This is a genomic window from Nostoc sp. 106C (assembly GCF_002154725.1).
Lineage (GTDB): Bacteria > Cyanobacteriota > Cyanobacteriia > Cyanobacteriales > Nostocaceae > Aulosira.
In genome coordinates, this window is sequence record NZ_MTAW01000060.1 from 1 (window position 1) to 56,204 (window position 56,204).

The 56,204-nt window shown below is 42.3% G+C and carries 26 protein-coding genes and 1 pseudogene; 17 read left to right on the plus strand and 10 right to left on the minus strand.

What is annotated here, in order from left to right:
• Nucleotides 1-247: 247 nt before the first annotated feature.
• The 6 genes and pseudogenes from BV375_RS05315 to BV375_RS05340 all read right to left on the minus strand — a co-directional run bounded on the left by BV375_RS05315 (nt 248) and on the right by BV375_RS05340 (nt 10,499).
• Nucleotides 248-466, minus strand: a complete 219-nt coding sequence (locus BV375_RS05315) for a hypothetical protein (RefSeq protein WP_086758054.1) — start codon at nt 464-466, stop codon at nt 248-250.
• Nucleotides 467-537: 71 nt separating this feature from the next.
• Nucleotides 538-943: pseudogene (locus tag BV375_RS05320) on the minus strand (Uma2 family endonuclease); the annotation flags it as partial.
• A gap of 159 nt (nt 944-1,102) precedes the next feature.
• Nucleotides 1,103-5,320, minus strand: coding sequence for a DEAD/DEAH box helicase (locus BV375_RS05325; protein WP_086758056.1), 4,218 nt, complete (start codon nt 5,318-5,320; stop codon nt 1,103-1,105).
• Between the two features lie 374 nt (nt 5,321-5,694).
• Nucleotides 5,695-8,067 (minus strand): CHASE2 domain-containing protein, encoded by a 2,373-nt coding sequence (locus tag BV375_RS05330; protein WP_086758057.1) that lies wholly within the window; start codon nt 8,065-8,067, stop codon nt 5,695-5,697.
• Between the two features lie 19 nt (nt 8,068-8,086).
• Nucleotides 8,087-9,304: a DUF1822 family protein gene (locus BV375_RS05335; RefSeq protein WP_243713850.1), complete on the minus strand. Its 1,218-nt coding sequence runs from the start codon at nt 9,302-9,304 to the stop codon at nt 8,087-8,089.
• Nucleotides 9,270-10,499: a sigma-70 family RNA polymerase sigma factor gene (locus BV375_RS05340; RefSeq protein ID WP_086758059.1), complete on the minus strand. Its 1,230-nt coding sequence runs from the start codon at nt 10,497-10,499 to the stop codon at nt 9,270-9,272. Before BV375_RS05340 ends, BV375_RS05335 begins: the two co-directional genes overlap by 35 nt.
• A 1,003-nt stretch (nt 10,500-11,502) precedes the next feature.
• Here BV375_RS05340 and BV375_RS05345 point away from each other — a divergent pair.
• The 3 genes from BV375_RS05345 to BV375_RS05355 all read left to right on the plus strand — a co-directional run bounded on the left by BV375_RS05345 (nt 11,503) and on the right by BV375_RS05355 (nt 19,206).
• On the plus strand, nt 11,503-12,378 hold the full coding sequence (locus BV375_RS05345) for a calcium-binding protein (protein WP_086758061.1): 876 nt from the start codon (nt 11,503-11,505) through the stop codon (nt 12,376-12,378).
• A gap of 146 nt (nt 12,379-12,524) precedes the next feature.
• Entirely contained in the window at nt 12,525-16,118 is a 3,594-nt protein-coding gene (locus BV375_RS05350; protein WP_086758064.1) for a filamentous hemagglutinin N-terminal domain-containing protein, read from the plus strand.
• A 358-nt stretch (nt 16,119-16,476) separates the two neighbouring features.
• Nucleotides 16,477-19,206: an S-layer family protein gene (locus tag BV375_RS05355; protein WP_086758066.1), complete on the plus strand. Its 2,730-nt coding sequence runs from the start codon at nt 16,477-16,479 to the stop codon at nt 19,204-19,206.
• 211 nt (nt 19,207-19,417) lie between these two features.
• Here the strand turns inward: BV375_RS05355 and BV375_RS38630 are convergent, their stop codons facing one another.
• Nucleotides 19,418-20,038, minus strand: coding sequence for a calcium-binding protein (locus tag BV375_RS38630; RefSeq protein ID WP_086758068.1), 621 nt, complete (start codon nt 20,036-20,038; stop codon nt 19,418-19,420).
• Nucleotides 20,039-20,476: 438 nt separating this feature from the next.
• Between BV375_RS38630 and BV375_RS05365 the strand changes: the two genes are divergently transcribed.
• Together BV375_RS05365 and BV375_RS05370 are read left to right on the plus strand one after the other, a co-directional pair.
• On the plus strand, nt 20,477-23,923 hold the full coding sequence (locus BV375_RS05365; protein WP_086758070.1) for a filamentous hemagglutinin N-terminal domain-containing protein: 3,447 nt from the start codon (nt 20,477-20,479) through the stop codon (nt 23,921-23,923).
• A 318-nt stretch (nt 23,924-24,241) separates the two neighbouring features.
• Nucleotides 24,242-25,099, plus strand: coding sequence for a DUF928 domain-containing protein (locus BV375_RS05370; RefSeq protein WP_243713851.1), 858 nt, complete (start codon nt 24,242-24,244; stop codon nt 25,097-25,099).
• Between the two features lie 118 nt (nt 25,100-25,217).
• On the opposite strand, the gene BV375_RS05375 is transcribed toward BV375_RS05370, so the two are convergent.
• A complete protein-coding gene (locus tag BV375_RS05375) occupies nt 25,218-27,860 on the minus strand; it encodes a CHAT domain-containing protein (RefSeq protein WP_086758072.1) in 2,643 nt (880 codons plus the stop codon).
• A 578-nt stretch (nt 27,861-28,438) separates the two neighbouring features.
• On the opposite strand from BV375_RS05375, the gene BV375_RS05380 reads away from it, so the two are divergent.
• From BV375_RS05380 to BV375_RS05435, 12 genes are all read left to right on the plus strand, one after another.
• Nucleotides 28,439-29,902, plus strand: coding sequence for a cache domain-containing protein (locus tag BV375_RS05380; RefSeq protein ID WP_086758074.1), 1,464 nt, complete (start codon nt 28,439-28,441; stop codon nt 29,900-29,902).
• Nucleotides 29,881-32,475 (plus strand): hypothetical protein, encoded by a 2,595-nt coding sequence (locus BV375_RS05385; protein ID WP_086758076.1) that lies wholly within the window; start codon nt 29,881-29,883, stop codon nt 32,473-32,475. Before BV375_RS05380 ends, BV375_RS05385 begins: the two co-directional genes overlap by 22 nt.
• Before the next feature lie 96 nt (nt 32,476-32,571).
• Entirely contained in the window at nt 32,572-33,360 is a 789-nt protein-coding gene (locus BV375_RS05390) for a MinD/ParA family protein (protein WP_086758078.1), read from the plus strand.
• 70 nt (nt 33,361-33,430) lie between these two features.
• Nucleotides 33,431-34,594, plus strand: a complete 1,164-nt coding sequence (locus tag BV375_RS05395; protein WP_086758079.1) for a hypothetical protein — start codon at nt 33,431-33,433, stop codon at nt 34,592-34,594.
• A 104-nt stretch (nt 34,595-34,698) separates the two neighbouring features.
• Nucleotides 34,699-35,793 carry a cyclic nucleotide-binding domain-containing protein gene (locus BV375_RS05400; protein WP_086758081.1) on the plus strand — a complete coding sequence of 365 codons (1,095 nt, stop codon included), beginning with the start codon at nt 34,699-34,701 and terminating at the stop codon, nt 35,791-35,793.
• Nucleotides 35,794-36,098: 305 nt separating this feature from the next.
• Nucleotides 36,099-36,887, plus strand: coding sequence for a helix-turn-helix domain-containing protein (locus BV375_RS05405; RefSeq protein WP_086758083.1), 789 nt, complete (start codon nt 36,099-36,101; stop codon nt 36,885-36,887).
• A 333-nt stretch (nt 36,888-37,220) separates the two neighbouring features.
• Nucleotides 37,221-37,499, plus strand: a complete 279-nt coding sequence (locus BV375_RS05410) for a Nif11-like leader peptide family natural product precursor (protein WP_086758085.1) — start codon at nt 37,221-37,223, stop codon at nt 37,497-37,499.
• Between the two features lie 320 nt (nt 37,500-37,819).
• Nucleotides 37,820-41,179 (plus strand): type 2 lanthipeptide synthetase LanM family protein, encoded by a 3,360-nt coding sequence (locus tag BV375_RS05415; RefSeq protein ID WP_339376861.1) that lies wholly within the window; start codon nt 37,820-37,822, stop codon nt 41,177-41,179.
• A gap of 99 nt (nt 41,180-41,278) precedes the next feature.
• On the plus strand, nt 41,279-42,370 hold the full coding sequence (locus BV375_RS05420) for a hypothetical protein (RefSeq protein WP_208099059.1): 1,092 nt from the start codon (nt 41,279-41,281) through the stop codon (nt 42,368-42,370).
• 6 nt (nt 42,371-42,376) lie between these two features.
• Nucleotides 42,377-43,825, plus strand: coding sequence for an NHLP bacteriocin system secretion protein (locus BV375_RS05425; protein WP_086758089.1), 1,449 nt, complete (start codon nt 42,377-42,379; stop codon nt 43,823-43,825).
• The gene (locus BV375_RS05430; protein WP_086758091.1) at nt 43,812-46,073 is read left to right on the plus strand and encodes an NHLP family bacteriocin export ABC transporter peptidase/permease/ATPase subunit; all 2,262 of its coding nucleotides are present in this window, start codon (nt 43,812-43,814) and stop codon (nt 46,071-46,073) included. Before BV375_RS05425 ends, BV375_RS05430 begins: the two co-directional genes overlap by 14 nt.
• 372 nt (nt 46,074-46,445) lie before the next feature.
• Nucleotides 46,446-49,340 carry an NHLP bacteriocin export ABC transporter permease/ATPase subunit gene (locus tag BV375_RS05435; protein WP_086758093.1) on the plus strand — a complete coding sequence of 965 codons (2,895 nt, stop codon included), beginning with the start codon at nt 46,446-46,448 and terminating at the stop codon, nt 49,338-49,340.
• Nucleotides 49,341-49,859: 519 nt separating this feature from the next.
• On the opposite strand, the gene BV375_RS05445 is transcribed toward BV375_RS05435, so the two are convergent.
• Nucleotides 49,860-54,575 carry a PAS domain S-box protein gene (locus BV375_RS05445; RefSeq protein ID WP_086758097.1) on the minus strand — a complete coding sequence of 1,572 codons (4,716 nt, stop codon included), beginning with the start codon at nt 54,573-54,575 and terminating at the stop codon, nt 49,860-49,862.
• Between the two features lie 258 nt (nt 54,576-54,833).
• Entirely contained in the window at nt 54,834-55,664 is an 831-nt protein-coding gene (locus BV375_RS05450; protein ID WP_086758099.1) for a dienelactone hydrolase family protein, read from the minus strand.
• Nucleotides 55,665-56,204: the final 540 nt, after the last annotated feature.

The following is a 56,204-nucleotide window of genomic DNA, read 5'->3' on the forward strand; positions in this document are numbered from 1 at the left end:
ATTTTACATTCGCTTATCTTAGTGCCATTCGGTTTCGTTCCTCAACCCAACCTACATCCACATCATATTTTTTGTGAAATGGTATCATAAGGTTTTAATTTTATTAGTATCTCTACTATTAAGTACAACATTTCTCACTTAACTCTTATTTAATTTTAGCCAAAACACCGTATTTTATCAAATTTAGTAGCTTTTATTGTTGGCGGTTCACCCAAATTATTAATAATCAATAATTATGTTCTTCTATTTATTTAAAAATTTCTGTTAATTCAGGTTGGTTCTTCCAAGCCCCAAATAATTGATTGAGTTTTGCTGGTCTCTCTACTTCTTTTAACGGTTGTTTTGGTTCTGTAATTAAATTTTCAATAAATTCTAAGTCTACTATGATTTCTGTGCCATCTGGAATATTATGAAGTTGTTCTAATATTTCAATATTTTGACCACATTTTATGCCTTTAACCTTCATGTTTAATTATCTCCTTATTAGTTAATTAATGACTAATTGCTGTTAACTGATAACTTCAATTATCAACAAAATTAAAGTTGATTTGGGTCAATTCCTTGCTGTTGTAATCTGGCTAATAAATTTTGCAATTGTTCTTCTGGGGTTTGGTATCTATTGCCATTTTCATCATACCAAAACAGCCATTCTCTTGTTCTTCCTTGATAAGTACCCTGTTCGCTTCCAATACCTAAACCAATTTCGGGCATCTAAGTTTTATCCCCTGGTTGTAAAATATATTTACCTTCAACTAAGCGATAAACTTCTAAACGTTGGCGTTTACGACGTAACCGTGTTGGTGCATAAATGACATAATACAAAATGCCTAATTCGGCCTAATCGATTTTTTTCTGTTCATATTCGCCGTTGTAAGTTTGAGAAACAACTTCCAAAGCTAAAATTGGTGGAATTATCATCTTCTTCCCAAAAAACATAGCTGGAACATCCAGGTTCATCAGTCAACAATCAATAACTGAGTGTTTTTAAAGATACACTTAATTCAATTGATTAATTCTATACAGAATTATGATGTTCTGGCACGGTTTAAAGTCACAAACGACAAAAGGTCTTTGGATAGTTGTCATAAAACTCGTGCTAATGTCATACGCCAATCAACTCTAGTAACGCCTCTGTAGATATCTTGCCACTGATATCAGTACCTTCAAGCAAGCTATCTGCCAAATCTCGCTTGTGCTGATGCAAGTCTACAATCTTATCTTCAATAGTATCTTTCGCTACTAGTCGATAGATAGTCACCGGGCGTTGTTGTCCAATGCGATGGGCACGGTCTGAGGCTTGGTCTTCTACAGCGGGATTCCACCAAGGGTCCATGTGGATGACGTAATCAGCAGCGGTGAGATTGAGTCCCGTACCGCCCGCCTTGAGGCTAATCAAAAATACATCACCTGACCCAGCCTGGAAAGCATCCACCCGTTTTTTGCGCTCTGGAGCGGGGGTACTGCCATCTAAATATTGATAATTAATACCTTGCTTATCCAGATAATCGCGTATGATATGCAAATGGTCAACAAACTGGCTAAACACAAGAGCCTTATGACGATTCTCTAGTAAATCCCCCAGCACCTCAGCAAAAAGTTGCAGTTTCGAGCTAGATAGGTCAGTATCAGGCATAACGAGGCTGGGATTACAGCAAGCCCGGCGCAGTCTCATAATTTCTGCCAGCACTTGCAGATGTTTATGACCAGCAGTTGCCTCACTTTCGGTCAGTTTAGATATTGCCTCACGGCGCAACGCTTCATAGAACGCCATTTCCTCCCGACTCAACTCTACGTGCAACAGAATTTCGGTGCGGGAGGGCAATTCTTCTAGCACCTGATTTTTCGTGCGTCGCAACAAAAATGGTTGAATGAGTTTTTTGAGTTTACTGCGTACTTGTTTATCCTGGAATTTCTCAATGGGGATAGCAAAGCGTTGATTGAAACTTTCAAAGGAACCCAGTAACCCAGGATTGATAAAGCGGAACAAATTCCACAGTTCGCCGAGGTGATTTTCAATCGGAGTCCCGGTGGTAATTAGTTTGAAACCACCTTTGAGGTTCATCGCTGCTTGGGAACGTTTGGTGGTCATATTTTTGATTGCCTGAGCTTCATCCAGCACAATCGTTTGCCACTGCACCTGGGAGAGCATTTGCGATACTTCTTCTTGCTGCAACAGACCGTAGCTGCACACCAGCATATCAAACGGTTGTAAGTTTTTGAGTAGTTGCTGGCGATCGCCACTGCCAAATTGCACGATATTCAAAGTAGGAGCGAATCTTTGTGCCTCACTCACCCAATTCATGCAGACTGAAGTGGGAGCAACAATCAGGGTTGCACCCTCATGGGCGCGCATCAAGATGACAGCCAATGCCTGCACGGTCTTACCGAGTCCCATTTGGTCTGCTAAACAAGCTCCCACACCCCAATGTGCCAGCCGCGCCATCCAGTTAAATCCTTCCATCTGGTAGTCGCGCAGTTCTGCTTGAAATGTTGAGGGGAGTTCCGGTTGCAGGCTTTGCACCTCCTTCAAACGCTGGATGTGCGCTTTCCAGTGTTTATCTGCTTTTACCTTGCCTACCTCATCCACAAAATCCTCTAAGCCTAATGTTGCTAAGGGGTGAAAGCGGATACCTTTACTGTGCTTTTCCGAAAACGTCCGCAATTCATCAAGGCGTTTGCGAAATGCTTGGGTTAAAGCCAGGAATTGACCGTCCCCCAGGGGAATAAAACGGCTAGGAGTTTTATCCAAGAGTTCTAGTAGTTGCTGCATATCCAGCACTAGGTCTTTATCCAATTTCAACTCGCCAGTAGCAGCAAACCAGTCCTGCTGGCGTTGAATGGACATCTGAAAATCTTTGAGGTCTGCTTGGTGCTTGACACGTAGTTTTTCTCCTTCCGGCCATTCCAGTACTACAGTATCCCCTAATGCTTGCAGTTCTAGTAGCAGTTCCAAACAGTCTTCTGGGTCTTCTATGAGCCATTCCCTATCTTGTTCTTCAGCACGAGTTAAGGTAGGACAGGCATTGATTGCGGCATTGGCAAGTTGCTTTTCTTCCTGTAAATTGCGTCTGGTTTGCAGCCTTTTACCTTCTATCTCTGCAATTACAGTTTCACCACCCGTACCTGGACGGTAGTAGGGGCCACCTTGTTCAAAGGGGCGAGACAGTAAGGATACTTTTAATCCAGCATTGGCAGGTAACAGGTGAATGTGGGGTATAGTCTGGGCTGGTACTTCCTCTGCTCCCTCCAATCCACCACCAATATCAGAATGCACTGTGACGATGCCAGAGACAGCATTGATGGCTGCTAAGACTTGCTTTTCAGCAGTGGCGGGGACGTTAAGCCGATTTTCCTTGCCGATAATCTCAGCGATGCGTCGGTGTTCGGCAGTAATTTCAATTACCTTGATGCGGGTTGGGGTTTCCTTAATAGTGAGGATATTCTGTGAAACCTCTAGTTTGGGAGAAAATTCCAAGCTGAGACGACCTTGTTTCCCTTTTTTAACAATTAGTTCTGGTTCTCCTTTGACTATTTCTACACGGATGGTGGGTGCATCTTCCCAAAAAACCAAGGGGTGTCCAATTAACGCAGAGATGGCTTTGGGGCTGAAGGTATACTCAACTTTGCCACGATATCCATAATCGTAGGAAGTAAATGTTTCGATGCAGCCACATACTCTCAGATCCTGGGATGTAAGATAATCAAGCTCACCCAAATTTCCGCTCAGGCGCTTGATGGCTATGGGACGGCCTTTACTCCACTCGCCTTTGGCATTAACCTTTTGTTCGCGGGGTTGCAAAATGCATTTGCTGGGATAGTAAGTAATAAACCATGCCAAGCGTAGTTCTGCTTGAGCTTTTACAGGTGTTGGCGATGCTTTCTGAAGATTCGCTAGTGCATTTAAGCACATTTCCCAAGGTTCTTGTGGCTGCATCAAGTCAACGATGCTGTCTATGCCAATATCTTCGCGCAGGATTTCTGCCTGGGTTTCATAACTGCTGTTTGGTTTGAGTCGGGATAGGAGTTCTGTACTCTCCATTGCCAACCAGTGATAACCAGATGCAACAGCTTGTTGGTAAAATTCCTCTAACAACCTAGGCAAGTGCTTTTTGGCTCTATCGGCATCTACCCAGTAATGACAAAGAGCGAAAAATAGTGTTTCTAGGCTGTTGTGTTCTTCAGGGAACAGGATGCGGTTGCTGATGATGAATTCTTTTTGCGCGATATCGCCCAATTGGACTTGCAGCAGAATTTTTAACTGGGCATAAATGGGTCTGAGCCAATGGTCTGATTGACGTGCCAGTAAACTGGTGGAATCAAGTGCTTCCTGGAGACTTTCCCGCGAACCATCTTTGATTAGTGCCAAGATAAAAAATAAGCCGCCCATAGTGCTAAAATACACCTGACGCTTGCCTGTGGCTTTTTTGATGGCTTTGAGACCAGCAGTGTAATTTGCGATCGCTTGCTGATTATCGCCGCGTAAAAAATTCAACCAACCTCTGTATACAAGGCTATTATCTCGATAATCGTCGGATATGCAATCTAAACTCTCCTCTGCTTCTTGAATACAACCCCGTAGTAGTAGTTGTTCTGTCAAAACTATGTGCAAGTAATCTGAGTCATGTCCACCTTCTGTAGCGCATTCTTCTTGCAGTAAGGTAAAGGCTTCATCTGCGGGAGAACATTTCAACGCGGCATTGATGAGGATGATTGATATGCAGTTGTCATATAATTCCTGTGGCAGGGTGCGAAACCAATCCGCATCAAATGGGTTAGTGCAAATCTGCTCGAAGATATTTTCGATAGATATCTTGTCGTCGTTGTAATTGTATCTGTTATAGTCTTCAATTTGTTTATTAATGTAACTGAGGTTCTGACTGTAAAGACCAATCCGGATTTCTCGAATAAATTGGCGAGCGCTTTGGAAATACAGTGGCCCATCTTGCCAACGACTCTTGACTTTTAGCTTGTCTTGCACTGCTTTGACCATGACTTCAAAACAGCCAGCTTTTACTGCCGAGCGAGTAGCAATCTCTACCAGTAATGGATGACACTGAGGCCCCTGTCCTTGTCCTTGAATCAGCAAACCTGCTGTTAGTAATCCCTCTATATAAGGTTTTAAGGTGGAGCTAATTAAATATTTGTAATTGGTATCACGCGCACCGATGTAGTTCAAACATTCTAGAAACGAAGTTCTGTTAACAGGTTCGTAAATTACTGAGAATAATTGGACAATTTTTTGCTCTAGGGGTGGTAGCTGGGAGTATGCTTGGGCGAGTTGCGCTTGTAGTTTTTGCCGATCAACCTCAAAAGCGTTCATGGTTCTGATTGGGCGCGTTATATCCACTAATAATTTTCGCACCGTTCGGTATTTTATATTTAGAACGTACCAGTTGTTCTTAGGCGATCACGCTTCACGCTGCCTGTATATAGGAAAATAGCATTGCTTGTTACCTTGAGCACGCTATTGTAATTACTTTATCCTATATGCTGTGCTGTCTTTTAAACCTTTTACCAGTAAGCTTTTCAAGACTTAACGGGAAAGGTCAGGAGGTGAATTGAGAAGATTTTGACTTTGTTGTAGCTTTTATCTGTGGTATTAGGCATTGTAACAGCGATAACATATCGAACAATGTGCTGCTTGTAAGTTGTGGTTGTGGAAGACAACAACTCTACTACAGAGCACCCTCTTTCTTAAGACTCTTTTTTGAGCGAAGGTATTGCTAGTAGCTTAAATACTAATGTGCCACCATTAAATATGACTGCAACGATTGATGGAATTAACGGCAACCATACTCCTTGAGTTAAAAGCATAGTTGTACAAACTCCGTACAAAACTACTGCTATAGTAACTGTGGTGCCTATCTTTAGTAAGAGGGAACGCATCCGCCAAACGATCGCGCCAGTAACTAAACACGCTCCCCATATCCAAAGAATATCACCCCAGTAAGGCAAAACCCAAATAATTGGCCGTCTATCTAAAACAGCACTGATGATTTGGCTAGTCATATGTGCTTGAATCAACAGTCCTGGAGTTTCTTGATAAGGTTTTTGGACAACACTATAAGGAGTAGGAAAGCTATCTCTGAAACTTTGGGCTGTGACTCCAATTAGAATTACTTTGCCTTTGACAGCATCAGATTTGACAATACCACTTAATACATCTTGAACGCTAACTTGTTCAAACTTTGCCTGACGATAATTTGTAAGTATTTGAATGCCACCTAAATCTACTCCTCCTACTCCTTGTTGATATGCGCCACTCAAACCTGCTGCTAATCGCTGGAATTTTTTCTCACCATTTCGGGAATGAAAAATTACGGCATTATCAGTCAGTTCATAGGGAATATCTTCGGAAAATAAATAACGTGCTGCTAGTTGCAAGTTGAGAGAGAAAGGAGTTGCACAAACAGAAGCAGACTCCTGTTTCATGATTAAGATTTGACGGCGAATAACACCATCTGGATCGCGAATTGCATCAGTAAAACCTTGACGTTCTATAGGAATTCCCACTGGTGGTTTAATGCCTTGAGGATCGTGTTCGCTATCTTTGCCTTTGCAAACAGCAATGACGTTCTCTTGATTTAACTGTGCGCTTAGTGGTGACTTTTGTAATTTTTCGTGGAAGTCGGGAATATCTCGATAGATATCTATACCAATAACTCGCGGCTGATATTTTTGTAATTTCTCAAGTAATTGAGCTAATTTGCGATCGGATATGGATTTTGGTCCGCGTGTAAGTTCTGAGAGATTTTGAATATCTTGTTCGCTAACTTCCACTACTAACAATCGCGGATCTTGTTCTTCTTGCGGACGCAAGCGCATGATACTATCAAAAGCTTGTAATTCTTGTGTTTGAAATCCTCCTAAAAATCGCACACCGATGATGGATGCAGCGACAATGGTACTACTTAAAAGTACAGTTGCGATTGACTTTCTTACACTATAAATTGAGTGGACAGAAGCATGAGAATCGCCGCGTAATTCTGCCCAAGTTGTTGGCAGCGTTGTGGGATTTTGACAGATAACAGGCAACCAACTGGCGCAAGGAAAATCATTTTCCCATCCCTGAAGTCTTTCTCGTGCTTCTCGCACTGCTGTATAAAAAAATTTACCCCCGGCAAAAGCGACAAGAAAGTTTTTGAGAAACTCCTGTGCCACTAAATCTGGCACGGGTTCGCGCATGACAATAATTTGCGGAATGTTCAAATCGGCTAAATCCCTTGCCAAACCTATACCATCACAGGAATTGAAAATTGCTAGTTTTAAGCCGCGTGCGATCGCATTTTGTAGGGCATTCTTCAGTTGGGGAATTGTTAAACTTTCCGTTTGGTTGAGATAAATTTTGCCCGTATCTTCATCAGCATGACTAGAACTGTGTCCCGCAAAAAACAAGATATCCCAATCGTGATTCCACAAATATCGGTCAACTTCCCGACGGGTTGGTTCCACAAGAAACTCAGTCTCGGCAGATTTTAACCCCTGTAGCAAAGTCCGGTCTTTTTCAATATCAATTCCTTGACTGTCACCCAAAATAGCGAGGATTTTTACCTTACCTGTGGGCTTTCGGGGTTGGTTGCGTGGGGGTTCATATTCGTGGGAACTTAATGCTACTTCCGCTTGCCGATAATCATCAAAAAAGTTCCATAGATGCCAAGGAAGTCGCTGAAGTAGAGGAATATTTGTTTCAAAAATTACTCTAATTGCATCATCTTTGTTGAGTAAAGTCCGTAATTGTTGGACTATATTTTGAAATGCTTCTGAGTTCAACCACTTATTTATATAGTGTTGTAATTGCTGGCAAACTTCACCAAATTCACTAACAGAAATATTAGTGACATCTTGTGAATGAATTTTAATCCGCACGCGCCACCCCAAACGTTGATGGAGTGCTGCATAAAGTAGCTGCCATCGGTGATATAGTTCGCTTAGTTCTGGTGCTGCTGGCAGAGATCCAGTAAATTTCATTGGATATTGTCGCTGACTGTCCCAAAATTGCGCAGTCACTACAGGGAATCCTTGCTGTAAATCACCCGCCAATAAGCTGAAGACGACTAGTTTGTTCATCACCGTCTTTAATTGATTGCTAAAAGATGAAATTTTCCACGATCTGAAAGTTATTTAATCCTACTTGAATGCAAAAGTTTTCTCCCTGTTCCACATCAAAACGGGGCAGTTGGACAAAGTTATCTTGGCTTCTAGCTTGTACTTGCTGAAGCAAATCTCCAGACTCTGAAACTAAAGCTAACTTAATATTTTCCGGTAAATGAGATTCTCCAGCCGGAGGATGTAACTGCACTCGCACGCTAATTTGTCTATCTACCTCAGGTATGAGAGCCACGAGTAAAACTACAGTTTTGCGTTCTAGTTGTATTCCCAAATCAATCAACTTGGCTCGCTTGGCAGCAACATCTCTCAAACCGTAGCTACTCCTCAATCCTAAAGCAATATTGCTACTATTTGACCCAAAAAATGTTTCTAAAGCCTCCCAGGTTGATGAAAACCTTCCTTCTAACCACTGACTGAGATTAACTTTGATTTTGCCTTGTCGCCGATCGTATAATTGCTGTCGCCACGGTTGTTGTTCTAACAAGGCTCCCCAAACTGTAAATGGTAATGCTAGCCTGGAAAATGTGGCACTGGGATTACCTAACCGTTGTAAGAGGTTTTCTGCTTGGGTGTTTGATATTTCTGGTAACGATGCAATCGCTTCTTGAGTTTCCTCTCCTCGACAAAATTGGTAAGTTAAAAAGAAGGCATTAATATCTTTGCTAATTTGCTGTGTCGGTAAGCAGTAGGTACGATCAATAGAGTCATAATTCGCGTGCGATTTCACTTCCTGATGGGTGGTGTAACCCCAGACTCTTACCCAATCTTCATTTGGTTTGACTTGCACTGCTAAATAATAATCTGCTGCCCAACTTTTAATATCCACCCATTCTTGAGGAATTTCTAACTCGCGATCGTCAATTGCTTCGCTGGGAATTAATACTATCTTCTTACCACCGCACAAAATCGCCGTTCCATTGACAAATTCCCAAAAACTTGGCATATCTGCACTGCCATACCAAATTTTGGCGTCAGGAAAATATTCTTGTTTTACCCAGTCTAAAAAGACATCCAGACAAATTTGATTGAGATAAGCACACCAACGACTGCTAGGATTTGCATAAATTTGGCTATTTTGCCAAGAATGCGATCGCAATAATGGTGATACCTCTAATAACAATTCCGTTGGTTCCGCAAAGGCAAATGTCATCCCTGATCCCTCAAACTGATGAAGTACTAAAGCTAGATTTTGCATAATTAATTCTCAACCACTCTTCCAAAGCTGCACTCATATCTTTTATTTGGTTGGAATTTACGGAAATATTCTCTGCTTTTTGACTCCAAGTAATTAACGCCTCTAGTAAGGATTCTCTTCCTTTAAGCAACCGCCGGGAAACCGTAGGCTGGCTAATTTTCAACTCTTGGATAATTTGCTGTTGAGTCATTCCCTGTTGATAGTACAACTCAAGTATCTTCTGAGATTGAGAATCGAGCATTTTTAAAGCTGATAGCAGTACATCATTCATCTGCGATATTTGATTTCGTCGGTTTTGAACCTCTTCTTCGGCGAGAATATCAGCGATTAATGATTCAGAAGCCGGATCTTTGATATCCAATTCCTGATTTGAATCGTCATCTTGATTGTTTACATACAGGGAAGCAACGCTTGGGTAAAGATAATTCCGTACATAAATACTAGTTTTGGTTAGCCATTCCTCAATGACTACCGAGTTGCATTCCGAGGTTGGGAAAGCTAGCTGGCTGTGTCGTTCGCTATTGTAGAGATTGATAACATTTTCCCATAATTGGCGATCAGGTTCTGGCAGTTTTTGAATTCCTCCCGGTTGATTTTGCAGATATAGCATCCGGAAGCAAGTCCAAGCTAGGCGATATTGGCCTATTTGTGTAGGTGTCAAGCCAGCATTTTGCAGCGCTTCTAGTACCACTTTTTTACTCACCTTGCGTAACAAACCCCAGTTTGTACAAATATCGGCCTCTTTGCGTTGGCGCAGCATATCCTTCAATCTGCTGGGAAAAGCAATGCTAGCGTAGGTTTTTAAACTAGTGGATTTATCAGGGTTATACGCTTCTAAAATCGTTTCTAACTCTGCAATGCCCATTTGGAAGTAATCGCTTAATCCATGCTGGAAGACAGCAAATTTTGCGATCGCTCTTTGGGCTGCCCAATAACAAGTTTCCTGCAAATAGGCGGATAAGTGTGCTTTTGCAAGATTACTTAACTGGGGATTTGAACGCCATATTTTATACCAATATAACGACCAAAAATTATCTGTAAACTTATTTGCCGAGTCTTGAGTTTTGGCAATCTCTGCCAAACTATTTTGCATACTTCGGCGCAACCTAGCGTCTGTTAGCCATTTGCTAAATCTATCTGCTTCTAATTGGGCAAAGGTAGAGAAAATTTCTGTAATTTCTAGACGAGTACGCATAGGCTACTTGTATATAATTTCAGTTAAAAAACTTAATTGAGTTCAACATATTTTAAAAATAATAAAATATTAAATTCAACCTCATCCATGAATTATTTATTTTATTGCATAGCTTGCTTACCCTAGAGTGAAGAAACGAATTAACAATCGCAAAATCTAGTTTTTTAATTTACAGTTACGTCAGTCCCAATACAGTTCAGTTAAGAAAATTCATTGACAACAAAGCTCACAAATAATTACTAAACAAAAAACCGAATAATTATTTTGGAGGGGGCTTGGGGGACGCAACCGTCCCCCAATCGGGGGTTTGGGGGATTCTCCCCCAAATCTTGGTTTTTGTCCGACAGATGAGAACTCTGATCACCTTAACTGAACCGTATTGACGTCAGTCCTATCGAAATTATAAAAACTACGCTTTTCAAGGTAGACGTAGTTTAACTAAGTTTACAACATACTATTTTGACGATATATTTCTTATTCTTTGGTTATACTTATGCGGATTATTCATATTGCAGGCACAAAAGTATCTCTGTAAAGAGATGTATATAAAATTTTTTGGATGACTTTGGTGTGCGATCGCCACAACTAATCTTCAAAAATAATTTCTCAAAAGTTCAGCTAAAATTCCGCTAATTTCTACAATTTGTACAATAAACTCTTCAATCCTGTCAATTGTGAGAGTTTGTGCTTCAAGTTTTAAAAACCTCCACAGAGTGCTAGTTGATACTACACCATCTATTTCCTGAGATTTTCCGCTGCGATCGCTAAATACTTGAGCTAGGCATTGTTCTAAAGCCAGCTTGCTCTCATTTTCTTAAATTTCCGCGTAGCAGCACTAGTTATCGGTTTTTCCCAAAAAATTTCTTGTTCAGTATTTTTGAGTGAATAAACCATAAAAAGCCAACCAATAAGACAACAGAGGGCAGCAAATACAGTAATTCTGCATCCTTTCAATTCCTTTTTCCAACCATAGTCAATTTATTACATCAACAAGGAGAAACTTATGCCTTACTATGCTGATGGCAGACCAAATTCCTTTACAGGCACTGATGGCAATGACACTATTTATGGTGGTATTGGATACGACGTAATCAATGGTAAAGGAGGAAACGATTACATCTTTGGCGATGATTTTGGCGATGACCTGACAGGCGGAGCTGGTAACGATACCCTTGATGGAGGTAATGGTAACGATAATGTTGTTGAATCTGGCAATTTTAACTTTGTCCTTACCAATACCAGCCTGACTGGAAACGGAACTGATACCTTGATCAGCATTGAAGGTGCAATCTTGTCCGGTGGTGATGGTAATAATATTCTTGATGCCTCTGCTTTCTCAGGTGGTGTTTCGCTCTATGGTTACGGTGGAGATGATTATCTTTATGGGGGTAGTTCAAACGATTGGCTATCTGGAGACGATGGCAATGATACAATTTCCGGCGGAAAAGGTAAAGATACACTAGCGGGTGGTACGGGAAATGATTTACTGATGGGTGGTCAAGAAAGTGATTTACTAGTTGGTGGAGATGGAAATGATTACCTTGTAGGCTATGGATCTTTGTATCAAATCGATACTTTAACGGGAGGAACTGGTGCAGATACGTTTGTCCTTGGTGACGCTTCCAGTTCTCCGTATACTAATGGGGGAGTAATTTGGGGTCGTGACCTCAATTATGCGATTATTACTGATTTCAATGCGGTTGAGGGTGACAAGATTCAAGTTTATAGTGGTGGCAGCTACACATTAGACCAAAGTAAAGACCTGGGCTACGGTTCTTCTAGCGCATTTGATACAGCAATCTATGACCGTGGCAACTTAATTGCGATCGCTCAGGATACTGTTGGATTGAGTACTAGTTCTAACTTTATCTTTGTCTAAATTGATCGGCTTCTCTTTAGACTATTCAACTTATAATTAAATATTGAAAGATTGCCATTGCCAAGAAATTGCAAAGTGCGTTAAGAAGCCAATCAGTTCCAATTCAAACCTGTTATTCTACAAAACTTTCAAAGAAAGTTCGTTCAATGGCTCAACTGCAAAGACAACCCAGTTGGCAAACTAAGCTAGTCAGTGTTTTTGTTCTTAGTGGAGCAATATTTCCCTTCTCTAACCTTTGTGTGCTGGCTCAAAATATTACCCTTGACGGTACGCTGGGAACTCAACAGACTTTAACAGGCCCAAATTATCTCATTCCGCAAGGAGCGGGACGAACTGTTGGCAATAATCTTTTCCAAAGTTTTGGCAAGTTCAACCTAGATACAGACGAAGTGGCTAAGTTTGAGAGTTCTGCCAGTATCAGAAATATTTTGGCTCGTGTGACAGGTGGTACTCTTTCTTCGATTAATGGTTTAATTCAAATTCAAGGCAGTAATGCCAACCTGTTCCTGCTTAACCCGAATGGTATTATCTTCGGCCCCAATGCTCAGCTAGATATCCGGGGTTCTTTCCTGGCTAGCACTGCCAATAGTTTTGTCTTTCAAAATGGTAGTGAATTTAGTGCCATTCATCCTCAACAACCTGACTTGCTGGCAATTAATGTCCCTATTGGCTTGCAATATGGAGGACAACCAGGAACAATAACCAGTCAAGCGAATTTATTAACTGATTCTACGCAGAGCTTAGCTCTTGTAGGAGGGCAGGTCAACTTAAATGGAGCAAGCTTAGCAGCACCAGGAGGATCGATTGAACTAGCAGGAGTTTCAGGGGTAGGGACAGTAGGGCTAACTTTAGATAGCAATCAACTGCGTTTGAACTTATTAAATGATGTTCCACGGGCAGACATCAATCTCACAAACAATGCCACAGTAATAATCGGTGCTGGTGTTGGTGGCAGAATTACGGTTAACGCTAGAAATTTAGAACTTCAAGATGGTCAGATTTTAACTCTTTTTCCAGTAGACGGGCTAGAAAATCCTCCACCTGATTCTTCTAACAATCGCAGCGGCGACATTTACCTCAATGCAACAGGAACAATTACGTTGCGAGGCGATGAGAATGGGGGATATAGTGTAATTCAAAATGATGGCTACCTCAATGATAAGAACGGTGGCGACATCACTATTGAAACCGGATTACTGAAAGTTACTGATGGCTCATTCTTGGGTATTGGTAGCACCGTACAGGGAGATAATGGAAATTTATCGATTAACGCCCGTGATGCAGTTGTTATTAATGGAAGTATTGTAGGAAGTTTTGCACAGGGAGAAGGCAAAGGTGGCGCTGTTAACATCACGACTGGAGCGCTCACAATCAAAGATAGTGAACTAGGTGCTAATACATCTGGGCAGGGAGATGCTGGTAATTTAACAGTCAATGCACTGAATGGCATTTCCCTCGACCGTGCGACTGTTGGCAGTGGAGCATCTGCTAGTGGACGAGGTGGAAACGTCTCTATTGCAACTGATAAGCTTTCTATTACCAATGGTGCTCAACTAATAAATGGTACTTCTGGGACAGGAAACGCAGGCGATCTGACAATTAACGCTCATACTATTGCTATGGATGGTGTAGCTGTTATCAATGGACAGGAGCGATCGAGCAGTATAGAGAACAATGTATTTCAGGGTAGTGAGGGCGGTAGAGGGGGTAATGTCAGCATCTCAACTGAATCGTTTGCCATTACCAATGGTGCGCAAGTAGGAGCTAGCACTTTTGGACGAGGAGATGCAGGTAGTGTGATAATTAGTGCTAGTAATGCAGTAACTCTTGATGGAGTTAGCCGTAGTGGACGCCCTAGTGCTTTGGTCAGCCAAGTAGGAACTCCTGATGCTGTAGGCGCAGCTGGTGGTATCAGTATTAACACTAAGTCACTCTCAGTAAATAATGGCGCTTCATTGTTTACTAGCACCTATGGGCTAGGGGATGCAGGTAATATAACAATTAAAGCGCAGGATAATATTTCTGTGAATGGAAGGAGAATTGCTGAGGATTTAGGCACCTTCACTTACAGTACAATTTTTAGTGATGTAAGAGCAACAAGCAAAGGACGCGCAGGGGATATCTCGATTACAGCTGGGTCATTTTTCCTCAGTGAGGGTGCTCGCATAGGCTCTGCAACTTTAGGTCAAGGAGACGCAGGTAATATTACTATCAATGCGCGTGACACCATTTCTTTAGTTGGTGGAACGGGCATCTTTGGGCAGCAAGGAGGCTACATTGCCAGCAACGTTGAAACTAGTGGTACAGGAAAAGGTGGAAACCTGCAAATTGCTACTGGCAAACTCTTTTTGAGCAATGGGGCTGAACTGCAAGCCCTAACACGCGGCAACGGAGATGCTGGAGACATCACCATTGATGCTCGTGATGCAGTCGTTATAGATGGAGTTAGAGCCAGTGGATTTTCTAGCGGGTTATTTACCAGTGTAGAACGTGGGGCATTAGGTCAAGGACGTAATATTACTGTAAATACGCCTTTATTACGGCTGAGTAATGGCGGTGTGATTAATGCCCGCACACTCAACAATAAGCCCGGAGGCAACATCACCATTAATGCTGACACCTTTGAAGCAATAAATGGTGGACAGGTAATCACGACTACCTATGATAGTGGACAAGCAGGTAACATCACCCTTAACGTCACTGACAAAGTTATTTTATCTGGCAGTGATCCGACTTATAAAAACCGAATTCTTCAATTTGCTCAAGGCAATCCGGACAATACAGGTGCAGTCAGTGGGCTTTATGCCAACACAACCCTTGGGTCAACAGGAAACGCTGGTAGTATTTTTATTGACCCCAGAAGTGTCCTTGTTCAGGATGGAGCAACAATTGCTGTAAATAGTCAGGGTAGCGGTCAAGGAGGCAATATTGAGATTCAGGCAGAAAAATTGACACTGGATAATCAGGGACTGATATCAGCAGAAACTGCAAGCAATCAGGGCGGCGATATCAATCTCAACAGCAATTTACTATTACTCCGTCATGGCGCTCAAATTTCCACTAACGCGGGTACTGGGCAACAAGGCGGTGATGGCGGTAACATCAATATCAACTCAAAATTCATTGTCGCTGTCCCGAATGAAAATAGCGACATTACTGCCAATGCATTCAACGGCTCTGGTGGCAAGATCCAAATCAACGCTACTAATATTTTTGGCATCGCCCCACTTAGCCGACAAGACCTAGAAAGATTACGTCCACTCGATTTAGATCCAAGTCAACTGTCAAGCAATGACATCACTGCCGTTTCTCAGCAAAACCCTTCTTTAAGCGGCACTATACAAATTAACACTCCTGATGCTGACCCCAGTCGCGGTTTAGCAGAACTACCCACTAATGTAGTTGATGTTTCTGGGCAAATTGCCAACAGTTGCATCCCTGGTAGTCGGCAAAGTCAGAGTTCCTTTATCGCCACTGGACGAGGAGGATTGCCAATCAGTCCCAATCAACCATTACAAGACACCAGCATGTTGTCCAATTGGGTGAGAGTGGGACAACAGCCTGCTGCAATTTCTAACCAAGTGCAAGTTACGCCAATATTAGCTAAGTCTGCTAGGCAAATAGTTGAAGCTCAAAATTGGGTGGTGGATGCTAATGGTGATATTGTGCTGGTTGCCCAAGCACCGCAGGCAAATCCCCGCAGTTCTTGGCAAGCATCTGTGTCCTGTCCGGCACTATGATATCTTCGTACTCGTGAAAAATATCTATCTGTAGAGAGATCCTTTTGAGAATCTATTTTGTATCTGTTTGGTTTGCGATCGCCTACTCTCCCCCTCGTCAGAGTGTTATACCAATTCTCTATAATCTCGCAACAGATAAATCTCCGCGTCTGAGTGTCCCTGCGTCCCCGTGTCATCATCTGTTGCCCTCTTTTGGCGAATTAGTATTACATAAAATTCAAAAAACTTAACTCAAATTTAGCTGCTATCTCTAAGGAAATTCTATTAGCCAGCAAGAAGTTTATCAATAAACGCAGTACATCAGTCGGCGCAAACTTACGAGGCTGGTAAGAAATAAACTGGTGAGGCTAGCTTGAATATGACAAATAGGAAAGATGGGATTAGTTTGTCATGGTTAATCGGCTGTTTCCAACTTGCAGTAGTGTTTGCCCCAACGATATTTTGTAGTGGAAACTATGCCTCTGCTCAAATTATCCCCGATGAGACACTAGGCAATAACCCTTCAACTATTACCCCCAATGTCGATATTAAAGGACTGACCGCAGACCGCATTGATGGCGGAGTAATTCGCGGTGCGAATCTGTTCCATAGTTTCCGAGAATTCAATGTTGGCGAATCTCAACGAGTTTATTTTGTTAACCCCCCAGGAATTAACAACATTCTCACCAGAGTTACAGGAAGTAATATCTCTAATATTCTTGGTACTTTGGGGGTAGATGGTACAGCAAATTTATTTTTACTCAATCCCAATGGAATTATATTTGGCAAAAATGCCAGCTTGGATGTGCGGAATTCATTTTATGTCACAACAGCAAGTAGCATTCAATTTGGCAATAGAGGTGATTTTAGTGCGATAAATCCGCGATCGCCATCTTCCTTATTAACAATTAATCCCTCAGCATTTTTTTTCAACCAGACAGCCAATCCGGGAAGTATTGTTAACCAATCGAGAGCAACCCAAACCCTTGACGGAACTTTAACTGATGGACTACAAGTGCCGAACGGCAAGACGCTTTTGCTTTTGGGGGGAAATGTCACCGTTAATGATGGACGGTTGATTGCTCGCGGAGGACGGGTAGAAATTGGTGCAGTCGCAGGAACAGGGAGCGTAGGGTTGAATGCCAATGATAGTTTGAGCTTTCCAGACACGATTCAACGAGCAGATGTAGTATTCACCAATCAAGCATCCGCCAATCGCTCAGGTATAGATGTTAGGTTCGCAAATGCTGGGGATATTGGCATTACTGCTGGCAGCATCAATCTTTATAGTGGTAGTCAACTGAGAGCAGGTATTGCTTCTGGCTTGGGTAGTTTAGGAAGTCAAGGAGGCGACTTGATTATCAATGCAACCGGGGAAGTTCGCATGACAGGAGAGGACACCCGAATGGCCAATGATGTCAGACCAGATGCCATCGGTAAGGCAGGCAATATTAAAGTCACAAGCAATTCCTTAGCAGTCACAGATGGCGCACAATTAAGTTCCAGTACCTTTGGTATTGGAGATGGGGGTAATGTTGAGATTGTGGCAGACCGTGTTTTATTCAGTGGTGTACGTGCGGATGAACGAGGTGTAAGTGCTGCTTATAGCCGTGTAGAGGAAGGTGCTAAAGGCAATGGTGGCTCCGTGCAGATTTTTACCAAAGATCTGGAAGTTAGCAATGGAGCACAACTGTCTAGCGATACTAATGATATTGGAAATGCAGGAAATGTCATAATTCAAGCGAGCGATCGCGTTTCCTTCAAGGGCATTAGCCCCAATAGAAGAATTGCCAGTGGTGCCTTGAGTAATGTGCTCATAAATGCTCAGGGTAAAGGGGGCAACGTGCAAATCTCGACCAAAACCTTAGAAATTAGCAAAGGTGCCCAACTGGGAGCAGGCACCATTGGCAGAGGGGATGGCGGTAGTATAATTATTAACGCTAAAGATACTGTCTGGATTGATGGCCCAAGTCTAGTTTTTACCAGCGTTGTCAGTAATGGAACAGGCAACAGTGGAAATATTGACATCACTACAGATTCTCTTACTGTAACCAATGGTGCAACAGTCTCAGTTGCTACCTCTGGACATGGCAATGCAGGCCAATTGCGAATTCGGGCATCGAAGTCTGTAGACGTTGTTGGGACATTACTAAATGCTAAGAGCCAAATTACCGCTGCGGTGACTTCGGATGGTACGGGTAGTGGGGGGAGTTTGCAGATCGACACTGGAAAGATGATTGTCCGAGATGGGGCTGAAGTAACTGTAAGTAGTTTCGGTAAGGGGGTTGCAGGTAATCTTGATATCCAAGCTCGTTCTCTGAGTCTAGACAAACAAGGTTCTATTAGTGCCATAACCAAGTCAGGAAATGGTGGCAATATAACCTTGAATTTGCAAGGGTTACTATTATTACGTCGTGGCAGTCAAATCTCCACCAATGCTGGTAATAGCCAATTTGGCGGTGACGGCGGTAACATCACCATCAATAGTCCATTTATTGTCGCCGTCCCCAATGAAAATAATGACATCACTGCCAACGCATTCAAAGGTGCTGGCGGTAAGATTCAAATCAACGCTACGGGGATTTTTGGCATCTCCCCACTTAGTCGGCAAGCGCTAGAAAGATTGCGCCCTGGTGATTTAGACCCGCGTCAATTGTTAACCAATGATATCACCGCCCTTTCTCAGCAAAACCCTTCTTTGAGTGGTACTGTACAAATCACCACCCCAGATGCTGACCCCAGTCGCGGTTTAGCAGAACTACCCTCTAACTTAGTCGATGTTTCTGGGCAAATTGCCAACGGTTGCATCCCTGGTAGCAGGCAAAGCCAGAGTTCCTTTATTGCTACCGGAAGGGGAGGATTACCACTAAGTCCCAATCAACCATTACAAGATACTACTATGTTGTCAGACTGGGTGAGAGTGGGAGACAAGCCTGCAACTTCTCACCAAGTAGAAGTCACGCCAGTATTAGCCAAGTCTGCTACGCAAATTGTCGAAGCCCAAGGTTGGGTAGTTGATGGAAATGGCAATCTTGTACTAGTTGGCCAAACACCACAGACAAATCCGCGCAGTTCTTGGCAAGCACCTATGTCCTGTCCAGCATTGTGATTTATAGTTATAGTAGGATGCTTCTTTACTTCGTTGATACACCCTAATAGTTGTTCCTTCTTCATTAAGAGTACTCCAAGTAAAAAAATGCCCAATTGTCATTGCGAGCGAAACGGAGTGTAGCGAAGCAATCTCAAACTCTGCGATTGCTACATTCCGCTTTGCTTCATTCGCAATGACAGGTTTTGGATCATTTATTGTTTGGAACACTCTAATGGATATCAGGAGCAACTACCGTGAAATCCAAGGAAGGAATAAAATTAGTTGTATCCTGCAAAATGGCAATCAAATCATTACCCTGATAAATAGCGGTATCTGCCGCAGAAGTACCTATATAGTTAACATTTTGATTGATCGAGTAGTTGCTGATATCAGAGGACACCTGAATCTTGTCACCTTCCCACCACTGAAAATCAGTGATGACAGCATATCCATCTCCTAAGTAAGATGTACTACCGCTCCAACCCGCTTGGTGGATAATGAAAGTATCAGCGCCATTACCGCCAGTTAGAGTGTCATATCCCCAATTACCCGTCAAAATATCATTGCCAGCACCACCAGTCAGGACATCATTTCCTTTGCCACCTGATAGATAATCGTTGCCATCACCACCTAGTAAATTATCGTCACCATCTTCACCATATAGGACGTCATTACCTATCCCACCCTCAACGTAATCATTACCAGCAGCACCATAAACAAAATCGTTCCCATCCAAAGCGAAAATATTATCTCCGTAAGAGGAAGAGGTTCCATATAGAGTGTCATTAGCATTCGTACCGTAAATTGTTGTTGCTACGGGTACAAACTTCTGATTGGGATTCAAAGCCATGTTAATTTCTCCAAAAACAATGTGATAATGTTTGGATATGAAAATTATTAACTAAGTGTTTTTTAGTCGCATAACCAAAAAACACAGGTGTAGAGTTTTGCATTGAAAAATAAGTGAGTGTTACTAAACATCACTTCTTTGGCTCAATCAATTTAATTGCCGATTAGAGAAAAGCCAGTTACATTCAGCTTTCCCCTAACAAATTATTGGTAGTACTTAATTTTTTTTATTCACGGTTACGGTGTAATAGACCCAAATACTCAGACGGTTAAAAGTTAGTAGATGATTTTGATTTATGGATGAGCGATCGCTTGTCGCGCATACAAACTACAAAATTTATCAGCTTAGAAGTTAGTTACAAAGCAGCTTTGATAGTTTTTGCAGATATTTAATATTTCATCAGCGATCGCAGCAATAAGTTGATTTAGAGGTATCAGAATGATGTGGCATAATGGTAGACGCATTAAAGCAACAGTGGCAAGTGCGATTGGCTTTACTACCCTGTGTGCGATCGCTTTTTCTGTAAACTGCGCTCAAGCCCAAATCACCCCCGATACAACTCTCCCGAATAATTCCACCGTCACACTTCAAGGAAACACTCGCGTTATTGAAGGCGGAACTAGTGCGCGTGGCAATCTCTTCCACAGCTTTAGTGAGTTTTCAGTTCCCACTGGCGCTACTGCTTTCTTTAATAATGCTCCAGATATTCAAAACATTATTAGCCGAGTAACTGGTAGGTCAGTATCGAACATTGATGGTTTAATTCGTGCTAATGGTGCAGCTAATCTGTTTTTGATTAACCCTAGTGGAATTATTTTTGGCGAAAATGCCAGCTTGAATATTGGCGGTTCCTTCGTGGCTAGTACGGCCAGCAGCCTAAAATTTGCTGATGGCTTTGAGTTTAGTGCCACTAATCCCCAAACCACCTCGTTACTGACTATCAGTGTCCCCATTGGCTTGCAATTTGGGGCTACACCAGAACCTATTGTTGATCGCTCAATCACTACCAATACAAGTAAAAAATTTGTTGGTTTGCAAGTGCAGCCGGATAAAACCTTAGCGCTTATAGGTGGTGACATAGCAATAAAAGGAGGTAATCTTACTGCACCAGAGGGACGGATTGAGTTAGGAAGTATCGCTGGCGATGGTTTTGTCAGTTTAAATCCAATAGATAAAGGCTGGTCTTTGGGATACATTGGGGTACCCAACTTTGGAAACATCGAACTATCCCTAGGGGCTTCGGTAGATACTAGTGGCGCTGGTGGCGGTGATATTCAAGTCCGGGGTAAGCGTGTAGCACTAACTGATGGTTCGGCGATTGTGAGTTCTACCTTAGAAGCAAAACCGGGAGGGACTTTAACAGTGGTTGCTGACGATGCTGTGGAATTAACAGGAACCGATCCAAATCGTCGAACTTTTAGTGGCTTAATTACCAAGACCTTTGGCTCCGGCAGAGCAGGAAATATGATGATTAGTACAGGCAAGTTGATAGCTGGAGATGGGGCGCAAATAATTGCTTCTACATCTGGTGCAGGGTCAGCAGGTAACTTGACAGTAAAGGCTTCTAATTCAGTAGAACTGATTGGTGGCATATCTAATACCACCATCTTAAGTACTAATGTTAACCGTGGAGCAACGGGCGCAGGAGGTAATTTAACCTTGGAAACAGGGAAGTTAATTGTTCGGGATGGGGCGCAAATAGGTGCTGCTACATTTGGAGCAGGGTCAGCAGGTAACTTGACAGTAAAGGCTTCTGATTCAATAGAACTGATTGGTGGCAGACCTAACGACCCCAGCACCTTAGCGACTAGCGTTCAACGTGGAGCAACGGGCACAGCAGGTAATTTAACCCTAGAAACAGGGAAGTTAATTGTTCGGGATGGAGCGCAAATACAAACTTTTACATCTGGTGCTGGGTTAGGTGGTAACTTGACAGTGAAGGCTTCCGACTCAGTAGAACTGATTGGTAGCACACCCGATCATCAGCATCCCAGTGCCTTATTGACTAATGTTCAGCGTGGAGCAACGGGCGCAGGAGGTAATTTAACCCTGGAAACAGGGAAGTTAATTGTTCGGGATGGGGCGGCAATAGATGCTTCTACATTCGGTGCTGGGGCAGGTGGTAACTTATCAGTAAAAGCTTCTAATTTAGTAGAACTAATTGGCGGTACACCTGATGGTCAAATTCTCAGCGGAATATATAATGCTGTTGACCTTGGAGCAACAGGCGCAGGAGGTAATTTCAGCCTAGAAACAAAGCAGTTAGTTGTTCGGGATGGGGCGGCAATAGATGCTTCTACTTATGGTGCAGGGTCAGCAGGTAACTTGACACTGAAGGCTTCCGATTTAGTAGAACTGATTGGTGCCACAGCTGATGGTATTCCAAGTGCCTTATTAACTTCTGTTGAGCCTAGAGCGACAGGTGCAGGAGGTAATTTAAGCTTGGAAACAAGCAAGTTAATTGTTCGGAATGGGGCGCAAATAACTGCTTCTACATTTGGTACAGGGTCAGCAGGTAGCTTGACAGTGAAGGCTGCCGATTCGGTAGCAGTGATTGGCACAACACCTGACGGTCAAGTTGGCAGTATCTTAAGTACTAGTGTTAACTCTGGAGCAACAGGCGCAGGGGGTAATTTAACCCTGGAAACAGGAAAGTTAACCGTTCAGAATGGGGCGCAAATAGCTGCTGGCACATTTGGTGCAGGATCATCAGGTAACTTGGCAGTGAACGCTTCCGATTCAGTAGAACTGATTGGTACTACACCCGATAATCAGCATTCCAGCGGCTTATTTACTGATGTTCAGCCTGAAGCAACGGGCGCAGGAGGTAATTTAACACTAAAAACAGGAAAGTTAACCATTCAGGATGGAGCACAGGTAGTGGCTTCTACATCTGGTGCAGGGTCAGCTGGTACTTTAGTAGTCAAAGCCTCTTCAGTCCAACTAAGTGGTACTTCAGCCGATGGTAAGCGTCCCAGCCTTTTGACTGCTCAAGCTACAAGTACTGGCAACGCCGGAGATTTAAGTATTGAAACTGGACAATTGAATGTTGAGAATGGCGCAGGAGTCACAGTGAGTAGTTCTCAAGGACAGGCAGGTAATTTAACTGTTACCGCTAAGGACATTCGTCTTAACCGAGGTCGCTTGACTGCCCAAACCGCCATAACTCACGGTGAAGAAGGTGCAAACATTAAGCTACAAGGCTTAAATTTTTTGTTATTGCGAAATAATAGCTTAATCTCTGCTCAAGCTAGCAACAACGCTAGAGGTGGCAACATTACCATTGATGCTGATATTAATAGAGGTTTTGTAGTTGCGCCACCATTACAAAATAGTGATATTATTGCCAACGCCACTTTTGGTAACGGAGGTAACATTACAATTAATGCCCGACAAGTCTTTGGATTAACTCAAGGTCAAGCAATTCCTGGTAACAAAACTAATGATATTGATGCTAGCTCTCAATTTAATCAACCAGGTACGGTAACTATCAACACCCCCGATCTTGATCCCAGTCGCGGTTTAGTTCAACTGCCCACTAATGTAGTCGATGTTTCTGAGCAAATTGCTAATGGTTGCACTCCAGGTAGTCGTCAAAGCCAGAGTTCGTTTATCGCTACGGGAAGGGGAGGTTTGCCAATCAGTCCCAATCAACCATTACAAGATACCAGTGTGTTGTCCAACTGGGTGAGAGTGGCACAAAAGCCTGTTACTAGTTCTAACCAAGTGCAAGTCACGCCATTATTAGCCAAGTCTGCTAGGCAAATAGTTGAAGCTCAAAATTGGGTGGTTGATGGTCATGGTGATGTTGTGCTGGTAGCGCAAGCACCGCAGGCAAATCCGCGCAGTTCTTGGCAAGCATCTGTATTCTGTCCAGCATTTTAGAAAATAGCTGCAAAGAGCCTTTGAATTTGGAGAATAAACCGAGAAAAGCCAACTAATAAATAGGTATCTCGGCTTAATTACCAAATATAGGCACTATCAAAAATTTAAGCATTCTTACGCATCAGCCAAAATCACAAACCGAGAAAAGTGTATTATTAAATATAATAAAAACCTACATTTTTTCGAGATATCTAATTGTAGCTTTTTGTATAGAGCTTCCGTAAAGATGAGATACCAGCGCGATTAAACTAAGAGTCTGGCTACAAAAAATTAGATTAGATAAATTCAGAAACCATTTTTATTCTGCTAGTTAGAGCCATGAAATCATTGTTTCAATTAATGAAAGCTACATTGCCAGCTGTTCTGATATTGGGTGGTCTAATTCAATATTCGGTATTGGTTAAAGCTCAAACTTCAGTACCAAAATCTTCTCAACAATCAGCATCATCTAGCAAACCAGGTTCTTCCCCCAGAAATCAATCTCGACCTATTTTTCGTTGGACAAAACCCCCAGCCGGACTCAGCACTATATCTGGGCGTAGTATCGGGATGGGAAGCCGGAATTTGTGTTCCGATGTTCAGACACCTTTAATAGCTATAGTACCATTTAAAGAACGTAAATCAGCTACAAACTCTGACAATAAATCAGTCTCAGCAACCTCAATGGATGTGTGGGGATTAACAACAAATGAACGTCCGAGTTTTTGGTTTTACGTTCCTTATACAAAAGATATTGCTAATGCAAGTGCAGAATTTGTATTGCAGGATAGTCAAGAAAATGAAGTTTATAGAAATGCTGTATCTCTACCTGTAAAACCAGGAGTGATTGGTGTTAACCTACCATCAACAGCTACACCTCTAGAAGTGGGTAAAACCTATCGTTGGTTTTTCAAAGTCAACTGTAGCGGACAAGAAAGTGCTAGTATTCCAATTTATGTTGAAGGTGATGTGCAGCGAATCAATTTGCCCGCTAGTCTGTCAAACCAAATAACAGCAGCACAACCAAAGGATAAGATTGCCATTTATGCTGAAAATGGCATTTGGTTTGACGCATTAAATTTATTAGCACAACTTCGTAAAGCTAATCCTAATAATCCATCTTTAGTAAGTGATTGGCAAAGTTTGTTAGAGTCAATCAGATTGGGAAACCTTGCCAACGCTCCATTAGTAGAATAGATAAAGCAAAAATGGCTCATAGATACCCGACTTCTTAAAGAAGTCGGGTATCTAAATCTAATTTGATTGCTATATTTAATCCTAAACCTTGTTTAAAAGTGATTATGCAGACTGGATATTATAACCAATTACCTACAAGTACATAAGGTGCCCATTGGGCAGAACGACTGTAATTATCGCTCTTTAACATTTTAATCTGAGCCTGACGTAGTGCTTCTGATTTTGTCGTTTTACCACTAGTTAATTGCCTGTAAAATTCGTTGATAAAGAAAGCTGTAGAATCATCATTAATATTCCACAAAGAAGCTAATGTACTTCGCGCACCAGCTTTAATGGCAACTCCGGCTAAACCCAATGTAGCGCGGTTATCTCCAGCTGCGGTTTCACACGCACTCAAAACTAGCAATTCCACAGGTTCGCTACGTTTTTCACCGCGACTTTTGAGTAATGTATCCAGTTCGCCAACATAGATGCGTTTGTCGTAAGCCAAAATAAAAGTATCTGTGGCTTTTGAACTAAATTTGCCATGCGTTGCTAAATGAACGATTCTGTAAGGTTGTTGATTAATTGTTTTTTCTAATATTGTGCTCCTAAATTTATCGTCTAGTAGTGTGGTTGTCTTAACGCCCAATTCCTGAATTTCATTTAGTTCATTTTTAACGTAAGGAAGTGGTGCAAAATTCTCATTTTTAGGTATTTGTGAAAGTCCTCCTGTTAGAGCATTGAAATTAGCTTTTGTTAACGCTTGAGGTGTAAATAATTGCAATCCGGGACTAAGAGCTATGGCATATTTTTCGATTAAATATTCTTTGCCGTCATATAATATGCCCATTGGAATATTCCGCAAAAGTCCATCAGGAATAAAAACTAGTGTATTCACGCTACTAGCTTTTAAGTCATCTGCTACTGGTTGAATTAGCCAGTTATAAAGCTGCTCTGAGAGTTCCTTAACTTTCTTTGTTTTTTCAGGTTGAACAATATCCTTTCGCAATTGTATGACAACTTGCTCAACTTGCTTGCGACTCACTGCATTATTTTTATATATCAGAGGTCTGTTAGGAAGTTTGAGGATAACTGCTAATTCATTTTCGAGAATAATGGGATAAAAGATAGCAGTGTTAGGATTATCTTTGTCTACTACTTTGTCAAGCACGACAAATTGGTTATTTAAGCAAGCTTCGCGAAAGAAGTTATCTAACTCAGCTATTTGTAGGGCTTCAATGCGCTTGCGAACTTTATCTAAGTCTGGTTTACCTTGTCCCTTTTCTTGTAAAAGCAATTCTACTGACTGACGGTAAATGGGTTCAACACGATCGCGAAAATTAAATTGGACGTCGCGGTTAACTGCAACTAAGTCGCTGCGGAGAGATTGCAGAGTGGAAACTGCTGCGTCGTAGGATGCGATCGCATTTTTTATATTCCCCTTTGCCTTCAATAACCTTCCCAATTGCCATTGCCAAAGATAAGCTATATCTGAGGCATCTATTTCTTGAGCAATCAATAAGGCTTTCTCTGTCAATTTTTTGGCTTCATCCCACTGCTGAGTTTTTTCGTATACTTCCCCTAAGCTGCCCAGCGCATAGGATTCTACCTGCCTATCTCCAAGATTTTGCGCTTGCTGCACGGTTTTTACAAGTATCTGAGCAATATTTTTATTGTCATTAATATTTTGAATAGTACGAGCAAAATTTATACTTGCATATAGACTTGCATGGTTGAGGGGTAAATTAACTAGTTGTGATTGGATAATAGGAGCAAGCGCTTTAGCATCTGTGGTTTTTTCTGTTTCCACCAGCAGGCTAAGTTGATTGATCTGTGCTTGGATTTTGCTAAAGGTGTTAGGTGCAACTTCAGCAGCTTTTTGGTAATGAGCGATCGCACTTGCAAAGTCACCTTGTGCTCTTTTGGTGTTACCCAAGCTAAATTCTCCAATACTCACATCCTGAGGTAATTTGAGGTTTTGGGCAATATTTATACTTTGTTGGAGAACTTGTTGCGATCGCTCAAAATCACCTGCTAGTTGTAGTGCATTCCCAAGCGATCGTAAAGCTGCAACTTTCATTGGTGAGTCGGGTTGAGTTTGCAACTGTTTGTTAACTGCTTGTAGTATATCCAATGCACGACGGTAGAAGCCAGAAACCCTCAAAGCTTGAGCTTGATTAATCCGACTGCGTGTGACTCCATCACCATTTCCTAGTTGCTGCCAAAATTTCTCTGCTCGTTGGGAAGTAATTAAAGATACTTCTGGCTGTCCCACGGATAGTTGCAGTCCCACCTGAATCTCAAAAGTTTGCGCCAGAACTTCCAAAAGTTGTGAGTTTTGCTGATTAACTATTAACTTTTGCCCTTTTGCATCCCAGCCAAGTAAGTTTAAGCTGGTAGCAATAGCATTTTCAGCTTCCTGCAACAAGCCTAATTGCTGATATACCAAAGCCAGATTGCTTAAAGCTGCGGCTTGGTGAATATTATCCTTTTGCAATTCATAGCTGCGGACAGCTTCTTGCAGGACTCTCACCGCCTCAGAAAAGTTTCCTGATTTATACAGCTGTTCGCTTTGTTGAATCAACTTTTCTGCATTTGTAGCCAATTGAACTGTGAGGACGTTAATTGCAGGTTGATTGGCAAAAGTAATTGGGAGAAAACTCAAGTAAAAAGCCAAAGTAAATAGAAATATGGAATTTACTACAACCTGTCTTCGCCTTGGGAATTTTTGTAACTGAAAGTAAAGCTTATCTAATTTAATAAAAAATATTCTTGCCATCTGTCTTAAGAAGTAGATTGATTTTTTTACGGTTATTTGAGTAACGAAAGGAACTTCTATTTGGCATTAACTACTGATTTTTGCGTTTCCATAACGAAACTCTTTCAGGCTTATTCTGATTGGTTTAGATTTGAGCTTGTGGGGATGGAAGCAGTTATCTTCCTATCCGGACTCATCATGCTCTAATTTTGAACACCCACTAATAATTTTACAAATCACAACCTAAAAAGCTGAATAAAACTATTAGTTTCAAACGAATAAATTATTCAGTGGAGGGATTCATATGAAGAAGCATGATAAGCTAACCCGCCTTTAAGTTGCAGAATCCTTAGCCTCAGAAAGACGCGGCGACGCGGAGAAAGGGAGACGTGGAGATGCAATTTTAATGATTATTAGCTTACTGCTGAGTTTCAGGCAGTCGCAGAACAAGCCTTTGCTGTGACTGTTCAACCGCCAATCTAATTACTGCGGTGTCAACCCATTCAAATATTTAGCGGATTTAACTTTCAGCCCGTAAACTCTTAGCCACTTTTAAAATCTCAAAATATTACACTTTCCAGCTGACAAGCAGATTTACAATGAAGCATTTCTATCGGTTTTTTAATCCACTTGCCTGGCCGATCGCTGTTAAACTTTCGACAGCATTAGTTTCAGCGGTGTTTATACCGATGAGCTTCACCGCCTACTACAACCTACGGCAGAGCTTAGATAGTGTGGAGGCTGGGGAATATCGCAAACTGGAACTGTTAGCCACTAGTACTGCTAGTCGCCTCGATCAGTTAATTATTGATATCCAGCGTATTGTTGTGCAAGTTAGCAGCGATCGCACTGTACTAAGTTTTTTAGATGCTAGTAACTCTAGAGAACAAAAAGTCTTTCGTCACGATCTCCAACAAACATTACAAAACCTCTCCCGTTCCAACCCAGACTTTGATGCTGTTTTTGTCATGAATAAAGAAGGTGTTGCTGTTGCCGCCACCGATTCTAGATTTGTGGGGAAAAACTACGCCTTTCGTGAATATTTCCGCTCTAGCATCCAAGGTAAGTCCTATGTATCTAGTATCTTGGTAGGTCAAACAACCAGAAGACCAGGAATGTTTTTCTCTCACCCAGTGCGATCGCCCAATGGTGAAATTGTAGGAGTAATCGTAGTCAAGATTAAAGGTGCAGATATCTGGGCAATTATCAATGCTTTACAAGTAAGCAAGCAGAGCTATGCTTTTCTCATTGACCAGCAGGGAGTGATTATCAGCCATGCCGATCGATCTCTGCTTTACCATAGCCTTCTTCCTCTGCCCCCAGATACTTTAAAACAGATTGTCACCGATAGACGTTATGGTCTAGAGCAGATTCCCAGCTTGAACATTCCTGAATTGAAGGTGATGGTGAAAGCCAAACAAGCAGGTCACACTACCTATTCCTATCCACCGCACCAAATGTTGCGAATAGTTGGCTTTGCTCCCTTGGAACAACAACCTTGGGTATTAGGGATCAGCCAACCCAAAGCACTGTTTGCAATTCCATTGCATCGCCTGATCTGGCAACATGGCAGCAGTGTGCTGATTGTAGGTGGAATTACAGCAATCATTGCGTTGCTTCTAGCGCGGAGAATTTCTCGACCGATTCACGCACTTACAGATGCAGCTCAAGCTTTGGAACATGACAATTTTGATTCTCAAGTACAAAAACTGTATCAAAATTTGGATAAATTAGCTTGTACTCCAGACGACATCGGTCAATTAGTGCGAGTCTTTTTACAGATGGCTGAAGAAGTGAGGATGCGACATCAGAAACTAAAAATCCAAGTCAGGGAACTGCACATTGAGATTGATGAAACCAAAAGAGCTAATAATGTCGCAGAAATTACGGAAAACGAACATTTTCGGCAATTACAACAAAAGATTCACAAGCTCAGAGAACGCAAAGTAACAGCTAGTGAAACTGAGACTGATTACTACCACAGATTACAGACTAAGGTGCAATCGATCAAAGAGCGATCGCTAAACAGTGAGGCAGAGATATGTCATCCGCAGACGAACTAATATCACAAGAGGAAGTGCTAGGAGGTTTACCTGCAAAACGAGCGAATACAATACTATTTTTAATCGAGAGTCGAACCGCGCAGTTAGTAGCGCGATCGCGGGTAGAGTTTTCCCTGACAGAGCAAGCTGCAACAGAGCGCGATGTCGCTTTTTTAGAAGCGTTTGCTTTGGGGAATGCTCCACCACTCCACCCCACAATCCAACATTTGGAACGCTACGCGCCTTTTTGGGCATTCCTCGTACCAGAAAACCCCAGATTAAAAGCTGCCATTACTCATGCTTTTAGCCAGAAGTACAGTTTTACCTATCAAACAGTGCCTCAGATTCGCAAAGCTTTGGGTGTGGATGAGAAAGTAGTGCAGGTAGCTTACTTGCGCTTTTACAAAAAGCAGATATTGACTATCTTTAGATCTAATTTGACCCCAATCGAAAAGTGGCGCTGGATGACTGCGGCGATCGCTCTACGTGTGGAATCTCTGCCACCTTTTTGGCTCGCTTCAATACTTACTGTTGCTTTAGGTCTTCCGCAAGCTTTCTTAGCTTTACCTATAGCTGTTGCGGATATCGGCCCATTAATTACTGTTGTCTTCTTACTGATCGTTGGCACTATCAACATCCTCACGATGGCTTGTATGGCAGAAGCTGTTGGTCGCAGTAGCGACTTCCGTTATGGCAACTCTTTTATCAAACAATTAGTATCTAATTATTTAGGAAATGTCGGCTCTTTTATACTTTCTTTAGCAGTTGGGATTCGTGTTTTTCTGATTGCATTGGCTTGCTATATTGGTTTATCGTTAACAATGGCAAGCTTCACGCCCATACCTGCAACATTGTGGGCAGTATTGTTATTTGGTGCAGGATTGTACTTGCGATCGTCTAAATCCCTAAATTTTACCGTTGCCTTAATAGTGTTGCTGGCAGCAATTAACCTGAGTTTGCTTCTGGTGCTTTCACTGCTGGCATTCAGCCATCTGCAACTCGACAACTTATTATATGTAAACTTGTCCTTTCTCAAGGGTCAGTCTTTCCATCCTGGGATGCTACAACGGATTTTAGGTGTGAGCCTCATGCTCTACTTTGGTCATGTATATGTAGGAGAATGTGGTAAACTCATACTTCCTCGTGACTCTAGCGCCACGTCCTTGATTTGGGGTAGTGTGGCGGGAACAGCTTTTTTAACTGTTCTATTTTGTATTTGGGTCTTGGCAGTCAATGGAGCAATTTCGCCCCAATTGCTAGCTGGACAATCAGGCACTGTTTTAGAAGCCCTAGCGCTACAAGTAGGTTCCATTGTCACAGTTTTGGGCGCAGTTTTAGTAACTTTGTTATTAGGAATGGCTTGGCTACGTAGTTCCAGCCTTCTAATCAACTTAGTCAGAGAGTGGTTTCCTGCCCGACCACGACCCGTTTTCAAACTACCTCGCCAGCAGGGAATGTTGATATTGCATCCCTCTGGAGACTTTAATCGCGTTCCTCATATTGGTTTAACCTACCTAGGATTGGAAAACAACCAAGCAAAGTTTCATCTAGATATTCAGTTGAGTGGCAACCTCCATCATATAGATATTGCATTTACCAAACATTGGGATATTCAAGAGCTATTAAATCAGTTACCAGACTTAGGCAAATGGGATACTCGTCTGACTCTAGAAGTACGTTCGGCTGATCAAGATAAAGCCTGTCTGCAAGTTACTTCACCTATGGGTTTAGTTTACGAAGGAGATTTAAAAGCTGATGTGAGCAATGCTATTGATGAGCGTCACAACCAGACAAGTTACTGGAGAAACATACTCAACCAACGTCGTTTGTTTCTATCTATTAGTCCATTATTAGTAGTTTTCTTGCTAACTGAGTGGCTGTTTCTAGCTGGTACGCAATCGTTTACGAGTATACTCGCCTTTGCTGGTGTACTTGGTAACTCCCTTGTTGGTGGTATTTTTCCGGTTTTACTGTTGGTTTCTAGTCGGCGCAAAGGAGAGCTAACACCTGGAGTATCCTTCAAGATTCTCAATCATCCATTGTTCAGCGTTGGTATTTACAGCCTCTTTTTAGCCATCCTGCTGGTTCACGGTCTTTTCATTTGGGAAAATTCTGTGGCGCGAATCTGTGCATTGTCCATTGCTGTCTTGTCATTAGGAGCAACCCTAGTCATGAAGCACTATGGCGCATTTGCTTCCCGTATGGTGGTAGAACTACGAGAAGACCAGCAGCAAAAAGGACGATCCTTATTCGCTGTGACTGCTGACGGACAACCAAAAATAGCAGAAGTACTGCTGGGATATACCGAGAGCGAGCAGCATTATCAAACAGCAACTGTTGAGATACCATCACTCTCATCCTTACGCTATGCCACGTTTTACTTACCAACTATGCGGGAGAAGGAATTGAGAGTTTGGGCACACCAAAGTAACTCCCATAGTGATTCCAAAAGTTGGCCAGCATTTGTGGAAGTGCAGAATGGAAAAAAGAATATGCAGTTTGACTTAAAGCTTTCTAATGGAAGGATTTTGTTACCTCTAGAGAGCGATCGCTGCTGGTTAAAGTTTACTTTTAGTGAGCGATCGCTGTCTTGAAAATAGGGAAGGGAGTATGGGGGACAAGGGGGACAAGGAGGAAATAACTAATGACCAATGACAAATGACAAATGACTAATACCTAAGAGGTAATATATGGCACAAATTATTTCAGTTCACTCATTTCGTGGTGGCACTGGTAAATCAAATCTGATTGCCAACATCGCATCAACTATGACACTCCAAGGACAACGTGTAGGCATTATTGATACTGACATTCAATCACCAGGAATTCATGTAATTTTTGGATTTGATGAGAACAAAATGACATATACTCTCAACGACTATTTGTGGGGACGTTGTCATATTCAAGACGTTGCCTATGATGTTACTCATAGCCTGATTGCAGAGCAGAAACATCCAACTACAGTTAAGGGAAGCCTTTACTTGGTTCCTTCTAGTATTAAGGCAGGTGAAATTTCCAGAGTTCTACGTGAAGGGTATGATGTAGTTCGACTCAACGATGGTTTTCAGGAACTCATTCGGACTCTAAAACTGGACTATCTGTTAATTGATACTCACCCTGGACTGAATGAAGAAACCTTACTTTCTATCGGTATCTCTAATATTCTCATAATTATCCTGCGTCCAGATAATCAAGACTTCCAAGGTACTGCGGTGACAGTAGATGTAGCTCGCAAATTGAAAGTGCCAAAAATGCTGATGGTAATCAATAAGGCACTACCAGCTTTGGATTTTGCAGACTTGCAAGAACAAGTAGAGAAAATTTACAACGTTCCCGTAGCTGGAATTTTGCCCCTTTCAGAAGAGATGGTACAGTTAGCAAGCATTGGTATTTTCAGTTTGCGCTACTCTGGGCATCCCATCAGTCAGGCAATTAAAGGAATTGCGGAGCAAATTACCAGTTTAGTTGTTAGTCGTTAATTAAAAGATAGAACATAGAAGTCAGAAGTAATTCTCCCTCTGCTTCCTGTCTAAAAATGAGGCTTACTTTATGATCGATCAGCAATTATTTCGTACTGATGTTCTGACTTACTTCGGAGCAACTGCTGCTCAACTAGAAGAACTATTGGTATACAACCAAAACATTTTTGAGCGCAACAGCCTTGATTGTGTTCAGTTTCCCTTAAATCCTGAACCCCATGTAGCTACTTGGGAAGAATACGCGGTTGCCGCAGAAGTTGTAGGAGCATTTGAGGTACTCAAGCAGCGACTGGTGCAGTTAAAATTTCCGATTCAAGAGGGTATAAGTCAGACTGAGACGTATCGATCTGCCACTCGTAAGGGCGTTTCAGTAGATGGGATGGCAGAGGCAACTGGTTTAGTCTTGCAACAACCTCAGCAACTCGAGTTAAGACTACATAAAAGTTTAGCTGGAACTATCCCAGTGTTGTTAGTTAAAAACAGAGAGGATTTTGTCTCTTTAGTACAAGCCCTGACAAAACGAAATGAACCCCACCCGATTCCTGCCTCTATGGGAGCCTGTATAGTCCGAGGATTTAACAACTGGGACAGAATTCGTCAGTATCGCCGACAATGGGAAACTCAAAATCCTGGTAATTGCTCTGAAACTAGCTGGTCAGAAGAGTTTCAACGGTTAATACCGCAAAAACAGCTTTATCAGGATACGTTCATAATTTTGAGTGACGGGTTCTATAGTAATATTGGTGCGAGTAACCTGGGACTGGAAGAATCCCAATGGCAGAGATTGTCTCTAACAATTCGGTTGGAACATGAATGTACCCACTACTTCACACATCGCTTATTTGGCTCGATGCGAAACAATATATTCGACGAGCTAATTGCCGACTACAGGGGTATTGTAGCCGCTATAGGATATTATCGAGCCGATTGGTTCTTGCACTTTCTAGGGTTGGAGTCATTTCCTAATTACCGAGAAGGAGGCAGACTGCAAAACTACCGGGGTCAACCTCCACTTTCCGATCGGGCATTTCAGATTTTACAGGCGTTAGTGAAGGCATCTGCCGAAAATTTGCAGCGTTTTCATACTGAATATGCAACTGAAGTAGGTCTCAATAACCAAGCTCAGATATTAGTTGCACTATCTTATCTAACGTTAGAGGAATTAGCTGCCTCAGAAGCCACCTTGCGCATCCAAAAAATTTTAAACAATCAATCGACAACCCTCTCCATATAGCTCTGTTTGGTAGTTATTGGCATGAGAAAGCCTTTCCCAACAATGATAAAGCACTGCATCTATGTGTTTTTCTGATCCTTAACAAAACATCGGGTAATTCACTTATGAGAGAAGTTTTACTTAAAGAATTAGCTAACAGTGACATTAATTGGATGATTGCTAAAGGTTATCAAAGAGAAATCGCTCCTGGCACTGTACTCATTGAAGCAGGAAAAGCTAATGATTGCTTACATATTCTTCTAGACGGCATCTTAACAGTTACTATTTCTCAATCTGACAACAATCCTCTGACTCGTGCTTTTGCAGCTATCGAAGGAGTTGAAAACACAACTCAAGAAATTGAGAGATTATCTAGTGGTGAGGTTGTGGGAGAAATTCCCTTTGTAAGTATGTACTTAACAGCTACTACTGTTAAGGCTGTAGAAAAGTCGTTAATAATATCAATTCCCCAACCAGAATTAGCAACAAAATTGCAGCAAGATGTAGGTTTTACTTCACGCTTTTATCGAGCGATCGCTATTATGCTGGCAGATAGACTAGAAAGCATCATCAATCAGCTGGGCCGTAAGAACTTAGCACAAGGTCAGCCACTCAGAGATGTGCTCTTTATTTTGGGAGAATTACATGATAGCGACATCGATTGGATGATGGGTTGTGGGACTCAGCAAAAAATTCTAGCTAATACTATACTCATTCGTGAAAGTGGGACTGTGGATGCACTATATATTCTTTTAGATGGAATAATGTCTTTGTCTATTACTGAAGATGAGCGTAATCCCTTAGCACGTGCTTTTGCTGCCATTGAGGGTAATGAAATTTTCGGTAGAGAAATAGCAAGATTATCGAAAGGCGAAATTATCGGTGAATCACCTTTCATTGATGGTCGTCTACCTTCTGCAACTGTTAAGACTATTGAAGACTCGATTGTGTTGTCGATTCCGCGACAGCAAATGGCAGCAAAGTTACAGCAAGATGTAGGATTTGCCTCTCGTTTTTATCGTGCGATCGCTACTTTACTTTCTAATAGATTGCAAGGACTACACATCCACCTTGGTTATGGTAGGCGAGTTTATAACAAAGGGATGTCATTGGATGAAAATCTTGAATATGAAGACGAGTTAAAAGATAGCACTCTGGATGGTATGGCGTTCGCAGGAAAAAGATTTAATTGGATAGTAAGGCAGTTAAAAGTAAGTTAATAATTTTTTGCGGTATTTCCAGAGTCAATGTTTTCAAAAAAGAAGTGCATTGATTGAAGATGTCGCTAGCTTTCATCAGTTGACGGCAGATTCAAAAACTTTTCAGCATTCAATCATGGTTATGAACAGCCATTGTATGTAAATTAATATTGTTCTATTTACTGCCAATTCCAGGATATAAGCCTGTAGAGAATGTTTGATTACAAGCTAATAAATTTTTAATAAAGTTTTGGATATGGGTGCATCTTTCCTGGTTTTCTCTACTCCTTTTGCTAACTGAAAATAACTAAATATTTGAGGATACAATGAAAAAAATTATGATAATAGAAGACAAGGAAGAAACCCAAAAACTTTTTCTTGAATGCCTTAAAGCTGAAGGATTTTACAGTACAGGTTCCGAAAAAGTACTTGTTGGAGTTAAACAAGTACAGGAACAACTACCTGATTGGATAATTTGTGACATTACAATGCCGGAACTTGATGGTTATAGTATCTTGGCCATGGTGCGACAAGATCCTAATACAGCAATTATCCCTTTAATTGTTGTCATTGGCAGGGAGGCTCAGGCTGATATCTGCAAAGGTATGGAGATGGAAGTAGATGACTATTCCACTAAACCTTGTAATTTAAGTGAATTATTGAGAGCGATCGCCGCTTCTCTGGAAAAACAAGCTATTATCAAGCGCTACTGTGCAGCTGAGTCTCATCAATTTCTAGTTCCACCACCCACTAATACAGCACACCCTGTCACCTCACAGCCGAGCTTTTCATCTAATTCTCTGTTGAATGAAGTTTTTCAATTCATTGAAAATAATTACCACCAATCAATTACTCTCCAGGATGTGGCTAAGGCAGTTGGTTACTCTCCAGCTTACTTGACAGACTTAGTCAAACGTCTGACAGGAAACACAGTGCAGCGTTGGATTATAAAGCGTAGAATGGCAGCAGCATGTTCCTTACTGCTAGAAACTGACCAGTCAGTAAACCAAATTGCTGAAGCAGTCGGTTATAACGATAAAAATTATTTTTTTAACCAGTTTCGCCAGTATCACGGAATAACTCCCAAATCCTGGAGAAACAAGCACAGAAATTAGTTTATTTTTCCATAGAAACTCAATAATTTTTAGTTTTATCAAACAATTATTGTCTTTAATTTGGAAATTCTAAACAGTCTAAAATTAACAATGTTACTGGATTTAACTTTAACCTAAAGTAAAACATTGTCTCGACAGTAAGCTTTTAGTTTGATTTAAATCCAGGAAATTTATATTTGATATAAAAAACTCAATACAGTAGAAAATAGCAAATATAATTACTCAATAAGCAAAACTAAAAAAAGTCTACTAAGACCGAAAAATTATCTAGTGTAAGTGAATAATCTGTCTATTAAACTAATAAGAGTAAACCTCTAGAAGAGGATTTAATATATGTCTAAATCATCAGCAATAGAATTTGTCAAAGCTACCGATCAAGTTTTGCTAGAGAGGGTTAAGGCTGCTGACAGCCCAGTCAGTGTAGTCAAGATTGCCGCTGAGTATGGTTATGAACTCACCGAGCGGGAAATGCAAGCTGTCCTGGCAGGGTCTTACATTGCATGGGAAGAGGATGAAGAACTGTCCGAGGAGCAGTTGGAGTCTGTAGCTGGAGGTATGATGAAAGAACCCCTAACTTGTTGTTGTGGTGGTAACAGTTGTGTCTGCCAGTAACAAAAGCCAATTTTCCACTTTTTAGGACAATAAAACCACCCGCTTATCTCTAGGAACACCTCTGCGTACCTTTGTAGTTGCTGGAGCTTGAGTTCCTAGAGATTTTTTGGGTAAATTTGGATCTGCTAATAGTCCAGCATACTAATTCTTAACGGTACTACCAAACTGGATTCTTCTATAAACTTAAATATCAATAACCTGTTTGGCGTGTCCTCTACAATTTCTCAAAATTAATTTAATCGTTGCCAACAGTGGAAATAACGTTACCTCTACTGTAAGTTCAATCGCTTCTTTGCCGAGTTTTACTTCCTTTAATGAAAATGACTCAAGCAGACCTAATAGAAATTTTTATCAATGCCAGTTCTCTATCTGAACGTCTTAGCAATAAGTTTTTCCAGGTTAATACTACCCAACTTAATCAAGAGCAAATTAGCGATCGCTTAAGCCACTGGTGTCAGGTCGTTGCTCAGGGTAACTGGGAAAAATTTCAGAAGCGGCTGCAGTGGGATGGGTTGGATATGGATGCAGTGTGTCCAGTGCTGGGAGATTTGCCTGGTTTGGATAATCAAGCCTTACCAATCTGGGTAGAGACTTTGAGGGAGATGATTCAAACAGCCTCAGAATTTACCTTTCAGGATAAAGTTACCGATCCTTCCAAAATCCCCATTGACCCTAAAAATCCGCTGCCATTTGAAGACGTGCTGCTGCCAGCCCTTTTAGTGGCGCGGCAGAAATTATTAACTCGTCTGGGGTATCCGTTATTTTCCTCAAACCATCTGCTCTTAGAACTTCTTTGTGAAGAAGCGTACCTGAGTCTGGAGCGCAGTTTGCTACAAAGGCTGACCGATCTCTGCTCTAAAACCCTAGAATTTGAATTTTCCCACTTCCGCCCATTTGGGCAAACTTTACTCAGCTTGCTGGGAAAAGAGAAAGGCACGCCTACCAAAGTACACTACAATGCTTTTGTGCAAAAACTGTTGCAAGATGGGCTGCTAACTTTTTTCCAGAAATATCCGGTTCTGGCTAGGTTGCTGGCAACCAGCATTGAGTTCTGGGTTGAAGCAACAGCGGAGTTTTTGCAACGCCTAGAAGCCGATCTATGCGAAATTCAGCAAGTATTTAATTGCCCCGAACAGACGAAGAAAGAAAATAGAGATTCCAATACACAGATAGGAAAAATCACTAAAATCAAGCCTAGCTTGTCTGATTTCCATAATCGAGGTCGCACAGTCATTGCCCTCACCTTTGAGTCTGGGCTAAAGCTAGTCTACAAACCCAAAGATTTAACCTCAGAAGTGGCCTATAACCAGTTTTTAGACTGGTGCAATCAGCGCGGCGTGCCTTTATCTTTTAAAGTGTTCCAGGCGATCAATCGCGGTACTCATGGCTGGGTTGAATATGTCGAACAACTGCCCTGTGAGGATGAAGCAGCGGCGCAGCGTTTTTATCGACGAGCAGGTATGCTGCTGTGCATTCTGTATACTTTGGGAGCAACTGACTGTCACCACGAGAATTTAATTGCCAGTGGCGAACATCTGGTGTTGATTGACATGGAAACGCTAATGCACCATGAGGCTAGCGCGTTCGCAGAATCTCCAGAAGCGACAGAAGCTCAGACTACGGCGAATCAACAGCTCTCAGACTCAGTACTGCGTACTGGGCTGTTGCCGCGTTGGGAGTTTAAAAAAGATAATCGAATCGCTTACGATGTCAGCGGTCTGCGAAGTTTTGACCCTCAACAAATACCTTGGCGTGTTCCGCGATGGAAGTCAATCAATACAGACGATATGCACTTAGGGTACGAGACAGTCGCAGTGAGGCCCCAGAAAAATGTACCCTTTTTGAATAAGGTAGCCCTGTCGCCTAACGACTACCTTAATGAGTTAGTCGAGGGATTTGAGCAGATGTATCGCTTCCTGATTCAGCAGCAGGAGGCGCTGTTGGCGGCTGATAGTCCTCTGAAAGCTTTTCAAACACAGCAGGTGAGGTTTATTTTCCGCGCCAGTCAGGTTTATTTTGTAGTTTTACAAAAGACCTTAGTCCCTGAATTTCTCCGGAATGGGGTTGACCGCAGTATTGAACTGGACATTCTCAGTCGAGCTTTTCTCACATGTCAGGAGCAGCCCAACGCTTGGCCGATTTTGCAGGCAGAACTTAAGGCAATGGAGCAGTTAGATATTCCCTATTTTGGGTCTTCATCCAATAGTGATGCCCTTACTCTTGGGCTAGAGCAACCCATAGAAAAGTACTTTAAAGAATGTAGCTACAGCAAAGTCATTTTACGGCTGCAACAACTCAATGAGACGCATCTAGTTCAGCAGGTTGCGCTGATCCAGGGAGCGTTTTATGCCAAAGTAGCGGAGACTTCTGAAATTAAGCAGGTATCAGCCTACAAAACCTTAGCTCCCAGAGCTACTGATTTGTCACAAATCAGCCCATTAACTAGCGAACAGTTGCTTCAGAACGCTCAAGCCATTGCTCAGGAAATTCAAAAAAGGGCAATCTGTGGAGCCGACGGCAGTGTCAACTGGATTGGCTTAAACTATATTTCCAGTGCCGAGCGATACCAACTCCAAGTTATGGGTGATAGTCTCTACGATGGCAATTGTGGCATTGCTCTGTTTCTCGCTGCTTTAGATCGGGTTACGAGCAACACCCAGTTCCGGAACTTAGCTTTGGCAGCTTTACAGTCAGTACGAAGGGTTTTGCAGACATCCAATGTGGAGTTTATTCACAGATTCGATCGCCGAATCGGAATTGGTGGAGGTATTGGGCTTGGTTCCATCATTTATTCTCTGGTGAGAATCAGCCAATTTCTTCAGGAAGAGGTCATCTTAGAAGATGCCTGGCGAGCTGCTAACTTGATCTCGCCCGAAGGTATCGCGGCCGATCAAAAGTTAGATGTGATACAAGGAGCAGCAGGAGCAATTTTAGGGCTATTAGCACTTTATACTACAACTGGCGACCCAGCTGTCTTAGATAAGGTTGTGTTATGTGGTCAGCATCTACTAGAACACCGTATTAGCATCGATAATTACTCAAGAGCGTGGAAAACTTTTGCAGAGAAACCGTTAACAGGTTTCTCTCACGGTGCTGCTGGCATTGTTTATGCTCTGTTGCGGCTTTATGTTGTAACGCGGGATAGAAAATATTTAGAGGCAGCTTGTGAGGGAATAGCCTATGAACGGAGTGTATTCTCACCAGCTGACGCTAATTGGCCTGACTTCCGTGGCATAGGGCAAAATGACCAACCAAGGTTTATAGCCGTCAATTGGTGTAATGGTGCTCCTGGTATTGGCTTGGCACGGGTGGGCGGTTTATCGATTTTAAAGACAGATACAATTTGCCAAGATGTGGAAGTGGCGTTGCAGACTACTCAGAAGTATGGCTTACAGGGAGTAGACCATCTCTGCTGTGGCAACTTTGGTCGGATAGAGTTGCTGCTGGTGGCAGCCCAAAAACTATCGCGCCCGGATTTACAAGAAACTGCCAAGAAACAGGCTGCTTGGCTAGTGGCTCAAGCAAAAAGAACAGGTGCTTATCAACTATTTTCCAACTTACAAAACCATGCATTCAGCTCGTTCAACCCCAGTTTTTTCCGAGGAACGGCTGGGATTGGCTATGAATTGCTAAGGTTGGCTTACCCAGAGACACTGCCTTCAGTATTGCTATGGGAATGAATTCCTGGCTATTTTCCAACGAAACCCTAGAACACCGATTCAGCACCAAGCAAATACAAAAAAGTTACTAGTCTTACCAAAGTGAAAACAATCTGTAGTATGCTACGCCAGTCAATCACTAATACCGACATCGAACTCATCCGAATTACAGTAGAGAATTACCGACGTGGTTGTGCAAAGCCTATTCAAGTTACACCAGAGACTTCTGGTGATACGTTTGGTCAAAGGTTGCAAGCACTCACAGAAACCCGTTTACCACCCACAGAAAAGTTTGTCATAGGTGGAAATGCTCGAAATCAAGGTTTGATTGCCACTCGCCAGGGAAATCTAATGGCGGCCGAACAGGCATTTGCAATGGCACGTGCACCCCTTAAGTTAAGTAAGCTCTCACCTGAAAGTAGTTTGCTTTACCAGTCTTTCTTAGAACAGGCAGAAGCCTACCTCGATTATCGCCGGGGAAATTTTGAACAAGCTCGTAACAGAACCTCTGAGGCGATGGCGATTGATGTAGTTTTGGAAGAAGAGTACGGGTACGACATTCTTCTTCTACATCGCATCCATCTTGCTCACAATCTGATTCGCATCGACGCACAGTGCAAGTACTTTAATAGTGCGATCGAGCTTGCGTTTCAGATTCTCAGTTATCTGGAAGGAATATCTGAAGTTTTGCCGCTTCCAGGTCCTTGGGGACGCGAACGTGTGGCACGCCAATCTCCAGAACTTGTTGCTGGGATGTTTGTAGAAATAACTAATGAGATTGCTCTGATCTTAGTAGGAAAAGATCGTTCGCTGGTGCGTGACTTATTAGTATCTGCCTCTGCTCATCTGCTGTTAAAAGCCAACACTCATCATCACTGCCACCCACGAGCTTACACATGGTTGCTTGTTAAGCAAGCATTCGCCAGTAACGATGTTGCTACTTTTCTTAAAAGAGCATCTCACTTTTTCGCTGAAGGACGCGCTGATATACCATTGCTCTGGTATGCAACGGTTATTGATTTAGTCACTTTATGCGACGAGCTTGCTGTCTCAGACTTTGAGTTGTTCAGGCAAGAGGTTGCTAGGGAAGCAGGTAGCTGGAAAAACCTCCCACAAAAGTTTTCCTCCATACTTGTCTGTCCAAAAATTGAGGAGACACAGGAGTTAGATACACTTACTAATTTCAAACCTGGTAAGGCATTGTCAACTTAACGGAAAATGTTAGACCAAAAGCACAGCCTATTCCGAAAAGAGTCGCTGGAGCGTCTATCGTCTCCTGAAAGACTAGACCTACTGATGCAGGTCGTCAGTCCCAGAAATTGGCTACCTGTTGTTGCTTTGGGTTCGATTATGGGAGTAGCTTTTATCTGGAGTATTTATGGACGCATTCCCATCACCGTAGAGGGTCGAGGTGTACTGATTTACCCAAACAACGTTGTACCATTGCAATCAAAAAGTGCAGGGCAGTTAATGACTCTCAACATCAAAGTTGGAGATTTCATTAAAAAAGGGCAGGTATTAGCAATCATTGACCAAGCTGAACTTCGCAAGCAACTGCAACAGCAGCGACTTAAACTTAGAGAACTAGAATCACAAGACCAAGCAGTTGGTTCACTACAAGGGTTAAGACTGAAGCAGGAGGAGCGATCGCAACAACAACAACGCCATTATCTCCAGCAACGTATACTGGAACTACAAGCCATAACGCCTCTTTTAAAAACTAAAGGCAATACCTCTATTACGCAACAACGTCAAGGCTTACAGGAACGTCTACGGCAAGCCCAAGCATTGACTCCTATCTTTCTCAAGAGAATGGAAATTCGCAGACAGTTATTCAAACAAGCAGGAGCGATTTCTGGTGATGAGGCTCTCAAAGCAGAACAAGAGTACCTAGAGAACTTGGCAAAAATTGCTGACATCCAAAATCAACTTAAAGAACTAGATTTAAAGGAGATCCAAACAGAAAAAGATTATCGTCAAAACCTCAGTACCATCTCTGATTTGCAAGCTCAACTCAAAGAACTAGATAGCAAACAAGCCGCAGCAGCTCAAAAAGACTTAGAAGATGCTACTAACCGAAAGAAAGAGATTCAAGAAGCCAAGCGAGAAATTGCCAAACTAGAACTGCAAGTAGGCGATAATAGCCTGATTATTAGCCAATATAGCGGACGCATTTTAGAAATTACGCTAACACCAGGACAGGTTGTTAACGCTGGTACTCGCTTGGCAACTATAGAAGCAGAGAATCCTAAAAGTAAGTTAGTTGGTGTTACCTATTTTCCAGTAGCAGATGGCAAGAAAATTCAACCTGGTATGACAATACAAATTACTCCCCAAACCGTCAAGCGGGAACGCTTTGGCGGCATTGTGGGTAATGTCACCAGCATCTCCCGGTTTCCGATTACAAAGGAGGCAGCCGTCTCGGAGGTAGGTAATTCAGAAGTAGTGGAAGCTTTGATATCTGAAAAACAAGCAGGTTTGATCCAAGTATTCTCTAACCTCAATTTAGATACCAACACACCCAGCGGCTACAAGTGGTCTTCTTCCACCGGGCCAAACATGAAAATCTCTTCTGGAACTACCACTGTTGTAAGAGTCAAGGTAGAAGAACGCGCTCCCATCACCTTCGTTTTACCAATTTTGAGGTCTGTTAGTGGTATCTATTAACTCTACCTTAGTAACATCGATTAATCCTGGGGAGTACTTGCAAAAACTACTGCCGCACAGAACCATTCGGGTAAAAACCCCCACTCTCCTCCAAATGGAAGCAGTAGAGTGCGGTGCTGCGGCTTTGGGAATTATTTTAGGTTACTACGGTCGAATTGTACCACTGCCACAACTGCGGAGAGATTGCGGAGTGTCCCGCGATGGCAGTAAGGCATCTAATATGCTGAAAGCCGCCAGGAACTATGGACTTCAAGCTAAAGGCTTTAAAAAAGAACTAAACCAACTTCAAAAACTGCGCCCTCCCTATATTGTTTTCTGGAACTTTAACCATTTCCTTGTAGTAGAGGGATGGAGCAAACAGCGAGTTTTTCTCAATGACCCCGCCACAGGGCCGCGTCATGTATCTTTACAGGAATTTGACGAGGGGTATACTGGTGTAGTACTGGTAATAGAACCAAGCACAGAGTTCAAAAAAGGTGGTTGCAAGCCTAGCATGATGCTATCTTTAGCTTCACGGCTACGTGGTGCTGAGGGTGCTTTAGCTTACTGCATAATCACAGGATTCTTCTTGACTATGGTTGGGTTGGTAGTACCCGTGTTTAGTCAAGTATTTGTAGATGATATCCTGGTGCAAGGACGACACTTATGGTTGCATCCTTTACTTTTGGCCATAGCGATCGCGGCTCTACTCCAAGGGTCACTAACGTTACTACGGTTACGTTACTTACGCAGATTAAAAATCAAACTTTCTGTAGGTATGTCCAGTCGCTTCCTCTGGCACATCCTGCGCTTACCTGTAGGCTTTTACGCTCAACGATTTGCTGGAGAAATCAGTAACCGCAGCACTCTCAACGACGAAGTTGCCGATGTGCTATCAGGAAAGTTGGCAACGACAATTATTGATACATTTATGGTAATTTTCTATACTCTAGTTATGGTGCAATATGACTGGATACTTAGCTTGATTGTGGTGAGTTTTGCTGCTGTCAATGTCCTAACGTTACAGAGGATTTCCCGACAACGCATAGATGCAAATCAACGATTGATACAAGAATATGGTAAAGCTGCTGGCATGTCGATTGCTGCTTTGCAAAGCATAGAAACGCTCAAAGCATCAGGGTTGGAGTCAGATTTCTTTTCGCGGTGGTCGGGTTATTACACAAAGGCGCTAAATTCTCAGCAGGAATTAGGGCTAACAAACCAGACATTCTCAGTTTTACCGATGCTCCTATCTGCCCTTTCTGCGATGTTGTTGTTGGTTGTTGGTGGTTTACGAGTAATGGATGGACATCTCAGCATCGGAATGCTCATCGCCTTTCAAGGTTTGATGTTCAACTTTCAAGAGCCTGTAAATAATCTTGTCAATTTTGGAACTACTCTTCAGGAGTTGGAAGGGAATTTGATTCGTCTTGATGATGTGCTAGATAATCCAGTAGGTGAAGGGTATCAGAGAGCTAAGGAAGTAAATTCTTCCTCATCCCCTCCTACCTCTTCTGCTCATTCATCCTCTTATCTTCTGCCGAAATTACAGGGATATGTGGAGTTGCGAAACGTCACATTTGGTTATAGCTATCTAGAACCGCCGTTAATTGAAAACTTTAATCTTGCAATTAAACCAGGACAGCGAGTAGCTTTGGTAGGTGGAAGCGGTTCTGGCAAGTCTACTATTGCCAAAGTAGTTAGTGGACTTTATCAACCTTGGGCAGGAGAAATTTGTTTTGACGGTAAACCAAGAGAACAAATTCCCCAAGAACTATTTACTAACTCTGTGGGAATGGTGGAGCAGGAAATTTTACTGTTTGGCGGCACAATCAGAGACAATTTGACTCTTTGGGATACAACTGTATCAGAAAAAAATCTCTTGCGGGCTTGCGAAGATGCAGCGATCGCTGATGTAATTTTCTCTATGTCTGGGGGATTGAATAGTGAACTGATAGAAAGTGCTGCTAATTTGAGTGGCGGTCAGCGACAACGTCTAGAAATCGCTCGCGCTTTAGTAAATAACCCATCTATCCTGGTGATGGATGAAGCCACTAGTGCTTTAGATGCAGAGACTGAAAAAATCATTGACCAAAATCTCCGCCGTCGGGGATGTACTTGCATAATTATCGCTCACCGATTGAGTACGATTCGAGATTGCGATCAAATCATTGTCTTAGAACGAGGCAAGATAGTACAACGAGGTACTCACCAAGAATTACGGCAAGTTGAAGGTTTCTACTCGCGCTTGATTCGTACTGAAGAGTAGAGACGCTGGGAGGAAAGTATTTATCTAAGTAGAGCAGTGCAATTAAAGATCAATACGGTTCAGTTAAGGTGATCAGAGTTCTCATCTGTCGGACAAAACCAAGATTTGGGGGAGAATCCCCCAAACCCCCGATTGGGGGACGGTTGCGTCCCCCAAGCCCCCTCCAAAATAATTGTTCGGTTTTTTGTTTAGTAATTATTTGTGAACTTTGTTGTCAATGAATTTTCTTAACTGAACTGTATTGAATTAAAGATAGCTGATGAGGGCTGTCATTGGTCATTGGTAAGGGTTTCAAGCCTATTTACGTAAAGTACATATTTGGGTTTATTTCCACCGAATTACTTATCTAAAATTAAACATTAAAAATCGCAAATGCTAATACAGGGGCAAGTTTATATAATTAATGGCAACGAACCGATTCTTCTCGATGACCCTTCTAGAGTTTGGGTTGTTCAGTCTGGTTCTATAGCTTTGTTTGCTGTCACAGTCAAAGATGGTGTTATCGAAGGAACTCGTCGTTATTTATGCAGTATTAATCAAGGGGAAGCTCTTTTTGGCACTTTTGTTACTCCTGGCAAGCAGCAGCGTCAAATTTTAGCAGTACCAATTGGAGAAACTGAGTTACTAAATATACATCAAGAATGCTGGCAAGAGTTAATAGCCAATGCAGATGTAAGGGCGATCACTTGGATACAAACTTGGCTGTTGCAACTCACTAGGAGCTTATTCTCCCACCTAACTACACCAGCAATTCAGGTAAAAGCTAAGGCACAGGCGCGATTTTCTCTCATTGCTGGTCAGAATTTCCAACCAGAAACAGGTGCGATTTGTTGGGTACAACTTCAGCAAGGAACAATGCGCTTTCTGGGGTTTAAAGAACTGACTTTGACCGCGGCTACTGCAACCATTCCTCTCACCGAAAAAATTTGGTTAGAAGCTGTGGAAGAGGTGCAAATCACCACCAAAACTACAAGCGCATTCCAAAATCCAGATATCCTGCTAGCTGGGTTGTCTGTTTTGCATACTCAAATTCTCCAATGCACTCACCTCTTGGATGAGCAGGAAGCTCAAGCAGAAATGACGCGATTGCGCGACCGCCAACGCCTCAATCGTCAAGTTACAGCCGAGGCTCTAGGAGAGTTAACATCCACTTTAAGTTCTCCAGACGAAAATTTTTTCTTAGAAGGTACGCCTTTGTTAGTTGCTGCTGGTGCAGTAAGCAGAGCTATGGGTATAAAAATTTATCCTCCATCTCGCTCAGAAACCTTCAAGCAAGTCAAAGAACCATTAACAGCAATTGTCCGAGCTTCCCGCATCCGAATGCGGCAAGTGCTATTGCGAGATGATTGGTGGAAGAAGGATTCAGGCCCGTTAGTAGCCTATACCTATCAGGATAATCGACCAGTAGCGCTGCTACCGATATCTGCAAAGTACTATGAAATTTTTGATCCGGTTGCCCAAACCCGTTTAAAAGTAGATAAGCAGATAGCTCAAAGCTTGGCTCCTGTTGCGTATATGTTTTATCGCTCTTTACCCGATAAAGCATTACAAGCTATTGATATACTCCGGTTCATGCTCAAAGGACATGGACAAGATTTACTGCTAATTTTATTTGCTGGTGTTGCTGTGACACTACTGGGTATGGTTACACCCTACGCCACGGGAATTATTATCGATAACGCAATCCCAGATAGCGATCGCACCTTATTGTTGCAAATTGGCTTGGGATTGTTGGTTGCGGCTTTCGGCACAGCTTTATTTCAACTAGCTCAAGGGTTTGCTCTGTTGCGGATGGAAATAGCTTCTGACGCTGCTACTCAAGCTGCTATCTGGGATAGGCTGTTAAACTTGCCAGTATCCTTTTTCCGACAGTACGCTACAGGAGACTTGCTCTCACGCATCACATCAGTGAATGTAATCCGCCGCCGCCTCAGTGGTAGAACTCTGCTTAATCTCATTAGCAGTCTATTTACGGTATTTTACTTAGCCCTGTTATTCTATTACAACGTCAGATTAGCCTTGATTGCGGTTGCAGTTGCAGTAATTGCGATCGCTCTTACCACAGTCTCCGGTATGCTCATGTTATCCAAAGTACGTCCTCTGCTGGAAGTACGGGGAAAGATTTTTGGACAAACTGTGCAGCTTATCAATGGCATTTCTAAACTGCATATTGCTGGAGCAGAAGAACGGGCCTTTGCCTCTTGGAGTAAAAACTACACTCGACAAATTAAGCTAGAACTTAGTACCCAGCGAGTCGAAGATGCTGTTGCACTTTTCAATGCAATCATGCCTCTACTGAGTTCTGGAATACTCTTCTGGTTGACTATCAGACTGCTGGAAACCCCACAAACGGCAGGAGGTATAGAATTATCTCTTGGGACTTTCTTAGCTTTTAACACAGCCTTTCATAGCTTTATTAAAGGAACTACCGAACTAAGTAATACAGTTACAGAGATTTTGCAAATTACTCCGCAGTGGCAACGTACTCAGCCAATTTTGTTGACTATACCAGAAGTGGATGTTAGTAAAGCCGATCCTGGTAAACTCGTTGGTAAAATTACTGTAGATCGTGTTACCTTTCGTTATCGTAGCGATGGGCCTCTAACGCTGGATGATGTAACTATCTCTGCGGAGCCAGGGGAGTTTGTTGCTATTGTTGGCGGCTCTGGTTGTGGTAAATCAACCTTATTTCGTTTATTACTAGGGTTTGAGACTCCGCAAGCAGGTAGTATTTACTATGATGGCCAAGACCTGTCTGGCTTAGATGTGGATGCAATACGCCGACAGTTAGGTGTTGTTTTGCAAAATGGTCAGATCAGTTCAGCTTCCATTTTCGATAATATTGCAGGCAGCGCTCAAATTACCTTAGATGAAGCTTGGGAGGCTGCCCGAATGTCGGGGCTAGCTGATGATATCACTGCCATGCCAATGCAAATGCATACTGTGGTGAGTGAAGGAGGTAGTAATCTTTCTGGAGGGCAACGACAACGCTTATTGATAGCTCGTGCTCTCGCATTAAAACCCCGCATTTTGCTATTTGATGAGGCTACCAGTGCCCTCGATAACAGAACCCAAGCGATTGTTAGTGAAAGTTTGGACAAGTTAGAAGTTACCAGAATAGTCATTGCTCACCGACTTAGCACTATCCGCAACGCTCACCGTATCTATGTACTTCAAGCAGGTAAAGTTGTACAACAAGGAACTTTTCGAGAACTAGCTGCTGTTGAGGGATTATTTGCGCAGTTAATGGCTCGACAACTGGCTTAGTTTGTCGTGGGCAAGCAGAGGAAGCGATTTGTATCAATAATTTCGGGAATTGGTATGAATTTAAGGCTGAAATTTCTTCAAGCTCGATATCCAAATGCTGAAATTGAGCTTTGGAGCATGGACAAACATCGTCTTGGACTTCATCCGATTCTGCGTCGAGTTTGGGTACCATTCGGCTCTCAACCAATCGCCTCGGTTATACAAAGGTATAAATGGATGTGGTTGTATGGTTTTGTACATCCTGTTGGGAGGTGAAACCTATTGGTGGATTCTGCCGTATGTAAACACAGAGATATTTAATCGTGTCTTGGCTGATTTTGCCAGGGAATATAGTCTTGGAAGTGACAAACGAATACTTTTATACCAAATCAAATAATGTTTGCGACACATCAATAATATTCTAGAGGTCACGGCAGTGCCGTGCCCCTACAATCTGTCGCATTCTTTTTTCAAATATACAAGTAATGTGGAACGGGCACGAACTGAACTAGAGCAACGAGCGACAATTATTTAAAAGTTTTACTCAGTTAAATCGAGAATTTCATCAAAGCAGAAACTGCGGACTAATTTTGCTAATCTTTCTGCTAATTCAGTATGAGCTTGGGGAATTTGCTTAATTAGGTGATAAATTTGTTCGGCATCAACTTCTACTGCTGCTTGATTAAGTTGTGCTATCCATTCAGAGGGCATAACTGTAATTGCAGAATGAAGATCTACGATAGAATATAGAACATTCTCTAGCTTGTTATCTGTGATATTTTCGCTGCTTTCTTCTGCACAGATATAGCGCACTTGTAAATATTCAGCTATCTTTTCAAAAATCACCTGTTCCCGGAATGGTTTGCGAATTAAGTCGTCGCAACCTGCGGCTAAAATACTGGCTTGTTGTTCTTCAAAAGCACTAGCTGTTAAAGCAATAATCACAGTGCGGGAAGTTCCATCTAAACTTCTCTCCTTGGCTCTAATTTCTTTAGTTGCGTCATAGCCGTTCATTACAGGCATCCGCATATCCATCCAAATTAAGTGAGGTTGCCATCTCTGCCACATAGCGATCGCTTCTTGCCCGTTACTAGCAGCCTCGATTTCAAAACCAACACTGCCCAGAAGTTGCACAATTAAATCACGGTTTTCTTTACGGTCATCTACTACGAGAATACGATAAGTTGGTTGGTCTGCTGCTAGCTTGAGTACGCGTCCTTTACTCAACTTTGGTACAACTTTCAATGCTGCGGCTAAATTAACTTGGATGTCAAAGCTAAAAGTAGATCCTTGCCCGAGAGTACTGGTAAGGTAAATATCACCCCCCAGCAACCGCACAAACTGTCGGCTAATAGTTAAACCTAGCCCAGTACCCTCTTTGGTTTGGATACCGCTTGTTGTCTGGACAAAAGGCTGAAATAGGTTATCCATTTCTGCTGCTGCTATCCCCCGTCCAGTGTCTTCAACTTCAAAGATGATGAATTGGGCATTGGGCATAGATTTGTAACTATTCTCCTTGTCCCCTTTGTATCCTCCTGCCAATTCCCTATCTCCCAACCTAGCCCGCAGCGTTATTCCCCCAGTATGGGTGAATTTAATGGCGTTACCCAAAAGATTAATCAAAACTTGGCGAAGTTTACCCTCATCTGTTTGTACATAACGCGGAAGATCGCAGGCAATGTCAAACTTGAGGTACAACTGCTTTGTCTGCGCCCGTACCTGAAACATTTCTTGTAATGTTTGCAACATCAGGTATAAATCGAAGTCCTCAGGATTGAAAACAATTTGTCCAGCTTCAATTTTGGACATTTCGAGGACATCGTTAATTAGGTTAAGCAAGTGTTCTCCGCTACGATTAATGGTAGCCAAAGATTCACGCTGGTTTGAGTTGAGACTAGGATCTCGCTCCATCAATTGAGAAAAACCTAAGATGGCATTGAGGGGAGTGCGGAGTTCGTGACTCATGTTAGCCAAGAAAGCACTTTTGGCACGGTTGGCAGTTTCGGCGGCTTCTTTTGCCACTCTCAAGGCTGCTTCTGCTTGATGTCTCGCCCGACCGATCGCAATGATTTCACCTACCAATTTTAGGAGATTAATCTCCTGTTGATTCCAGTTTTTCGTATAGTGAATAGTATCTGCGGCAATAAACCCGACTACTTTACCAGAATGAATCATTGGTACACCCAATGCAGATTTAATTGACTGATTTTTAAAGAATTCTTTCTCAGGAGTATCGGGTGATAAATCGGCTATGCATGGCAAAATAGAATTTTGCCCTACAAGTATTGGTGCAAGTAGAGGGAACATTTCTAGGTTGCCCCTTCTGGCATTACCGATTAATGGTTGAATATTAGTAGCACGCCATTCATTGACTATATAAACTTCCTTTGACTCATCAGATAACTCAAAAATCGAGCAGCGTTCAGCATTAATGAATTGAGCGCTCGCCTGAAGTGTAAAATTAATTGCTGTGTCTACATCTTGGTCGATGAATTGACGGGAAATACTACTGAGTATACTTTCTAGTTGAGCGCGACGTTGTAGAGCTTCCTCTGCTTGCTTGCGATCGCTTATATCGGTAAAGACAGAATCTAAATATGATTCTTCGGCGTTGAGGCGGAGTGACAATAATACCCAAACCACAGAACCATCGCAGCGCCTTAATGCTACTTCAAAATTACGCACATCGCCATAGGCTTCTAACTCTGCTACCATCCGCTTGCGATCGTTGGGATTGACATACAATTCAGTTGTGAAATATCTGCCAATCAAGTCAGCAGCAGCAGCAAAACCTAAAATATCAGCACCGCGTTGATTTGCATCCACAATCAAGCCATCTTGTTGACGGGTGCGGAAAATCCCTACTTGGGAATTTTCAAAGATGTTGCGGTATTTCATTTCACTACGACGCAAGGCTTCTTCTGCTTGCTTGCGTTCTGTAATGTCGCGTCCCACACCTGCGATCGCAATTTCACCGTCAGGAGTGTTAATGGTGGAAGTGTTAAAGCTGAACCATCGCCAGCTATTGTTTTTGTGTCTTAATCGCACCTCAATGCCTGTCTGCTTCTCTCCAGCTATAGCTTTTTGTATACCTGCGGCGCTAATTGCTAAATCTTCAGGATAAGTAAATTCGACTACAGAATGTCCCTCGATTTCTGGCAGGCTGTAGCCCATAATTGGAGTCACATTAGGCGAGTGGTAAGTAAAAATTCCCTCTGGGGAAATGGTAAAAATTAAGTCATTGGCATTCTCTACAATAGTGCGGAATTTTATCTCACTCTCTTGCAAGGCTGCTTGGGCGCGTTTGCGTTCTGTGGCATCAGTGCCGACTGAAAGAATTTCGATTAAGTTGCCTTGCTCGTCTAAAATAGGTTTATTTGCCCAAACTATCCAGACGCGATCGCCATTTTTGCACAAGTTCTCATTTTCGTTGAAAAGATAATTTTCTGGGTACTGGCAAATATCAACCATTAACCTCTGTAAGTCGCGTCCAGAAGTTTCAGTTTCGGGGACAATTGTACCGACAACATTGCGTCCTGTAATCTCTTGGGCATCAAAGCCAAAAAGCTTTTGACCGTAGTCATTTAAATATATGATGTCACCGTTACTGTCCCAACGCAGAATAATGCAGTTGGCTGTTTGTACCAAATCCCGATACTGTACTTCGCTTTGTCGCAAAGCTTTCTCAGTACGTTTGCGATCGCTAATATCCCGCACTATTGCCAAGACGTGTCGTTTGCCATTGTAAATGCAAGTCGTTCCTTTAACTTCCACATCTATGAAAGTGCCATCTTTGCAGATATCAACAGCTTGTCCATAAAATTGCTCTCCGGCTTTTGTTTTGTCCAGAAACTCATGGAAAACCGGATGTGAATTTGGGTGAATGTAAACTGATGGATGCAAAGTAATAAATTCTTCGTAAGTATAACCATGCATCTGGCAAGCAGCAGGATTGACTTCGGCAACTGTTTCGGTTTCTATTTCGGTAATAAATAGTCCATCATTGATCGCTTCAAAAATACTGCGATATTGCAACTCACTTTGTCGCAGTGCTGCTTCTGCTTTTTGGCGTTGGGTGACATCGCGGAAACTCCATACTCTACCAATAATCTGGTCTTTGATGCGTTGTGGACAGGAGTATCTCTCAAAGACTCTACCATCTTGCAATTCTAAAAAGTCGTAACTATCTAGTTCTGGCTGAGCGTATAATTCTCGAACTCGCTGCAAAAATCCCTCAGGATCTTTTAACTGATTTGCTAAATACGCCAACCGCTTAGGATGATCTGGTTCTGACAAAAGTTCTGCTGGAATTGACCACATTTCTAAGAACTTTTGGTTGTAACTGGTGATATTTCCCCAGCTATCGATTGCTAAAATACCGTCTTGAATTGATTCTAAGATAGCGCTTAACAGCGACAAAGAATTTTCCAGAGCTAGCTGGGCTTGTTGGCGTTGCGCAGTTTGCCGATAAGTATCGCTAACATCACGCCCTAAAACAACCAGCGCCTTGCGTCTACCATCCTGGTGGAATACAGGCACTTTAATCATATCTATAATGCTGACAGTACCATCAGGGCGAGGTACAACTTCTTCTACCCGATGAACAGACCCTTGCTGCCAAGCTTGTTCATCTGTATTGTGACAATTGAGCAAAGTATCGTGATAAAAATCACTAAATTGCGCCAGTTCTGAGTCGGTTTTTCCTTTAAAATCAACGCCTTGGATTTCTAAAAATTCCAGGTTAGCTTGGTTTGACTCCAACCATTTTCCTTCGCTGTCCTTTAAACAGATAATATCCGGTGTAGCATTAATCAATGTCCGCAACCGTTCCTCACTCGCTTGCAAAGATTGTTGAGCTTGTTGCGCCAGCGTAATATCTTGAATTACTAGTACGGCACAATCATTCTCAGTTAGTCCCGCACGACTACCAGAGATTTGCAGCACTAAAGAACGCTTACCTTGATGAAACTCGTACTCTGTAGTTTCGTACTCTCCATTTTGGATCAGAACATTAGGGTAGTAATTTAAAGCTACGGGTTTTCCTAATTGTAATAATGGCAGTAACTCACTTAACTGCCAGCCTGCGATCGCACTTTGGGGTCGGTTCACTAGACACTCAAAACTGGAATTGCACCATTGAACACGTCGGTCTTCCCCAACCCAAACTACAGCATCAGCGATCGCACTTAGCGTTACTTCCATTTTGGTAAGGGTAGCTTGCAATTGCTTAACCTGCTCTAGCTGTTTAGCGCTCATCAGCGATTCCTTATTGGCTTTGGGTATGGATATAGCAGCTTGGTATAGAGATTGTATCGTTAATCTTTTGCTGAGATATTTAACGACAGCAAAATTACATATTGGCTTTAAATCTCCCAAAGACAGTTCAAATCATCATTGCGATCTTTGGAAAGCAATCTCAAAAACCTAGCGATTGCGTCGTTTCACTCGCAATGACATATTAAATATAACTTGTGCTATTTAGGAGGCAATGCCTACATTGCCTCATCCGTAGACTTAGACACCATGCTGCTTAAACCAAGTTTGGAGGCGTTTCCAACCATCATCAGCTTCTTTTTCGCGGTAAGAGGGGCGATAATCAGCAAAAAAGGCATGGGGTGCATTGGGATAAACGATAATTTCAGATTTGCTGCTGCTAGACTTTAAGCGATCGCGCATTTGCTCTACTGTATCTAGGGTAATACCTGTATCCTTACCGCCGTAGAGTCCAAGAACAGGAACTTTCAACGTCGAGGCAATATCTACTGGATGTTTGGGTGTGAGTTCTGTTGCATCACCCACCAGTCGTCCATACCACGCTACACCTGCTTTCACTTTGGGATTGTGTGCTGCATACAACCAAGTAATTCGACCACCCCAGCAGAAACCTGTAATCCCCAACCTATTGACATTTCCCTTACCAGAATTGACAGCCCAAGCCACAGTTGCATCAAGGTCAGATAGTACCTGAGCATCTGGTACTTTTGCAACAACTGGGCGAATTTCATTAACACTGCTTAATTTGGAGACATCACCCTGGCGGATAAATAATTCTGGCGCGATCGCTAAATATCCCAATTTGGCAAAGCGACGGGCGACATCCTGAATATGCTCGTGGACACCAAAGATTTCGTGGATCACCAGCACAATCGGGAAATTCTTACCAGTTGCAGGCTGCGCTCTATAAGCGGGAATTTCACCATCTTGGACGGGAATTTTCACCTCACCTGCGACCAATCCTTTAGTATCGGTGGTGATGACTTTCGCACTAACAGGCTGCACTGCTAGAGCAAAACCTGTTGCAAGGGTAGCAGTTGCGATAAAGTTGCGGCGTGTTATCTCTTTCATCATCTTTATGCCTTGAGCTATCCAGGTTTAATCTTATTTTTTCAGAGTATCGTCAACACAAGAAGGTAACAGACAAGAGGATTTCCTCCGCTAGAGTACCTAATTTGAGAGCAATATTCTCCCACTTTTAAGCACGCTTCTTGTTCTGATCGGGCAAAAAGCCACCTATATAATTGTCTCCTGTTGCCCCTTGCCTGTTCCCTTGTTAACTTCAGTCAGCAATAGACAGTTCAAATCATTAAATAACACAAATAATAAGTTTATTCAGTAAACCTAATAATTAATACTACAAAATTTTAGCTAGTCGTACATTCTATTTTCTGTGATAAATTTGCTCAGATTCCACTTAAATACAGATGAGAAGCTATAAGTTAAACTTATCAAATAGTTAAGTAAACTTTACGCAAAACTTCTTTACAATCCGTTACAAAATCTCTATGATGAAAAACATCATAAGTAATTATTCCTGCGTACATCAATCACGCATCGCAATCATAAAACCATGACAGCAACTCTACAACAGCGCGCCAGCGCCAACGT

What these genes read in the sequence shown, in the direction of transcription:
- BV375_RS05325 (WP_086758056.1), bottom strand. Translation starts at nt 5,320, where the DNA reads ATGAACGCTTTTGAGGTTGATCGGCAAAAACTACAAGCGCAACTCGCC.
- BV375_RS05420 (WP_208099059.1), top strand. Translation starts at nt 41,279, where the DNA reads ATGCTACGCCAGTCAATCACTAATACCGACATCGAACTCATCCGAATT.
- BV375_RS05380 (WP_086758074.1), top strand. Translation starts at nt 28,439, where the DNA reads ATGAAGCATTTCTATCGGTTTTTTAATCCACTTGCCTGGCCGATCGCT.
- BV375_RS05350 (WP_086758064.1), top strand. Translation starts at nt 12,525, where the DNA reads ATGGCTCAACTGCAAAGACAACCCAGTTGGCAAACTAAGCTAGTCAGT.
- BV375_RS05365 (WP_086758070.1), top strand. Translation starts at nt 20,477, where the DNA reads ATGATGTGGCATAATGGTAGACGCATTAAAGCAACAGTGGCAAGTGCG.
- BV375_RS05330 (WP_086758057.1), bottom strand. Translation starts at nt 8,067, where the DNA reads ATGAACAAACTAGTCGTCTTCAGCTTATTGGCGGGTGATTTACAGCAA.
- BV375_RS05355 (WP_086758066.1), top strand. Translation starts at nt 16,477, where the DNA reads ATGACAAATAGGAAAGATGGGATTAGTTTGTCATGGTTAATCGGCTGT.
- BV375_RS05315 (WP_086758054.1), bottom strand. Translation starts at nt 466, where the DNA reads ATGAAGGTTAAAGGCATAAAATGTGGTCAAAATATTGAAATATTAGAA.
- BV375_RS05425 (WP_086758089.1), top strand. Translation starts at nt 42,377, where the DNA reads ATGTTAGACCAAAAGCACAGCCTATTCCGAAAAGAGTCGCTGGAGCGT.
- BV375_RS05395 (WP_086758079.1), top strand. Translation starts at nt 33,431, where the DNA reads ATGATCGATCAGCAATTATTTCGTACTGATGTTCTGACTTACTTCGGA.
- BV375_RS05445 (WP_086758097.1), bottom strand. Translation starts at nt 54,575, where the DNA reads ATGAGCGCTAAACAGCTAGAGCAGGTTAAGCAATTGCAAGCTACCCTT.
- BV375_RS05400 (WP_086758081.1), top strand. Translation starts at nt 34,699, where the DNA reads ATGAGAGAAGTTTTACTTAAAGAATTAGCTAACAGTGACATTAATTGG.
- BV375_RS05370 (WP_243713851.1), top strand. Translation starts at nt 24,242, where the DNA reads ATGAAATCATTGTTTCAATTAATGAAAGCTACATTGCCAGCTGTTCTG.
- BV375_RS05340 (WP_086758059.1), bottom strand. Translation starts at nt 10,499, where the DNA reads ATGCGTACTCGTCTAGAAATTACAGAAATTTTCTCTACCTTTGCCCAA.
- BV375_RS38630 (WP_086758068.1), bottom strand. Translation starts at nt 20,038, where the DNA reads ATGGCTTTGAATCCCAATCAGAAGTTTGTACCCGTAGCAACAACAATT.
- BV375_RS05345 (WP_086758061.1), top strand. Translation starts at nt 11,503, where the DNA reads ATGCCTTACTATGCTGATGGCAGACCAAATTCCTTTACAGGCACTGAT.
- BV375_RS05390 (WP_086758078.1), top strand. Translation starts at nt 32,572, where the DNA reads ATGGCACAAATTATTTCAGTTCACTCATTTCGTGGTGGCACTGGTAAA.
- BV375_RS05415 (WP_339376861.1), top strand. Translation starts at nt 37,820, where the DNA reads ATGACTCAAGCAGACCTAATAGAAATTTTTATCAATGCCAGTTCTCTA.
- BV375_RS05375 (WP_086758072.1), bottom strand. Translation starts at nt 27,860, where the DNA reads ATGGCAAGAATATTTTTTATTAAATTAGATAAGCTTTACTTTCAGTTA.
- BV375_RS05335 (WP_243713850.1), bottom strand. Translation starts at nt 9,304, where the DNA reads ATGCAAAATCTAGCTTTAGTACTTCATCAGTTTGAGGGATCAGGGATG.
- BV375_RS05405 (WP_086758083.1), top strand. Translation starts at nt 36,099, where the DNA reads ATGAAAAAAATTATGATAATAGAAGACAAGGAAGAAACCCAAAAACTT.
- BV375_RS05385 (WP_086758076.1), top strand. Translation starts at nt 29,881, where the DNA reads ATGTCATCCGCAGACGAACTAATATCACAAGAGGAAGTGCTAGGAGGT.
- BV375_RS05450 (WP_086758099.1), bottom strand. Translation starts at nt 55,664, where the DNA reads ATGAAAGAGATAACACGCCGCAACTTTATCGCAACTGCTACCCTTGCA.
- BV375_RS05435 (WP_086758093.1), top strand. Translation starts at nt 46,446, where the DNA reads ATGCTAATACAGGGGCAAGTTTATATAATTAATGGCAACGAACCGATT.
- BV375_RS05410 (WP_086758085.1), top strand. Translation starts at nt 37,221, where the DNA reads ATGTCTAAATCATCAGCAATAGAATTTGTCAAAGCTACCGATCAAGTT.